This window comes from Parazoarcus communis SWub3 = DSM 12120, from assembly GCF_003226565.1.
Classification (GTDB): Bacteria; Pseudomonadota; Gammaproteobacteria; order Burkholderiales; family Rhodocyclaceae; genus Parazoarcus; species Parazoarcus communis.
On sequence record NZ_QKOE01000022.1, the window covers coordinates 1 to 55,082 of the forward strand.

At 63.2% G+C, this 55,082-nt stretch carries 52 protein-coding genes, 1 rRNA gene and 2 pseudogenes (1 of these 55 running past the window's edge); 24 read left to right on the top strand and 31 right to left on the bottom strand.

Going from position 1 to position 55,082, the window contains the following annotated elements; translation table 11 throughout:
• Positions 1-5: 5 nt before the first annotated feature.
• Positions 6-119: ribosomal RNA gene (rrf, locus tag DNK49_RS19910) — 5S ribosomal RNA — on the top strand.
• A 436-nt stretch (positions 120-555) separates the two neighbouring features.
• Here the strand turns inward: rrf and DNK49_RS19915 are convergent.
• From DNK49_RS19915 to prfB, 4 genes are all read right to left on the bottom strand, one after another.
• Entirely contained in the window at positions 556-3,345 is a 2,790-nt protein-coding gene (locus tag DNK49_RS19915; protein WP_110528886.1) for an AAA family ATPase, read from the bottom strand.
• A gap of 5 nt (positions 3,346-3,350) precedes the next feature.
• Positions 3,351-4,058, bottom strand: a complete 708-nt coding sequence (locus DNK49_RS19920; RefSeq protein WP_110528889.1) for a hypothetical protein — start codon at positions 4,056-4,058, stop codon at positions 3,351-3,353.
• Positions 4,058-5,347, bottom strand: coding sequence for a hypothetical protein (locus DNK49_RS19925; protein ID WP_110528892.1), 1,290 nt, complete (start codon positions 5,345-5,347; stop codon positions 4,058-4,060). Before DNK49_RS19925 ends, DNK49_RS19920 begins: the two co-directional genes overlap by 1 nt.
• A 130-nt stretch (positions 5,348-5,477) precedes the next feature.
• Positions 5,478-6,582 (bottom strand): peptide chain release factor 2 gene (gene prfB / locus DNK49_RS19930; protein WP_110528895.1). Its coding sequence is split into 2 segments (ribosomal slippage): positions 5,478-6,500 and positions 6,502-6,582, totalling 1,104 coding nucleotides; the frame shifts between segments, so codons are not numbered across the junction.
• A gap of 206 nt (positions 6,583-6,788) precedes the next feature.
• Here prfB and DNK49_RS19935 point away from each other — a divergent pair.
• Entirely contained in the window at positions 6,789-7,181 is a 393-nt protein-coding gene (locus DNK49_RS19935) for a DUF2721 domain-containing protein (protein WP_110529025.1), read from the top strand.
• Between the two features lie 18 nt (positions 7,182-7,199).
• On the opposite strand, the gene DNK49_RS19940 is transcribed toward DNK49_RS19935, so the two are convergent.
• The 10 genes from DNK49_RS19940 to DNK49_RS19985 all read right to left on the bottom strand — a co-directional run bounded on the left by DNK49_RS19940 (position 7,200) and on the right by DNK49_RS19985 (position 17,375).
• Positions 7,200-8,477 carry an amidohydrolase family protein gene (locus DNK49_RS19940; protein WP_110528898.1) on the bottom strand — a complete coding sequence of 426 codons (1,278 nt, stop codon included), beginning with the start codon at positions 8,475-8,477 and terminating at the stop codon, positions 7,200-7,202.
• A complete protein-coding gene (locus DNK49_RS19945) occupies positions 8,465-9,178 on the bottom strand; it encodes a TetR/AcrR family transcriptional regulator (RefSeq protein ID WP_110528901.1) in 714 nt (237 codons plus the stop codon). The genes DNK49_RS19940 and DNK49_RS19945 overlap by 13 nt, the downstream gene beginning before the upstream one ends.
• Positions 9,175-9,807, bottom strand: coding sequence for a uracil phosphoribosyltransferase (gene upp / locus DNK49_RS19950; RefSeq protein WP_110528904.1), 633 nt, complete (start codon positions 9,805-9,807; stop codon positions 9,175-9,177). The genes DNK49_RS19945 and upp overlap by 4 nt, the downstream gene beginning before the upstream one ends.
• 26 nt (positions 9,808-9,833) lie before the next feature.
• Positions 9,834-11,102 carry a URC4/urg3 family protein gene (locus tag DNK49_RS19955; protein ID WP_110528907.1) on the bottom strand — a complete coding sequence of 423 codons (1,269 nt, stop codon included), beginning with the start codon at positions 11,100-11,102 and terminating at the stop codon, positions 9,834-9,836.
• A complete protein-coding gene (locus DNK49_RS19960) occupies positions 11,099-12,340 on the bottom strand; it encodes a GTP cyclohydrolase II (RefSeq protein ID WP_110528911.1) in 1,242 nt (413 codons plus the stop codon). The genes DNK49_RS19955 and DNK49_RS19960 overlap by 4 nt, the downstream gene beginning before the upstream one ends.
• A gap of 203 nt (positions 12,341-12,543) precedes the next feature.
• Positions 12,544-12,903, bottom strand: coding sequence for a hypothetical protein (locus DNK49_RS19965; RefSeq protein ID WP_110528914.1), 360 nt, complete (start codon positions 12,901-12,903; stop codon positions 12,544-12,546).
• Between the two features lie 102 nt (positions 12,904-13,005).
• Entirely contained in the window at positions 13,006-13,764 is a 759-nt protein-coding gene (locus DNK49_RS19970) for a DUF2894 domain-containing protein (RefSeq protein ID WP_165843394.1), read from the bottom strand.
• The gene (locus DNK49_RS19975) at positions 13,757-14,401 is read right to left on the bottom strand and encodes an OmpA family protein (RefSeq protein ID WP_110528920.1); all 645 of its coding nucleotides are present in this window, start codon (positions 14,399-14,401) and stop codon (positions 13,757-13,759) included. The genes DNK49_RS19970 and DNK49_RS19975 overlap by 8 nt, the downstream gene beginning before the upstream one ends.
• A gap of 2 nt (positions 14,402-14,403) precedes the next feature.
• A complete protein-coding gene (locus DNK49_RS19980; RefSeq protein ID WP_110528923.1) occupies positions 14,404-16,614 on the bottom strand; it encodes a DUF802 domain-containing protein in 2,211 nt (736 codons plus the stop codon).
• Complete coding sequence (locus DNK49_RS19985; protein ID WP_110528926.1) at positions 16,611-17,375, bottom strand: DUF3348 domain-containing protein; 765 nt, start codon at positions 17,373-17,375, stop codon at positions 16,611-16,613. The genes DNK49_RS19980 and DNK49_RS19985 overlap by 4 nt, the downstream gene beginning before the upstream one ends.
• Before the next feature lie 256 nt (positions 17,376-17,631).
• Between DNK49_RS19985 and DNK49_RS19990 the strand changes: the two genes are divergently transcribed.
• Positions 17,632-17,976 carry a hypothetical protein gene (locus DNK49_RS19990; RefSeq protein ID WP_110528929.1) on the top strand — a complete coding sequence of 115 codons (345 nt, stop codon included), beginning with the start codon at positions 17,632-17,634 and terminating at the stop codon, positions 17,974-17,976.
• Positions 17,977-17,996: 20 nt separating this feature from the next.
• Here the strand turns inward: DNK49_RS19990 and DNK49_RS19995 are convergent, their stop codons facing one another.
• The 3 genes from DNK49_RS19995 to DNK49_RS20005 form a co-directional block, all read right to left on the bottom strand.
• Positions 17,997-18,389: a hypothetical protein gene (locus DNK49_RS19995; RefSeq protein ID WP_110528932.1), complete on the bottom strand. Its 393-nt coding sequence runs from the start codon at positions 18,387-18,389 to the stop codon at positions 17,997-17,999.
• An 81-nt stretch (positions 18,390-18,470) separates the two neighbouring features.
• Complete coding sequence (gene nudC / locus DNK49_RS20000) at positions 18,471-19,241, bottom strand: NAD(+) diphosphatase (RefSeq protein WP_110528935.1); 771 nt, start codon at positions 19,239-19,241, stop codon at positions 18,471-18,473.
• Between the two features lie 10 nt (positions 19,242-19,251).
• Positions 19,252-20,166 (bottom strand): pirin family protein, encoded by a 915-nt coding sequence (locus DNK49_RS20005; RefSeq protein WP_110528937.1) that lies wholly within the window; start codon positions 20,164-20,166, stop codon positions 19,252-19,254.
• A 192-nt stretch (positions 20,167-20,358) separates the two neighbouring features.
• On the opposite strand from DNK49_RS20005, the gene DNK49_RS20010 reads away from it, so the two are divergent.
• The 3 genes from DNK49_RS20010 to DNK49_RS20020 all read left to right on the top strand — a co-directional run bounded on the left by DNK49_RS20010 (position 20,359) and on the right by DNK49_RS20020 (position 23,899).
• Entirely contained in the window at positions 20,359-21,720 is a 1,362-nt protein-coding gene (locus DNK49_RS20010) for a (Fe-S)-binding protein (protein WP_110528940.1), read from the top strand.
• A gap of 563 nt (positions 21,721-22,283) precedes the next feature.
• On the top strand, positions 22,284-23,168 hold the full coding sequence (locus DNK49_RS20015) for a hypothetical protein (RefSeq protein WP_110528943.1): 885 nt from the start codon (positions 22,284-22,286) through the stop codon (positions 23,166-23,168).
• Positions 23,165-23,899, top strand: coding sequence for a hypothetical protein (locus tag DNK49_RS20020; RefSeq protein WP_207807055.1), 735 nt, complete (start codon positions 23,165-23,167; stop codon positions 23,897-23,899). Before DNK49_RS20015 ends, DNK49_RS20020 begins: the two co-directional genes overlap by 4 nt.
• Positions 23,900-23,914: 15 nt before the next feature.
• On the opposite strand, the gene DNK49_RS20025 is transcribed toward DNK49_RS20020, so the two are convergent.
• Both DNK49_RS20025 and DNK49_RS20030 read right to left on the bottom strand, forming a co-directional pair.
• Positions 23,915-24,472 (bottom strand): glutathione peroxidase, encoded by a 558-nt coding sequence (locus tag DNK49_RS20025; RefSeq protein WP_110528946.1) that lies wholly within the window; start codon positions 24,470-24,472, stop codon positions 23,915-23,917.
• Between the two features lie 233 nt (positions 24,473-24,705).
• Entirely contained in the window at positions 24,706-26,115 is a 1,410-nt protein-coding gene (locus DNK49_RS20030; RefSeq protein ID WP_110528949.1) for a 3'-5' exonuclease family protein, read from the bottom strand.
• A gap of 360 nt (positions 26,116-26,475) precedes the next feature.
• Between DNK49_RS20030 and DNK49_RS20035 the strand changes: the two genes are divergently transcribed.
• A complete protein-coding gene (locus tag DNK49_RS20035) occupies positions 26,476-26,988 on the top strand; it encodes a hypothetical protein (RefSeq protein WP_110528951.1) in 513 nt (170 codons plus the stop codon).
• A 148-nt stretch (positions 26,989-27,136) separates the two neighbouring features.
• Here the strand turns inward: DNK49_RS20035 and DNK49_RS20040 are convergent, their stop codons facing one another.
• On the bottom strand, positions 27,137-28,555 hold the full coding sequence (locus tag DNK49_RS20040) for a solute carrier family 23 protein (RefSeq protein WP_110528954.1): 1,419 nt from the start codon (positions 28,553-28,555) through the stop codon (positions 27,137-27,139).
• A gap of 328 nt (positions 28,556-28,883) precedes the next feature.
• Between DNK49_RS20040 and DNK49_RS20045 the strand changes: the two genes are divergently transcribed.
• The 5 genes and pseudogenes from DNK49_RS20045 to DNK49_RS20060 all read left to right on the top strand — a co-directional run bounded on the left by DNK49_RS20045 (position 28,884) and on the right by DNK49_RS20060 (position 33,808).
• Positions 28,884-30,452, top strand: a complete 1,569-nt coding sequence (locus DNK49_RS20045; protein ID WP_243632458.1) for a PAS domain-containing sensor histidine kinase — start codon at positions 28,884-28,886, stop codon at positions 30,450-30,452.
• On the top strand, positions 30,449-31,165 hold the full coding sequence (locus DNK49_RS20050; RefSeq protein ID WP_243632459.1) for a response regulator transcription factor: 717 nt from the start codon (positions 30,449-30,451) through the stop codon (positions 31,163-31,165). The genes DNK49_RS20045 and DNK49_RS20050 overlap by 4 nt, the downstream gene beginning before the upstream one ends.
• A 122-nt stretch (positions 31,166-31,287) precedes the next feature.
• Positions 31,288-32,391 (top strand): annotated as a pseudogene (locus DNK49_RS25185) (PAS domain-containing protein); the annotation flags it as partial.
• Between the two features lie 411 nt (positions 32,392-32,802).
• Positions 32,803-32,985 (top strand): annotated as a pseudogene (locus DNK49_RS25190) (methyl-accepting chemotaxis protein); the annotation flags it as partial.
• Positions 32,986-33,136: 151 nt separating this feature from the next.
• Entirely contained in the window at positions 33,137-33,808 is a 672-nt protein-coding gene (locus tag DNK49_RS20060) for an alpha/beta hydrolase (protein WP_110528959.1), read from the top strand.
• A 15-nt stretch (positions 33,809-33,823) separates the two neighbouring features.
• Here DNK49_RS20060 and DNK49_RS20065 read toward each other — a convergent pair whose 3' ends face one another.
• Genes DNK49_RS20065 through DNK49_RS20085 form a run of 5 tightly spaced genes read right to left on the bottom strand, consistent with a single transcriptional unit; the run spans position 33,824 to position 38,629 of the window.
• A complete protein-coding gene (locus DNK49_RS20065; protein ID WP_110528961.1) occupies positions 33,824-34,123 on the bottom strand; it encodes a nucleotidyltransferase family protein in 300 nt (99 codons plus the stop codon).
• A 58-nt stretch (positions 34,124-34,181) separates the two neighbouring features.
• Positions 34,182-35,072 (bottom strand): DUF6999 family protein, encoded by an 891-nt coding sequence (locus DNK49_RS20070; protein WP_110528964.1) that lies wholly within the window; start codon positions 35,070-35,072, stop codon positions 34,182-34,184.
• Positions 35,069-36,961 (bottom strand): StlD/DarB family beta-ketosynthase, encoded by a 1,893-nt coding sequence (locus tag DNK49_RS20075; RefSeq protein WP_110528967.1) that lies wholly within the window; start codon positions 36,959-36,961, stop codon positions 35,069-35,071. Before DNK49_RS20075 ends, DNK49_RS20070 begins: the two co-directional genes overlap by 4 nt.
• Positions 36,961-37,851: a fatty acid desaturase gene (locus tag DNK49_RS20080; protein WP_110529035.1), complete on the bottom strand. Its 891-nt coding sequence runs from the start codon at positions 37,849-37,851 to the stop codon at positions 36,961-36,963. Before DNK49_RS20080 ends, DNK49_RS20075 begins: the two co-directional genes overlap by 1 nt.
• A complete protein-coding gene (locus DNK49_RS20085) occupies positions 37,841-38,629 on the bottom strand; it encodes a sterol desaturase family protein (RefSeq protein ID WP_110528970.1) in 789 nt (262 codons plus the stop codon). The genes DNK49_RS20080 and DNK49_RS20085 overlap by 11 nt, the downstream gene beginning before the upstream one ends.
• Before the next feature lie 351 nt (positions 38,630-38,980).
• Between DNK49_RS20085 and DNK49_RS20090 the strand changes: the two genes are divergently transcribed.
• A complete protein-coding gene (locus DNK49_RS20090) occupies positions 38,981-39,601 on the top strand; it encodes a LysE family translocator (RefSeq protein ID WP_207807057.1) in 621 nt (206 codons plus the stop codon).
• Here DNK49_RS20090 and DNK49_RS20095 read toward each other — a convergent pair.
• The 4 genes from DNK49_RS20095 to pobA form a co-directional block, all read right to left on the bottom strand.
• A complete protein-coding gene (locus DNK49_RS20095) occupies positions 39,598-40,464 on the bottom strand; it encodes an AraC family transcriptional regulator (protein WP_110528973.1) in 867 nt (288 codons plus the stop codon). The genes DNK49_RS20090 and DNK49_RS20095 overlap by 4 nt on opposite strands.
• A 24-nt stretch (positions 40,465-40,488) precedes the next feature.
• Complete coding sequence (locus DNK49_RS20100) at positions 40,489-40,929, bottom strand: GatB/YqeY domain-containing protein (protein ID WP_110528976.1); 441 nt, start codon at positions 40,927-40,929, stop codon at positions 40,489-40,491.
• 28 nt (positions 40,930-40,957) lie between these two features.
• Positions 40,958-41,509, bottom strand: coding sequence for a redoxin domain-containing protein (locus DNK49_RS20105; RefSeq protein ID WP_110529041.1), 552 nt, complete (start codon positions 41,507-41,509; stop codon positions 40,958-40,960).
• 115 nt (positions 41,510-41,624) lie between these two features.
• Complete coding sequence (gene pobA, locus DNK49_RS20110) at positions 41,625-42,812, bottom strand: 4-hydroxybenzoate 3-monooxygenase (protein ID WP_110528979.1); 1,188 nt, start codon at positions 42,810-42,812, stop codon at positions 41,625-41,627.
• A 155-nt stretch (positions 42,813-42,967) separates the two neighbouring features.
• Here pobA and DNK49_RS20115 point away from each other — a divergent pair, with 155 nt between their 5' ends.
• Positions 42,968-43,864 (top strand): helix-turn-helix domain-containing protein, encoded by an 897-nt coding sequence (locus tag DNK49_RS20115; RefSeq protein WP_110528982.1) that lies wholly within the window; start codon positions 42,968-42,970, stop codon positions 43,862-43,864.
• A 58-nt stretch (positions 43,865-43,922) separates the two neighbouring features.
• Here the strand turns inward: DNK49_RS20115 and DNK49_RS20120 are convergent, their stop codons facing one another.
• Entirely contained in the window at positions 43,923-45,617 is a 1,695-nt protein-coding gene (locus DNK49_RS20120; RefSeq protein WP_110528985.1) for a sigma-54-dependent Fis family transcriptional regulator, read from the bottom strand.
• Positions 45,618-45,930: 313 nt separating this feature from the next.
• On the opposite strand from DNK49_RS20120, the gene DNK49_RS20125 reads away from it, so the two are divergent.
• The 8 genes from DNK49_RS20125 to DNK49_RS20160 all read left to right on the top strand — a co-directional run bounded on the left by DNK49_RS20125 (position 45,931) and on the right by DNK49_RS20160 (position 52,420).
• Complete coding sequence (locus DNK49_RS20125) at positions 45,931-46,248, top strand: 2Fe-2S iron-sulfur cluster binding domain-containing protein (protein WP_110528988.1); 318 nt, start codon at positions 45,931-45,933, stop codon at positions 46,246-46,248.
• 314 nt (positions 46,249-46,562) lie between these two features.
• Positions 46,563-46,817 carry a phenol hydroxylase subunit gene (locus DNK49_RS20130; RefSeq protein WP_110528991.1) on the top strand — a complete coding sequence of 85 codons (255 nt, stop codon included), beginning with the start codon at positions 46,563-46,565 and terminating at the stop codon, positions 46,815-46,817.
• Between the two features lie 29 nt (positions 46,818-46,846).
• Positions 46,847-47,842 (top strand): aromatic/alkene monooxygenase hydroxylase subunit beta, encoded by a 996-nt coding sequence (locus tag DNK49_RS20135; RefSeq protein ID WP_110528994.1) that lies wholly within the window; start codon positions 46,847-46,849, stop codon positions 47,840-47,842.
• Positions 47,843-47,852: 10 nt separating this feature from the next.
• On the top strand, positions 47,853-48,122 hold the full coding sequence (locus DNK49_RS20140) for an MmoB/DmpM family protein (RefSeq protein WP_110528997.1): 270 nt from the start codon (positions 47,853-47,855) through the stop codon (positions 48,120-48,122).
• 19 nt (positions 48,123-48,141) lie between these two features.
• A complete protein-coding gene (locus tag DNK49_RS20145; protein WP_110529000.1) occupies positions 48,142-49,695 on the top strand; it encodes an aromatic/alkene/methane monooxygenase hydroxylase/oxygenase subunit alpha in 1,554 nt (517 codons plus the stop codon).
• 125 nt (positions 49,696-49,820) lie between these two features.
• Positions 49,821-50,180, top strand: coding sequence for a phenol hydroxylase subunit P4 (locus DNK49_RS20150; RefSeq protein WP_110529003.1), 360 nt, complete (start codon positions 49,821-49,823; stop codon positions 50,178-50,180).
• Between the two features lie 70 nt (positions 50,181-50,250).
• The gene (locus DNK49_RS20155; RefSeq protein ID WP_110529006.1) at positions 50,251-51,306 is read left to right on the top strand and encodes an NADH:ubiquinone reductase (Na(+)-transporting) subunit F; all 1,056 of its coding nucleotides are present in this window, start codon (positions 50,251-50,253) and stop codon (positions 51,304-51,306) included.
• A 184-nt stretch (positions 51,307-51,490) separates the two neighbouring features.
• Positions 51,491-52,420, top strand: coding sequence for a catechol 2,3-dioxygenase (locus DNK49_RS20160; protein ID WP_110529009.1), 930 nt, complete (start codon positions 51,491-51,493; stop codon positions 52,418-52,420).
• Positions 52,421-52,440: 20 nt separating this feature from the next.
• Here the strand turns inward: DNK49_RS20160 and DNK49_RS20165 are convergent, their stop codons facing one another.
• Positions 52,441-53,160 (bottom strand): FCD domain-containing protein, encoded by a 720-nt coding sequence (locus tag DNK49_RS20165; protein ID WP_110529012.1) that lies wholly within the window; start codon positions 53,158-53,160, stop codon positions 52,441-52,443.
• 173 nt (positions 53,161-53,333) lie between these two features.
• Here DNK49_RS20165 and DNK49_RS20170 point away from each other — a divergent pair, with 173 nt between their 5' ends.
• Together DNK49_RS20170 and DNK49_RS20175 are read left to right on the top strand one after the other, a co-directional pair.
• Positions 53,334-53,771, top strand: a complete 438-nt coding sequence (locus DNK49_RS20170) for a GlcG/HbpS family heme-binding protein (protein ID WP_110529014.1) — start codon at positions 53,334-53,336, stop codon at positions 53,769-53,771.
• 11 nt (positions 53,772-53,782) lie between these two features.
• Positions 53,783-55,082, top strand: partial view of a 2-hydroxymuconic semialdehyde dehydrogenase gene (locus DNK49_RS20175; protein WP_110529017.1) — the 5' portion only. It continues 155 nt past the right edge of the window; 1,300 of the gene's 1,455 nt are visible here — the first part of the coding sequence; its start codon is at positions 53,783-53,785; its stop codon lies beyond the right edge, outside the window.

The following is a 55,082-nucleotide window of genomic DNA, read 5'->3' on the forward strand; positions in this document are numbered from 1 at the left end:
ATAAGTCTGACGACCATAGCTGCCTGGTCCCACCCCTTCCCATCCCGAACAGGACCGTGAAACAGGTACGCGCCGATGATAGTGAGATCCGCTCTCGTGAAAGTAGGTCATCGTCAGACTTAACCCATTCAAAACACCCCAGTTCGCCCAAACGCAGACTGGGGTGTTTTACGTCTACCACTCAGAAATCAAACATACACGTAAGCGCCCGGCAAACCGTAAGCGCCCGGCAAACCCATCTGCCCCCGGCGCGGTAGTGCGCTGAAGATCGTGTCCACCAATCCCGATAGTGGACACGATGGACGTCGTCATCGCGCGTCGCACCCGGCGCACGCACAGCGAAACCTTCAAACACTCGCTCATCTCGGCCTGCCGCGATCCCCGGCGGTGGCGGGCGTGGCGCTAGACACCCGAAAAAGAAAAGCCCGAACGCTTTCGGGTTCGGGCTAAACAATGTGTTCGTCTTGTGCTCGCTCTCGGCAATCTGCTGAACTGGTCAAGGCGTGCCCACTAGTGCCGCGGGGGTGTGCTGTCCAGAAAGCCCAGACGTCCTGCCTAGATTGCGCGGGTCAGTACGCCGATAGCCGGGGCCCAGTCTTCTGTGGGTGGCTTCTTCCGGGTGACGAGCGTGAGTTGCGCAGGGGCGAAGACATTCGCGTTGTGCGTGACTGGTGTGGTTATCAGGTACTGCGCGCGCGTGGCTCGCAGGAACGTGCCAACGCGGTCGATGTTGGCAACGTCCAGGTGGGCAAAGGGCTCGTCGATAAAAACGAAACCGCCTGGCCGGGCGTCGTCCATCAGCAGCGCAATCAGCAGTATCAGGGATTTCATGACCTGTTGGCCGCCTGAAGCCTCGCCATCGTTCAGGCCTACCGCACCCTTCCGATCGAAGTCAAAGCGTACCTCGAGACCGGCGGAGCCCAGCGAAACATCGTCGTTGTCCAGATGTGGCGGGGGGCAGTCAACATTGACGTTGGCAAGGTCACCCAGCGCCTTAAGATTCTTGCCATATTGGCGGACTGTTGCCCGAAGTTTGGCGATGTATGCGGCACGGGCGTCGTCGGTATGGCGCCGCGCGGTTGCGCAGTATGCCTGACGGTCGGCGTAGTCCCGCTCGCGGCTGGTGAGATCGGCGGATAGCCTGTCCCTTAGCGTGAGTACCGTGCTGTCGGTTACCCAGTCACCCTCGTCAAGATGGCGGTGGAGGCGGTCCAGTTGCAGTCGCGCGCCACGCGCATCGCCGTACTTGTCAGCAAGCAGGGTCAGTTCGGCGTTGTTCAGCCATTGTGCAGGCATGCCACGACGCCGGCGACGGAGTTTCATGATGCGTTGAGCTTGGGCGTGCCGGCGCGGGGCATGGTCACGCGCAATGTCGGCCAGACGAAGTTCAAGCGATTTCTGCTCGCGCAGACGACGATCCAGCTCGATTTCGATGCCACGCAGTTTCTCGACGATCTCGTCGAGCGCCCCCCGGGTTTCGGCGCGTAAAGCAATGCAGTCGGTCAAGGTCCGTCGTGCCTGCGGCAGTTCTGCTTCGGCAGCACCGTATTTTTCAGTGTTGGCAGCGAGCAGTTGTGCCGACTGGAGTCCGAGCAGACGTTGCCGGATGCTGGCCAAGTGATCGCCCGCCTGATCGAGCTTTGGGCGTAAAGCCTGTAACTGCCTGTCGAGTTGGGCGATTTCATCTTGCAGCTCAGTCAGGCGGGACTGGCGCGCGAGTTCGCCGAAGTGAAACTCCTGTGGCCGTCCGAGGTGCCGGGCACCACGGCGTTCGCGGTGATATCCGTCACGCGTGATCCATTCCTGCTCGCGAGGGAGGTTGCGTGCGGCCTCGGCACTCTCTACCCTGCGAATGCGGTTGAGAAGATCGCTGAGCCAGCGTGGTACCGGGGCAGAGAAATCGACCACTTCAGCCAGGCTCATTGGTTTGGGCGGTGGTGCCGTTTCGCGCTCGGCAACGATGAAGTGCCGGAAACGCTCGCGCTCGCCCACTGCCCAGGCCGCATGACGGTCCGAGTCGCGTTCGAGCAGCAGCAGGTGGCGATAGGGGCGCAGAATGGCCTCGACGGCAGCCTGCCACGCGGGGTCGATGACTTCGATGACTTCGGCAAGTCCGACATGGCCGATGCCTTCGGCGCCCAGGGTGACACGGAAGCGATTCACTTCGGCATCGCCCGGGGGGCCGCTCCGCAGGCGCGCGCTGCGAAGCTGCTCGGACTTGTCCTCGAACGCTGCGATCAGCTCGCGCTCCTTGCGGCGCAGGGTGACCAGCGCTGCATCTGCTTCTTCATGCGCTTTCTCGAGTGCCACCGCATCAGCGCCGTGCTCGTTGGCTAACTGAGCACGCAGGTTGTCACGTTCTGTCAGCAGCTTCTCAAGGTCGCGTACGCGGTCATGAGCTGTCAGGTGCTGCTGTTCGGCAGCCTTGTCCTGCAGCTTCAGACGTGTGCGCTCCGCCGTGGCGGCGTCCTGTTCTGCCCGGATAGCGTCAAGGCGGCTGCGGGCTTCGCGTTGTTCGATCTGCTTGTCGGCACGCTCACGGTTCAGCCGCAGCAATTCGCTACGCTCGGTCTCGATCTCCCGTGCGAGTTCGGCGCATTCCAGCCGTGGCACGATTTCCGCCTCGAGCGAGTGGATTTCGTCGCTGAGTTGCTTCCATTCCAGGAAACGGTCGGCCTCCAGGCGCTTGGTTTCGGACTGGGCGCGCAGGCGGTCGAGGTCCACGCCAAGTGACTCCAGTTCGCGCTCGGCATTCTTCTGTTCTTCGCGGGCGGCGTCGTAGTTGTCGAGCACCTCCTTGTCACCGAACACGTCGAAAACCAGTTCGAGCAGCGCTTTCGGTGAGTATTCGCACAGTTTGTCGGTGTCACCTTGCTCCAGCGACAGTACCTTGGCAATGGCCGGCGTCAGCCCACCCCAGGCAAGACGGGTCTGATAGTCGCGCAGCCCTGTCCACTCACTGGCTTTCTCCAACTCCTCGATTGGCAGGTTGCCGTCAACGATGGCGTAATCGCGGGTCCATTCGCCACCCGCCTTGCGAATGCGGCAGGCCAGCGTGACCTCGTCCTGCAGGCAAGGGAAGAAAGGGCGACGACCATTGCTGCCCGGGATGTTTGCGACGACCGCGCGGATCCAGGCAAAGCTGCGATCGGCCCGGCGGACATAGCGACGGAAGTCGCGTTTGCCAGAGCAGCGCAGAGCGAACAGGGTGCGCATGGCGTCAAGCAATGTGGTCTTGCCGGAGCCATTCGGGCCGACGATGGTGATGATCTGCGCATCCAGCGGCAGGCTGAAGCGGCGCCAGTAGTCCCAATGAACGAGTTCGAGCGTCTTGATGTGGAACATGTGGCTCAGCCTTCAGTGTCTTCGGGATCTTCGTCGGGCAGGTGGTCTGCCAGATCGAATGCATTGGCGTGCGGTAGCGAGTGACCAGCTTCGGTCAGGACGTCGGCCAGTGTGCCGTGGATGATGCGGTCGGCCAGCATGCGGTAATCGAGGGCGACGTCGAGCAGCGGTCCTTCCAGGATCACGCCATTGCGTCGCTCGATGAAACCCAGGCGGGCGAGCTTGCCAAGCATGAAGTTGCGCACCTTGGTCTTGCCGCCGAGGCGTCCGCCAAAATCGGCAATCAGTGAGGCCTCTGACAGTCCGGCGGAGACACTGTCGCCATGTGCGACCGGCTTGTCGGTACCAAACAGGTCGGCCTGACCATCATCATCGAGTTCGCGGCGGGTGACCTGGCGTTCGCGTTTGGGTAACACGATCAGTGCCCAGACGATGATCAGCAGCGCGATCTCGTCACGGGTCAGGCCTAGATTGCTGGCTGCGTATTCACGGCTGGCGCCAAAGACCGGTTCATGCATGTCGGCCGCCAGACCGACGGCGACATGCGCAGCATAAGGGTTGTCGAGCAGACGCAGGCCGACTGCGCCCAGGCGACGGTCCAGGTCCTGGCGGAAGGTCTCGTCCACCAGGGCTCGCCGCACCAGACGATCATTACGTGGTAGCCAGCGATGGTTGATCAGGCGGGCGGTCAGGGTTTGCAGTTCGTGTTCCATCATTGCTCCGCGTCGGGGGCGGGAGAAGGGCTGAGGGTCGGGCAAACCTCGCCCGCCGTGATCAGCGCAATTTCGTCTTCGTTGACCTCGACCAGTCGGTCGCTGAACGACACGGTCAGAGGCAGGCGCATGAAGGCGCCGATCGGTCCGTCGGCCGGGCTGGCATCTTCGCCGTCCGCAAGGAGGGCGAGCAGCGACAGGCGGTAGCTGGCGGGGGCGAATCCACCGCCGCCGATCATCTGTTGCAAGGGCACGGCTGTCTGCAGTTTGTCGAGGCGGGCGCCGAAGTGTTCCAGCAGGCGCAGGTCTTCGTGTTCGGGCGCGATTGACGGCGGGGTGTTCTCGGCGGCCGGCAGGCTGGTGTCCAGCGCGGTCTGTTGATTCTGCCCGGAGAGTGCCGCTTCGGCACGGTCCAGCAGTTCGTGTCCGCCTGCAAGCAGCGCGGGGGCAGGCGAGGCATCGAGTGCGCCGACGACCAGCTCGGCCAGGCGGGATGCGTCTTGCTGGCGTAGCCAGGCAGCAACGTCGGACGAGGAGATGCCGGATCCTCCCAGCGTGACCCGCTGGGTTTCGATCTTGTTGAGTGCGCGCTGGAAGGCGGCGTCCACCCGCGCCAGCCGCGACTGTGCAAGGCCGATCCGCTGAGCGACACGGGCAATCTCGAAATCGACTTCCGGGTCGGCCAGCAGTTCGCGCAGGAGGGTGGTTCCACGTTCGATCCACCGACCGTTGGCCTTCAGGCGGCTGCGTGCCGTGACGATGCGGAATTCCGAGCCGGAAGCGATGGCCTCTTCGAAATGCCAGGTCAGGTCATTGAGCTTGGACAACAGATGGCTGAGCGCCTCCGGCGTGATGTTGCCAGTGGCGGACAGCCCCGCGAGTTGAGCGGTCAGGAAACCCAGCTCGGCGTCTTCTTCTGCGCTGAACTGCAGCAACATGCCGAGTGCGGCGACTGCATTGCGGCCAAGGTCGGACAGGTGGTACAGGCCGTCGTCGGCAAAGGCCAGCAGGTCATGGTCACGAAGGCGCTTGAGCACCGTCTCGAGCTTGACCGGATCCAGGTAGGCAAAGCGGCGGCGCAGGGTTTCCGGCGTCCATCGTGGCGCTTCGGATTCCTGGCCGATCTCGCGCAGTACCAGAAGGCGTAACAGGACTTCGGCATCCGAGCCGCGGAACAGTGAAATGAAGGTGCCGACGATGCCGCGTGCGGCCATCAACGGACCGAGTTCGGGGACATCGTCGGCTGTGACGCCGTCAGCGAGGAAGGCAGTGAGATCGATGTCGGTCATGGAATGCGAGACCGGGCCTGCGCGCGGCAGGTCCGCGGCAGGGCTCGGCGCTGTTCAGTGAATCAACGGCGCGGGTCGATGACTTGGCTGGATGTCTCACCCGCGTCCGCCGCGATCCGGGCACCAGGGCTCAGACGCCCTGTTTGAGACTGGCTGCGATGAAGTCGTCAAGGTCGCCATCGAGCACCGCCTGGGTATTGCCAACCTCGTAGTTGGTGCGCAAGTCCTTGATGCGAGACTGGTCGAGCACATAAGAGCGGATCTGGTGCCCCCAGCCGATGTCGCTCTTGGTGTCTTCCAGCTTCTGCTGTTCAGCCTGCCGTTTGCGCAGCTCGAGTTCGTACAGCCGTGCCTTCAGCATCGACATGGCCTCGGCCTTGTTCTTGTGCTGTGAGCGGTCGTTCTGGCACTGCACCACCGTATTGGTGGGTACGTGGGTGATCCGCACCGCAGAGTCGGTCTTGTTGATGTGCTGCCCACCGGCGCCGGACGCGCGGTAGGTGTCGATGCGCAGGTCGGCCGGGTTGATCTCGATCTCGATCGAATCATCCACTTCCGGAAACACGAACACCGAGGTGAAACTGGTGTGGCGGCGGGCGTTGGAGTCGAAGGGCGACTTGCGGACCAGCCGATGGATGCCGGTTTCGGTGCGCAGGTAGCCGTAGGCATACTCGCCGCTGACCTTGATCGTGCAGTTCTTGATGCCGGCCACTTCACCTTCGGTCTCTTCCATCAGCTCGACGGTGAAGCCTTTTTTCTCGGCGTAGCGCAGATACATGCGTTCCAGCATGCCGGCCCAATCCTGGGCTTCGGTACCACCGGCACCGGCCTGGATTTCGATGAAGCAGGCATTCGGATCCATCGGATTGCTGAACATGCGGCGGAACTCGAGTTTCTCCACCGCGCCGGCCAGCTCGCCCAGGTCGGTTTCGACCGCCTCGAAAGTGTCATCATCTTCCTCGGCTTCAGCGAGGTCGAATAGATCCTTCAGATCGGTGGATTGCTGCTCGATGTTCTGCAGCGTCAGCACGACTTCTTCGAGCTGGCGCTTCTCCTTGCCGAGTTCCTGGGCGCGTTCGGCGTTGTTCCAGACCGACGGGTCTTCCAGGGCGAGATTGACTTCTTCGAGCTTCGATGCTTTCACATCGTAGTCAAAGATACCTCCGGAGTTCGCGACCGCGGGCGGCGAGGTCGGCGAGTTTTTCGGCGATGGCGTTCTTGCGTTCGGCTTCCATGTACGGCTCCGGGGATAATGCGGAAAACCGGGCATTATACCTGCTGGATGAGGGTCTGCCGCGTTTCCCAAACCAGGGCGAAGGCATCGCAGGCGCCCGACGGTCTCGTCGTGACGCGCACTCCGGATGGCGCATGACGCGGATGGGCGTCACGGGCGTGGCAGCGTTAAACTGATCGGGACGAAGCTCTCAATGACCCGATGTCCATGGACCTCACGACGCCCGCCCTGCTGTTCCCCGCCATTTCGCTGCTATTGCTTGCCTATACCAACCGCTTTCTGACCCTGGCGCAGGTCATCCGTCAGTTGCACGCTTCGCCGGAGCATGGCAGCGGGGTGGTGATGAGGCAGATTCCGGGTTTGAAACGGCGCATCCAGTTGATCCAGTACATGCAGAGTTTCGGCGTGCTCAGCTTCTTGCTGTGTGCCCTGTCGATGCTGGCCTTGTTCCTGCATGGCGAGGCGGCAGGTCAGGCGCTGTTCGGCGCCAGCATCATCGCGCTGGCGGTTTCCCTGGTGTTGTCGCTGGTAGAGGTGTTGATCTCCACCAACGCCTTGTCCATCGTGGTTGAGGACCTGGAGCGCACTGGCAAGTCGTAGCCCTGTGTGGTGCATGGGTCAGCGTGCCAGCCGCCAGTCCAGCTGCGCTGGTCGGCCTGGCAGGTTCAAGGTAGCGCTTGCCGGCGGGCTGTGTGCGATCACCTTGCCCGCACGCCAGACGCGCAGCCGGGTCGCGCCAAGGCGTATTGCCTCCACCGGATCGGTGGCCTGCAGCAGCACCAGATCGGCCTTGCATCCCGGGGCGATGCCATAACCCTCCAGGCCCAGGATGCTGGCGGGTGTGCTGGTAACGGCATCGAAGCACTGGCGCATCGCGGCCTGCCCGGTCATTTGCGCCACATGCAGACCCATGCGTGCGACTTCGAGCATGTCGCCGCTGCCCAGCGGATACCACGGGTCCATCACGCAGTCGTGGCCGAAGGCCACCGGCACGCCGGCGGCCAGTAGTTCCGGCACCCGGGTCATGCCACGACGTTTGGGGTAGCTGTCGTGGCGGCCCTGCAGGGTGATGTTGATCAGCGGGTTGGCCACCGCGGCGACACCGGCTTCGCGGATCAGCGGGATCAGCTTCGAGACGTAATAGTTGTCCATCGAATGCATCGAGGTCAGATGCGAGCCTGTCACCCGGCCATGCAGGCCGAGACGCTGGGCGTGAAAGGCCAGCGTCTCGATATGGCGGGACAGCGGGTCGTCGCTCTCGTCGCAATGCATGTCCACCCGCAGACCACGTGCAGCGGCCAGTTCGCAGAGGATGCGCACCGATTCTGCGCCGTCGTTCATGGTGCGCTCGAAATGAGGAATGCCGCCGACAACCTCCACACCCAGGTCGAGCGCACGTTTCAGCTTGTCGAGCGCGCCAGGGCTGCGCAGTACGCCGTCCTGGGGGAAGGCCACCAGTTGCAGCTCGAGCCAGGGGGCGACCCGTCGTTTGACTTCGAGCAGCGCCTCGACGGCGAGCAGGCGCGGATCGCACACATCCACATGCGAACGGATTGCCAGTAGACCGCGTGCAACAGCCCAGTCGCAATAGGCCATGGCACGCTCGATGACCGCCTCCTGGGTGAGGTGGGGCTTGAGTTCGCCCCACAGCGCGATACCTTCCAGCAAGGTGCCTGATTGGTTGACCCGCGGCAGGCCGTAGGACAGTGTCGAATCCATGTGGAAATGGGCGTCGACAAAAGGCGGGCTGAGGAGTTGGCCTGCGGCGTCGAAGTCCTCGGCGGCCTCTGCCTGAAGGGCGGGTTCGACTGCAACGATGCGGCCTTCGGTGATACCGACGTCGATATTGACGCGGCCATCGGGCAGATTGGCATTGCGGACGATCAGGTCGAGCATGTGTGGCGAGCTTCCGGGAGCGTGGGTGGGACGTCTGTTCGGGGCCAGGGCAGGCCGCACGTGCGCATGACGACGGTCAGTACGTGGTCGGTGGCCCGGACATGGTCGGCCACTGTCTGGCGGGCCTTGCCGAGTACCGCACAGATCTGGCTGTCGAAGTCGGCATAGGTCTGGGTGGCCGCCCATAGGGTGAAGAACAGATGGGTGCCGTCCACCGGAGCGATGCGGCCGTCTGCCACCCATCTGGCAATGACATCGGCGCGGTCACGGACCAACTCACGCAACTCGCTTCGCAGGAAGTAGCCGATGTGCCCCGCGCCGTGCAGGATCTCGTTGGCGAACACGCGCGACGCATCGGGTCGTTCGGCGCTGAGGCGCATCTTTGCACGCACGTAGTGTTCCAGTGCCGCCGCCGGGTCGGCATCGACAGTCAGCGTGTCGGTTTCGGCGAGCCAAAGGGCCAGGATGTTGTCCAGAACGGCACGGTAAAGCGCCTCTTTCGAGCTGAAATAGTAATGTAGCGTGGGTTTGGGTACGCCGGCAGTCTCCGCAATTTCATTCAGGGTCGCACCTTGGTAGCCGGCCCGGGCAAAGACTTTTTCTGCCGCCTTCAGGATGGCGCCTTCCTGGCGTTGACGGATGCGGCCCTTGGCGGCAGGCCTGTCGCCAAGGGATTTATCGATGATCGCGCGCAGGCTCATCGTGTGCCGAACAATCGGTCGCCTGCATCGCCCAGGCCTGGCACGATGTAGCCATGATCATTCAGGTGGCTGTCCACCGCGCCCGCCAGGATGGGGACTTCAGGATGGTGTTCGGCCAGCGTCGAGATGCCCTCGGGGGCCGCCAGCAGGCAAACAAATTTCAGACTGGTGACGCCATCTTCCTTGAGTCTGGACAGCGCGGCCGATGCCGAATTGCCCGTGGCCAGCATCGGGTCGACGACGATGACCAGACGTTCGTCAATGTCCTCGGGCACCTTGTAGTAGTACTCCACCGCCTGCAGTGTGTGCGGATCGCGATACAGGCCGATGTGACCGACACGGGCGCCGGGCAGCAACTCGATCATGCCGTCGATCATGCCGTTACCCGCACGCATGATGGACACCAGGCACAGTTTCTTGCCGGCAATCACCGGCGCCTGGCATTCGGTGACGGGCGTGGTCACGGTGATCATTTCGGTGGGCAGGTCGCGGGTCACTTCGTAGGCCATCATCGCGGCGATCTCGCGCACGACGCGGCGGAAGTTGTCGGTGGTGGTCTCGGCGTTGCGCAACAGCGTGAGCTTGTGCTTCAGCAGGGGATGATCGACTTCGGTCAGGTTCAGGTGCATGGCGGCCTCCCTTGGTGCATGATCGATCAGAAAACCGTGCCATCGCTGACGATGCGCAACGGTGGAAGTCCGCCAGAGCGCAACTGCGCGGCGATGCGGCGACCGGCGGACCAGGTGCCACCCTGCAGTACCTTGGGCAGGCTGAAGCTGGCAGCATCGACACCCAGCACCTCGCGCACCGCGTTGGCGAGGCGGTCGAGACCGATCACCGTCAGCGCCCGCCATTCGACGATGGGCGGGGAATCCACCTGCCATTCCGTGGTGAAGAAGGCGGGGCTGCGCGGGCGGATGACGCCGGTATCGAGCAACAGGCCGCCGTTACGATACTCGGGCAGGCCAGTCAGGCGGTCGATGCCGGCAACTTGCAGGCCGGCGTCCTCAAGGGGTTCCAGCAGCGAATAGCACAGCCACTGAGTCAGCTTGTGGAAGGGCAGCAAACCATCGTCCAGTGCAGGGTGGGGCCAGCAGTCCCCCAGCGACACCCCCTCAAGGCTGATGCGGCCGGGCCACACCGGGCCGAAGGCGCGCAGCAGGGTGTCGAGGACGAATTCGGCCTGGATCACGCCCGAGCTGGCATGGTTCACCAGATAGTCGGCCAGGTTTCCAAGCCGGGCTGGCGAGCCAAACACCCGTGGTGTGGCCGCCATCACCTCACCGAGGCGGCGCAGCAGGCTGGTGCGGCCCTGCAGCCCAACCAGTGGATTGCGCTCACTGACCTGGAAGACCTCGGCCAACATGCTGGTCGCAAGGGCAGAAAGGGCACTCGCGTCGCTGCGTAGCGGGTGGCTCGGGTCGGCAGAAAGGGCGCCACTTTCGAACAGCGCCAGGCTGGCAAGCGCAAGGCCTTCCGAGCGGCCATGGGTCTGGCCACTGCGCTGCTCGGTATAGTGCCAGTCAGGGCCCGCGCCTGCGTCGAGCAGCACGCTGGGTACGACCAGATCAATGGCCACGCGGGCGCGTTCCAGCGGATCGCTTACATCGATGTGCGTGCTCAGTGCTTGCCAGCGGTCGATACCACCGGCTTCGAAGTGACGCCAGCGGCTGTGGTAGGGCACGTCCAGATCAGGGTAATCATGACGGATGGTTTCAGCGACGTAGGCCGCTGCAGTGGGAAGCGCCGCGTCGTTCCACTGAAAGAAAGACGAGCGACCGTTCTCCACCGCTGCCATCACCACTGCACAGCGTTCGCGCACTGCACGGGCGCTGAGCAAGCTGGCAGCGGGATGACCGGTTGGTACCGGGGTATGCCAGCCGGTGGCGGTTTGCATTTCGGCGGCAAATGAAGCGGGGTTCATTCGTGCAGACCTCGTCCTTTCGCAATTTCAAGTTCTGCCGCGGCGGGTGTCCCCTGCGGCGAAAAATAGCCAGCTGCCACCTTGGCGTCCATTTCGACGCGGGCGTCAGCCGGAATCAACGCGTCCGGTATGGCCACCCGCTCCACCACCTCGATGCCGGCTGCAACCAGGGCACCGTGCTTCATGTCACTCATCGAGGCCCAGCGGTCGATGCGGCGGATGCCGAGCCAGTGGAACACGTCCGGCATCAACTCCTGAAAGCGCATGTCCTGAACGCCGGCCACGCATTCGGTACGGGCAAAGTAGGTCTCCGCACGGTCGCCGCCTTTCTGCCGCTTGCGCGCGTTGTACACCAGGAACTTGGTCACCTCGCCCAGCGCACGGCCTTCCTTGCGGTTGTACACCACCAGGCCGACGCCACCTTGCTGTGCCATCTCGATGCAGATCTCGATGCCGTGGGCGAGGTAGGGACGGCAGGTGCAGATGTCCGAGCCGAACACGTCAGAGCCGTTACATTCGTCGTGAACCCGACAGGCAATTTTAGTCGCTGGATCGCCAAGTTTTGTGACATCGCCGAACAGATACAAGGTCATGCCACCGATGGGCGGCAGAAAAACCTTGATGTCGGGCCGGGTGACCAGTTCGGGGAACATGCCTGCGGTCTGTTCGAAAAGGGTGCGACGCAGATCGCTTTCACGGATACCGAACCGTTCGGCGATGCCAGGCAGATACCACACGGGATCGATCGCCGCCTTGGTGACCTTGACGTCGCCATTGGCTGCCAGGATGTCGCCATCGGGCACCAGGCGCCCGGCCGCCATGGCTGCAGCCAGTTCTGGCATGTTGATGTGTGCCTTGGTCACCGCAATGGTCGGTCGGATGTCGATGCCGGCGGCGATCAGATGCGCGAAGTCCTCGGTTGCCCGGTGGCCCCAGGGATCGAGTGAGACGATGGCGCCAGGGTCATTCCATTGCGGAAAGGGCCCGATCGGTACCGCCGGTGCCGTGTTGGACAGGTCTGGGCGGTGCCCCGCCTGCAAGTTGCCCGCCGCGACTGCCAGCGCCCGGTACAGCGAATAGGCGCCGGAATGGGTGCCGATTGCATTGCGATGGTTGGGCTGGCTCATGCTGGCAATCAGCGGGCCGCGCTCACGCGCACTTGGCGCGCCCCACTCGATGGCCTGCTGCTGTCCGGGACGGGTACGGGGATGCGAGGTCAACACGATATGGGACGCCATGACGGACTCCTTGCGCTGTCGATCGGAACCTGACTGTTTGGTCAGATTCCGTCAAGCGAGTTTCATGCCATGGGTTTGAGCGCGAAATAGGGGCTTTCCCACCCCCGGGGCGCACTGCATTCGTGCTCGGTCAAGTGTTTCGGTTTCCGCAGGCCCGAACTTGGTGCCTGCGCGGGGGCCGCCACTGCCAGGCCCGACAGGGTTCAGGCTGAGCCGTCGTTACGCAGCCGCTTCCGTGCCGTCAGCAGCGACATCATCACGGTGGGGATGGAGATCACGGCAAACAGCGCCAAGCCCAGCGGCGCCAGGCTGAGGTCCGAGATCGAAACGAGCATCAGCAAGGCCTGAGCCTGCACGATGGCCAGCCCCCAGCGCCACGCACGCTGGGGTGCAAAGTGACCGACTGCACCCGCAATCAGGATGGCGAGCGGGTAGCTGATCACCCAGTAGACCTGCGCATCCCAGGCTTCCTGGGCACCTGTCAGCACGCCGGTGATGACCCACAGCAAGGTACCGCTACCGATTGCGGCGGTGTAGGCCTGGGTATCGGACCAGGTTTTCATCGGGGGCTCCTGAATAAGGGGACAGCGCGTTGGTTTGCCACTTGAAAAATGTGGAACGGCTGCAAGTTTGACGGATTTGAGGTGTGGACCCAAGCGCGGTGCTCAGGCCGGTTTGCGACGGGCCGGTTTGCGTTTGCCACGGGTGGCCGGCTTCTGCGTTGCGTGAAGGTCGAGCTGGTCGAGCCAGAGCAGGGTATCCGCGTAGCTCAGAAAGCGTTCGACGTAGGCGGGCGACAGTTGCTGCAACTGAGTCAGGGCTTGCAGCACCAGATGATGCGCATTGAGCGGGCCCGCGTTGTCGGGTGCCTGTGCCATTGCCCGGGTAAGCTGGCGATCGGTATCGAGGCGTGACCAGGTCCGGCGAAAGTAGCGTACTGCCTTCAGCTCTGTCCGTGCCGTGTCCTCATGGGCCACGTTGTCAGAGGCGTAGGGTGTGCGGACCGGTACGGCCTGACCGATATGGGCAAGCAGATCGGCAAGCGTGCGGACGGGGGCTCGTCTGTGCAGGGCATCGAGGTTGCGGTGCACAGCAGCAAAATCTCCGGTGTCGAGCAGTGCGTTCAGTTGCGCGCGGGTGGTGGTGGCAAGTTCGGCTTCGGCTGCGATGCGGGTGATGGCCTGCTGCCGGGCATGCTCCAGGCGCTCACGGTAGGCGTCGATGCGCGTCGCCAGCCGGCGGGTCAGCAGGCGCTGGCTTGCCTCGCTGCGCCCCTGGGTTCGACGCGACATCGCCTCGAGCAGGCGCAGGCCGACTGGATCGAAGCGCTCGGCGCCACGCGCGCGCAAGTCGGCAAAGGCATCGGGCTGTGGCGCTGTCTGCCCGTCCGACGTCATCGGACCGTCGCTGTCGACTTCAGCCATGGGGCGCAGCTGCCTGCCTGGCGGTACGGGGAACGGGGGCCATTTCCACACGGCGGTTGCGGGCACGTCCCTCCTCGTCAGCATTGGGCGCAACGGGTTGTTCGGCCCCGAACGCGGCTGCAAAGACCGAGGCGGAAGGAATGCCGGCCTCGATCAGGGCGCGGGTCACGGTCAGCGCGCGTTGGGCGGACAGCTCCCAGTTATCGGCAAACTGACGGTTGTTGTCCCGGATCGGCCGGTCGTCGGTAAAGCCGCTGACCATCAGGATCTCGTCACGGCCTTCCAGATAAGTGGTCAGCGGCTGTGCCAGACTGTTCAGCAACTGCCGGCCCTCGGGCTGCAGGGCGTCGGAGTTCAACGCAAACAGCACGCTGCCGCTGATGCCGATGCGTCCGCCGTCCAGTGTCACCCGGCCAGCTGCCAGCGGGGCGGCAAGGGCGTCTTCGAGAGCGATGCGGCGCTGTTCCTCTGCCTGGCGCTTGTTGATTTCGGCCTCCAGGCTGGAGGCCAGCTCAAGCTGAAACCCCAGCACGCCGACTAGAATCAGCACGAACGCACCCAGCAGGCCGGACATCAGGTCGCCGAACACCGCCCATGCCGGGGCCGAATGTTCGAGGCCGGCGTCGGTTTCTTCCATGATCAAACCTCGTCGGCCAGCGCAGCAGGCCGGTTCTTGATTTGTTGCAGATCATCGACGATGCGTTGTTGCGACATCATGCTCAGGTCGATGATTTCACGCGCCTGTGCAACGTAGTACGCCATCTGCTCGTCGCTGCGGTTCAGGGACTTGTCCAGCGCCTCTTCGATGCGCTGAAGGTTGCCGGCCAGCTGCGCGCTTGCCGTGCCAAACTGCTCCACCGCGGCTGACATCGCCTCGCCCAGGCTGGCGACTTCGACTGCGCTTCCGTCCAGCTGGCTGGCAAGTTCGCCCATGCGACTGGCCTCGGCATCGACACGGGTTTGCAATGTGTTGGTGGTGCGCTCCAGCAAATCCGCCGCCGTACCCACCAGCGCGTCAATGGCGGCGCGTTGTTCGGTGGCGGCATGATTGATGGCATCGAGCAGCCCTCCCATGGTTTCCATGATGCGGCTGCGCTCGACTAGCATCTCATTGTCGCGCGCGATGCTGGCCGACAGTTCCTGTCGCAGCTGGATGATGACGTCGGCTGCGGCGCGCGGTGCCTCGGCCGCGGTCTGCATCAGTTGGGAGACCTGGGAAAGGGTGGCCGCCGTCTGGGCTTCGGTGTGGGTGGCGATGCGCTGTGCGGTTTCCTCCAGCTTGCTGCAGATGCGGTTCTGCTCTGCGCTGGCATGGCTTGCGGCATCCTGCCAGGATTGCTGCGCGGCGGTGGTCATCGCGTCCAGCGCGGCCTGTTGGGTGGCGAGCCGGAGGTCGTCCCGGCTGGCCAGTCCGGCTTGCAGGCTCTGGGCCTGTTCATGCAGTGTGTTCGCCAGTCGTGCGCTTTGCTCGGCAAACGCGTTGGTCACGTGGGTCAGCGTCGCCTCCAGGCGTTCGCCCAGCTGGCTGTTGGTCAGCGTCTGCTGGCTGGCAGCGGCCTGCCAGGCTTGCGCGGCCTGCTGCGCGCCGGCATCGACGCGCTTGCCCAGCGCATCGAGCTGGGTCTCGATCGCCGCAATCAGCTGTTGTTGCTGCTTGCCCGTCTCGCGCGCCAGGCCCGTGGTGCGCTCGGCAAGCTGTCTGCACAGATCGGTGTGGTTGTGACCAATGGACTCGAGGAATGTGGATGCATCCTGCTCGAGCTTCCGGGCATGGGCATCGAGGGTATGCTGCAACTGGCGGACGAGTTCCGTGCTGCCCTGGGTGTGCGCATCGACGGCCGTCGTCCAGCGAGCGCTGACCTGGCTGATGCTGTCGTCGAAGCGGGCGCTGACCCCATTCAGGTGCCGGGTGACGGTGTCGGCAACCTGGCTCTGCAGTGCAGTGGTCTCTGCTGCAATTGCGCGCATGGTGGCCTCGACGGCCGGTTGCAGGGCTTCCCCCGCCAGGCGGGCGCTGGCTGACAGGCTGTCCTTCAGCGACTGATCCACCGCAGCCGCCAGCCCGGTGTAGCTGGCGCGTGCTTCGTCATGGAACTGTGCCTGCGCCGCGGCAAGCTGGGTGGCCGATTGCTCGCTGCGCTGGTTCAACTGGTCCATCATCGATTGCAGGGCATCCACCAGCCGCGGCAGCACCTCTGCTTGCCCCTGCAGCGCCCTGAACGTCTGTTGACGCTGGTGGGTCAGCGAGAACTCGCGCAGCGTGGTGGCGATGCGCGCCTCGAGTTGTTGCGCCGCCTGCAGGCGGGCTCGGCGGCACAGTACCGACATCAGCCCCAACATGGCCGATGCAGCCACCCCGGCAATCGAGGTGCCAAACGCCACACCCAGCCCCTTCACCGGGGCTGCGAGTGCGCTGCGGATGGCCTGCAGATCGGTGGTGTGCTCGAGTGCCACAAAGGCACCGTTGAGCGTCAGCACCATGCCGAGAAAGGTGCCCAGCATGCCGAGCAGTACCAGCAGGCCTACCAGGTAAGGGGTCAGCACTGGCGCAGGCAGGCCAGTACGTTCGCCCTCGATGCGTAGCCGTACCGGGTTCTGCAGGCTGGGCGGTAGCTGTGCCAGCCAGCCGCCCAGTTCGGCGGGTGGCGAGGAGAGCGTATTCAGGGTCTGCCTGAGTGAGCGGGTCGCGCGATCAAAGCTCAGCAGCTCCAGCGCGCCGGCCAGATAGGCGGCGGCGATGATCAAGGTGACGCCCAGCGCGACCGGGCTGTGGCCGATGTAGCCGGCTGCGGTCCAGCACACGACGGCGAGGCCGGCGGCAAAGGCCGCCATGGTTAAAGGTCGGTTCATTGAGTCGGGTGTTCCTCGTTTTCCAGTGTTTCGATCAGGCCTTCGACTGCTTGCAGGCGGCAGGCCAGCTCGGCGCGCAGCACGGACTGCATGTCGCGGCAAAAACGCAGCAGCCAAGCGCCGGGTCGCATCCACTGCGCAGGCAAATCCGCCTGATCCGCCGCCAGCGCTTCGCGGTGGGTTTGATACAGACGTTCGAAGTGCCGCGCAAGCAAGGCGGGCAGGTTGGCCAGCAGGGTGCGCTCGCGTGCTGCCAGGCCCTGCTCCAGCACCGCATCGAGCGCTGCCACTCTGGCCAGCGGGGCCGATTGCTCGCTCAGCACCAAGCGCACCTTGGCACGCAGGGTGGTGACGGCATGACTCATCTCACGTTGATGGCTCAGGTAGTAGCGGTGATAGGGGGCGAAATCGGAGGCGCTTTCCACGCTGTCGTTGGGCAATGGGCAGGGCAGGGCAATCCGCACCTTGTCCGATCCGGACAGACCATCTGCAGCGATTGCCTGGGTCAAGCCGCCTGCGACACGTGTCAGCTCGCTACGCAAGGCGACGGCAACCGAATCTGCGGCCAAGCCTGGCAAAACCGTGGGGATGCCCGCATTGAGGGCGGAGTACAGCGCCAGCGAATCGGAAAAGTCCAGCCACTGCCCCAGCCTTTCGGCAAAGGGTTGGCGGTTCTCGACAGGATCGGCAACGGCCAGATCGGCCAGTACCCGGACCAGCGTCGAAGTGTTCAAACGCGTACGCGGCAAACTCTGCGCCATTGTGCAACCCGACGCCCGCTTGGCGAAAAAGGCGCAAGGCTACTATAAAAATCGTTGTCGGTCAGTGCCATGGAGGCCAATCGGAAAGGCGGGATCGATTGTCTGTGTCGATGACACCACCCTGCGGCTACCGGAGCGCGCCTGTATACGACGTTTCCGTCTCCGCATCATCTTGAGCGGGGGCTGTGGCTCAGCTGGCACCGGTCCAGGCGTGAATTTTGCTGACTTGCCTGGGAAAACTTCTCGGGATACTGCCATGCCTGCCTATTCGCTTGCCGCCTGGGCCTTGGAGCACCTTGCCGCGCCTGTCGATGTCGACTGTACGACAACCGTGATGCTCAAGATTCTCGATGGCAAGTGCAAGATGGGTCCGTACGACAAGGACGTCATTCCGCTGCTGTATGACGCCACCCGTCACCTGCCTGGCAAGCTGCTCGATGATGCGGCACACGCCTTGATCGAGCGGGCGCGGGCGGGCGAGCGGGAATCCCTGGTCAGCGAGATCTACGAGCACCGGGTGCTGGCGGAGACGGCCATCTCGCGTCCGGTCATGAAGGCCTATAAGGCACGGTTGCGGGCCGCCGGCGTGTTGAGTGGCTGATCTTGCCCCCGCAGGCAGGGCTAACTGGGCGTTGCACCCACGGCAAGCCACGACCACATCAGAAGTGACACGACATACATGCCGCGTAAGGGGATATAGGTGCGTTGCACCGCTTTGTGCGGGCGTTGGCGCCAATGTCCGTCAGGTTTGAGCGCATCGGCAACCCTGCCAAAAGCTGACAGGTACTTGTCCAGGGTGATCTCCAGCCAGCCAAAGATCAACGCGGCGGCGACGCCCAGCAGTGGGGCCAGCCGGATCAGCGGTGCCGGCGCCGTGTCGCTGTACAGCACACTGAGAAGTCCGCCAGAAATGGCGACAAATACCGTCAGCATGGCAAAACGCAAGGTGCTGTAGTGGCGGATGCTGGCCATGACTTCGGCGTAGTCATCGTTGAAGCTTGGCGTGGAGCACATGGGCATCCCTCAATACATGTCTGGTTTCAGCATAGAGGTCTGCAGCAGGATGCCCAAGGTCGTGTCGCCAAAGCCATGAGCTCAGTGCCCGGCAAGGGCCGCCTCGATCAGACGGCGCGAGATGCTGACCGGGTCGGGCAGCAGCGGCAGCGCGTCGGCGGCAAACCAACCGGCGGCCTCGATTTCGGCCGGGTCGGGCTTGATCTCTCCGCCAGCATGTTCGGCGAGGAAGGCGACCATCAGCGAGTTGGGGAAGGGCCATGGTTGGCTGCCGAAATAGCGCAGCTGCGTGATTTCGATGCCGACCTCTTCCCGGACTTCACGAGCGGCGCATTGTTCGAGGGTTTCGCCAGGCTCGACAAAGCCGGCCAGCGCGCTGAACACACCGGGTTTGAAGTGGGGGCTGCGTGCCAGAAGAAGACGCTTGCCACTGCGCACCAACACCATGATGGCGGGCGAAACGCGCGGGTAGGCCAGCAGGCCGCAACTGGGGCATTGCATGGCCCATTCGCCGTGCTTCATCGTGTTCGGCGTACCGCAACGGCCGCAATACCGGTGTTGCTGTTGCCAGTCGAGCAATTGTACGGCACGTCCGGCCAGCGCAAAGACCTCGTCCCCCGCCTGCGGAAACAGCGCGCGCAACGGGGTGGCCTCCAGTGCCAGATGTGCCGGCAGGGTGGCGATGTCGGCCGTGCGGCACGGGTGTCCGTCGAACTGCCCGGCGGCCAGGCCTTCGTCTGCAAGGCCAAAATCGGCAGCGTGACCAAAGGGCAGGAGGGGGCCCGTCACGTCGGCGGGCAGGGTGAGGATGCGTTGTTCGTAACGCAGGATCCAGTAGGCGGGCGTGCTCATGGCGGCGGGTTCATTCCGGCAGGGGGATGAATTCGAGCTCGTCACCGGGCACCTTCGGAAAGCGTCCTTCCTTCCAGTCCTGCCGCGCCTGTTCGATACGCGCCTTGCGGCTCGAGACAAAGTTCCAGTCGATGAAGCGCTTGCCCAACGATTCGCCACCGATCAGGGCAATGCGGCTGTCCTCACACGCTTCGATGACGACATCCGGCAGGTCCCGCAGGACGGCCATGGCGTGTGCCGGAACGGACGTGCCTGCGACGCTGAGGCGACCCTGCGCAACATAAACCGCGCGCTCGTCGGCCACGGGCAGTTGCAGTCGCTGACCAGGGCGCAGATGGGCCTCGAGGTAGAGCGTCCGGGCGAACACCTTTACCGGCGAGCAGACGCCGTAGGCGGCACCCATCATCACCCTGACCGGCACACCATCCACTTCAACCGCGGGAATGTCGGCAGCAGGGTAGTGGTGGAAAGCCGGGGCGGTTTCCTCATCGGCCTCGGGCAGTGCCAGCCACAATTGCAGGCCGTGCAGGCGATGCGGCACGGTGCTGACCTCCGGGCGTTCGCGTTCGGAGTGCACGATGCCGCTGCCGGCTACCATCAGGTTGATATCCCCCGGACGGATCGCCTGCAGGCTGCCGAGTGAGTCGCGGTGCAGGATCTCGCCTTCAAACAGATAGGTCACTGTGGCGATGTTGACATGGGGATGAGGTCTGACATTGATGCCTTCACCCGCGGCGAAGTCTGCCGGGCCCATGTGATCGAAGAATATCCACGGGCCCACCATCTTGCGCTGCACCGTCGGCAAGGTGCGGCGCACCGAAAATCCCCCCAGGTCCTTGTCGCGGGGCTGGATGAGCAGCTCGACCGCGGGGCATTCCGGCGTGTTTGTACAGTCTTGTTCTGTTTGCAGATTCAGGTCACTCATGGGGCGTCCTCCTTGGGGGGTGGAGACGGTGGTCGTGCGCGCTCGGTGGCAGAGCCAGACTTTTACCATGTGTTGTCCGCCTTGTGCATGCGCGTGAATAAGGCATCGACCTGCCCGGACTTGCTGCCAGCCAGGTACCGGCGCATGGGCATCGATCTTGCATGAATGCCGTGTCTTCTGCAGGAAACCGACATGAACTCCCACCTGGATTGGTCCGCCTACGAAGGCGGCAGCGACTTTGGCTTTGGTTTTGGCGATGCCTTTGGTGCGCCGGTCGAGCCGGGCAGCGGCTTTGGCAAGGCCGCTGCCGCGTGCAATGGCAAACTGCAGTGCCTGAGTGACGAGCACGAAGTGATGTGCCCGAGCTACCGGGCGACACAGGATCCCCGGCACAGCACACATCATCGCGCCCTGACCCTGCAAGCTGCCGCAGAGGGCCGCCTGGGCGAACACGCTTACGCCAGTGCCGAGATGATCGAGGCGCTGGCGCTGTGTGTCGGCTGCAAAGGCTGCAAGCGGGAATGCCCGAACGGTGTCGATATGGCGCTGATGGTGGCGGAGGCGCATGCGCGGCGCTGGCAGGCCGTGGGCAAGGTACCGTTGCGTGAGCGGATGTTTGCCCGCATGCCCGAGCTAGCGCCCCATCTGGCGCGTGTCAGATCCCTGCTGCGCCTGCGCGACAAGATACCGGGAGCGGCTCGCCTGCTTGAGCGTGTACTTGGCATCGCGGCGGCGCGCAGCCTGCCGCGACCTGCAGAGCAGGCCTTCCTTGACCGGGCACCGGTCGAGCATGACGGCACGGCGGGGGAGGTGGTGCTGCTGGTGGATACCTTCAGCAACCACTTTGATCCCGAACTGGCCGAGGCGGCACAGGCCGTGCTGGTCGCAGCTGGCTATCGGGTGCACCTGGCACGGCCGCAGGATGGCGGTCGTGCGCTCTGTTGCGGCCGCAGCTACCTGTCGTCAGGTTTTGTCGAACAGGCCCGGGCAGAGGCCAGCCGGATGGTCGAGGCACTGATGCCTCACGTCGAGCGCGGCCTGCCCGTGATCGGGCTGGAGCCCTCCTGTCTGCTGATGTTGCGCGACGAATATCACGCCCTGGGACTGGGGAGCGCTGTGGCGGCACTTGCACGTTCGGCGCTACTGCTGGAGGAGTTCCTGGCACGCGAACACGATGCCGGACGTCTGACGTTACGCTTCCCGGATCAAGCCGGCAGACGTGTGCTGGTGCACGGGCATTGCCACCAGAAGGCCTTTGGCGTGATGCCCGCCATGCATAAGGTGCTGGGTTTGATCCCGGGCCTGGAGGTCAGAACCGTCGACTCGAGTTGCTGCGGCATGGGCGGCAGCTTTGGCTATAAAGCCGAGCATTTCGAGGTGTCGATGGCGATGGCCGAGGCCAGCCTGTTGCCCGCGGTGCGGGGAGCAGCGCCGGATACCGCGATCGTAGCCAACGGCACCAGTTGCCGTCATCAGATCCTCGACGGCGCCGGTCGGCCTGCGCAGCACCTTGCGCATTTACTGCATGCCGCGCTGGGACACGGTCGGACCTGACACACCGCACATGTTCCATGGTGTGGGTGCATGCCGGTGCAGCAAAAGTCAATCAAACACGCTGCAGGCAGGATCGAGGCGACGATGCCGGCTGAAACTGGCTTATCATACGGAACTCAGATCAGATCATCGTCCGCTTCTTCCCATCATGCCAGCCAGCCACCGCGAGTTCTCCTCCGGCGCGTTTCATGACGCGGGTGGTGCCGTGCGCCTGGCTGTGCGGGATTCGCGCCGGCCGCCCGCACTTGGCTACGGGCTGGCCTTCAAGGTCACAGGGTCTCCGGCCGTGCTTTCTCCGGCCGTGCGGAGACCCGGCCGGAACTGACTTCCGGCTTCTCCGCACGGCACCTTGCCCGGGGGCGCGTCATGTGCACCCCGTTCAAAGTGCAGTCCGCGGCGAGATGCGATTCATCAAGCAAGACTCCATTTCCGCGACCAGGGCTTCGTGCCGGCATTGATGCTGGCACATCAGGTGCCCACCGGAACATCCATCCGCATCCGGACTGCAGACGTCATGCCGCAAGTTGTCTGCGGCGGGAAGGATGCATATGGAGGTCACACAAATGCTCACCAAGCACTTCGTCAGGGTCAAGAAGCCCTGCACCGACGGATTTCGCTGGTTTGTCCGCCATTTTGACGAGGGCGGCGACTATCAGACTTTACTGGATACGATGGTCGCGGCCGGGCGGGTTGGCGATGCCTGCTGGTTGCTGGAGCAGTTTGGTCCCACTGGCGAGGTCCGGACCGTTGATTCCATTGACGCCGAGGCTATCGTGTTTGCCGGCACCTTGCAGGTACGGGGCAATGTCGAGGTCGACGATCGCCTGTACGTCGGCGGCAGCCTGCACGCCGGTGGCGGCGTGCGCGTCGGCGGTGACGTCCTGCTACGGGGCGATTTGCGAATCGAGGGGCGCTTGCGCGCGGCTGGCCGGGTTCAGGTGGATGGCGACCTGCGTGCGGGCTGGGGGGTGGAGGCACTGTCCGACCTGCGTTGTAGCGGCGAACTGCGCACCGACTGGGACGTCGTTTGCGCGGGACGCCTGCGCCTGGACGGAAGCGCCTTTGTCGGCCTGGACCTGAGTGCGGGCGGTGAATTGCGCTGCGGCAAGGGCCTGCACGTGGGCGGCGAAATCGTGGCCGGCGCCAACCTTCGTGCGGCTCAGGGGATCGCCGCTGGTGGGGATGTCCGCAGCGCAATGCATCTGGAGGCCGGATGGGGGATCAGGGCGGGCGGCAGCATCGAGGCCGAGGGGGCGATTCGTGCCGGCGAAAGTCTGCAGGCCGGCGTGCGCATCCGTGCGGGTCACGGCTATGGGGTATTCGCCGGGCTGGATGTTCAGGTTGAGGACTGGCAAAGCAGCGCCTGGGTCAGTGCGCCGCAAAGGCCTGACGCGCTGATGAGCGGGTGGTGGAGTGGCCCATCTGCCGAACAAGGCGGTGAGACGTGAGTGCACCGGCCCTGTCCATGGTCCCGCAGCTGGGGTTTCCAGCCTTGTCCGACTTCACCGCGCGGTTGGGCAGCGTCCTGCCGCGATGGGCCCGATCGCCGAAGCCTGAGCCCCGGGCCGAGTTGCGCATCGATGTCGTCATCGCGCCCGAAACCATCGAGCAGGATCTGGCCGCGCTTCACCAGCGGCTGCACCGTCCGGGTGATCCGGTCAGCCAATGTGCAACGCTGCCCTTGAACCTTCCCGGCCTGCGCGTTCATCATCGGGTGGCCGATGGCGAAGACTACATTTACGTGGAGGACGTGCTGGGCAGACGGCTGGCGGGATACACCGTCTTCAAGCGCCTGGTCGAACTCGATCGCCGCACCGATCGCCACTTTCGCGCGCCGCATTCCCGTTATGCCGCTGCCTATCAGCGCCGGGGCATCGCTACGGCTGTATATGAGTGGGGCCTGGCAAGGGGAGATTGTTTTGTCAGCGGGGCACGACAGTCGGTTGGCGCACATGCCTTGTGGCAGGCATTGGGCCGGCGTCATCCGCTCGGCTTTGCCGAGATCCGCAGCAAGCGGCTCCATGATCTGGCCAGCCCGCCCGACGAGGCGCTCATGACTGCGTTAAGTACCCGCATGATCCTGCTCGGAAGTGGCTGGAGCGCTGCACGCCTGCGTGCCTTGGGCCTGCTGCACGACGCCGTGGGTGCTGAAGGGGAGCGTTTGCTGCGGCGGGCGTGAGCCCGCCAAAGGGTCTCACAGCAAGCGCTCAATCGCCTTGCGTACCTCAGGGGCATCCGGCTTGACCTTGCTTGGGAAGGTTGCCACGACACGGCCGTTGCGATCGATCAGGTACTTGTGGAAGTTCCAGGCGGGTGCCTCGGCGCGACGTGCCAGTTCGCGGAACAGCGGATGTGCCTGGGCACCCCGGACGTGGATCGGCGCAAACATGTCGAAGGTGACGCCGAAATTCAGAAAGCAGACTTCTGCTGCCTTGGCTTCGTTGTCGGCTTCCTGATCAAAGTCGTTTGACGAGAATCCTGCCACCCGCAGCCCCCTGTCCTTGTACTGCTGATGCACGGCCTCCAGTTCTCGGAACTGGCTGGTAAAACCACAATGGCTTGCGGTGTTCACGATCAGCACCGGCTGACCGGCAAGGCGGTCGGAAAGGCGCACGACCTCGCCCGAGTGCAGACGCCGCAACTCGTGGGCGTAAAGCGCGTTTCCAGCGCTTGTGTCTTGTGCGGATACGGTGTTAGGCAACAGCGTTGCAAACAGCGCAAACATGGCGGGGAGCAGGGCGCGAGCGAACATGATCGAATCTCCGGACAAGGTGGCGGATAGACCACGGGCTCAAGGCGGGGTTCGCGTGCAGGTATCTGTTCGACTGGCAGCAAGGATGCTGGGTGTTCCCGGCCGGTCACCTGCGTGGGCGCTTCAATCGTGAACGCTTTGGGGGAAGCGCTGTTGTGCCTGTTGCGTTTCCAGCAGACCCTTCGTAAGGCCCCATTGTGAGGCAACAGGGTGTCTAGGAAACCCAGGGCAATTCAATCCCCCGCCGCGCCATCCGGCCTGAGTACAACTACAAGCTGCCTCTCCATCCACCGCACCAGCAGCTTGTAGATGTCGAAATCAAACGCTGGCTTGCCTCTGGCGATCAGCGGTCCGGCATCTTCCTCGTTTGAAACGGCCCCGTAGTAGCACCAGTTCTCGACCACGTGCAGTGCGTCGCCTTCGCGTATGCCGATTGCACCGCGGTAGGGCCAGGATTCGATCTTGAGGTGTGCGAGTGCGGCCTCGACGCGGGCGTGGTGATCGGCATAAGGTTCCAGCCCCATGCAGGCGCCGCGACAACGGCGCAGCTGGTGGTTGAAGCAGCGCCCCGGGGTGTGTTTTTCCAGGCCGAGCAGGGGTGGGCACAGGGCGTGTTCTGCGCTGAGGGCGCGCAGCCGCTCGACCGCGGCGCGTCGGTTGCGAAAGAATCCGTACAGCTGGCCGGGGTGGTGGAAGTCCACCTCGCCGGGGCGAACCAGGCTGATACCGGCGGGGCCGGCCAGGTCCTTGTCGAGCCGCCAGGCACACAGGTCGCGGTTGCGTCTTAGCTGGCGGTTGAGGATGGGTTGCAGGGATTTGATCAGGCGGGCTTCTTCAAGCAGGGCGCCAAGCTCGCCTGTGGTGCGGATGTGGTCGATGCGTCGCACCTGCTGGCTGAGGCTCAGTTCGCGGTCGCTCTGGTGGTCGGCGTTGAAGTGTGACAGTACCCGGCTGCGTAGCCGGGTGCTCTTGCCTATGTAGAGCGGAATATCGTTCTCGCCGTAGAACAGATACACGCCGGGTGCTTCTGGCAGGGCATCGACTGCGGTGGGGTCCAGGTAGGGTGGCAGGGCGGGGCGGGCGATCAGTTCCCGGATGTGTGTTTCGATCTGCCGTGGCGGAAAGGTATCGTGAATGTGCTGCCAGAACTGCCATATTGCTTGAGCGTCGCTCAGTGCGCGGTGGCGGCTGCCCACCTTCAGGTCGTGGCGTGCGATCAGGTGGTCCAGGCTGTGGCGTCGCTCTTGCGGAAACAGGCGGCGCGATAGTTTGACCGTGCACAATACCCGCGGCCGGATGTTGACGCCGATGCGACGAAAGGCGGCCTTGATGTGGCCGTGATCGAAGCGTGCATTGTGGGCGACGAAGATGCGGCCCTCGAGGCGGTCGAACAGCTCGTCGGCCACGTCCTCGAAGCGCGGTGCGCTGGCCACCATGTCGTTATGGATTCCGGTAAGCCGCTCGATATGCTCGGGGATGCGCATCGCCGGCCGGATCAGGCTGGACCACTCGCGCACGCCCGAAGCGTCGACTTCGATGACCGCGATCTCGGTGATCGACGCGTGCTGTGCCGGGCCACCGGTGGTTTCGATATCCACAAAGGCAAACCCGTCGACCAGGTTAGCGCAGGTGTAGGCATTCATGGATTGGGGCAGATCGAACAGGGTGTGGGGGGGCGTCGGATTGAGGCCACGCTTGTATCGCTGGAGTCTTTCTCTTGAGCTGTATGAAATTATAGTTCATGGGCGTGGTAGCGGGCGAGTTCCGGCGTTGGCGGCGGGTTTGAAAGTGGATGCATCGTTGTTGCAGCGGCACGTTTCGAGGGGGTGCTCCGCTCTGGCCCGGGCGCTACTGCGTCGGGCAAGCGGCGTCGTCGGCAGCAAACCTGACAAGCGTTATGCCAGACGATACGATACAGGGCTCGTGCAGTGTCCTGGCCGTGCCCACGTTGCGTGGTCAGGCAGGGTTGTCGATGGCTTATAAGAACAGGATGGAGACAAGCGATGAGTGTCATATTCGCCAAGACCCAAAGCGGTCAGGACGAACTGACTGGCAGGGCGGGGGGGCTGACGCCCCGTCAGCGCAGGGTGCTGATCATGGTCGACGGCAAGCGTACCGTGGATGAACTTCGGGACATGCTGCATGCCGACGATCTTCAGCACACGCTGGGCTTGCTGGAAGAGTCGGGTTTCATCGAGGTCATCGGAATGAGGGGTGAAGATGGGGCCGTCGGGCCGATGCCGGACGAACCGCTGCCGTCGATCACCGCTTTCCGGCCTGTGCCTCAGCCGCCTGACCCGAAGGAGATGGAACTGGCGCGCAATTTCATCCAGAACACCCTCAAGACTTTCTGCGGTCCGTTTGCCTATCTGCACATTGTGGAGGCCGCCCATGCCGCAAAGACGCACGAAGCGCTCCGCCAGCAGTTCGATCCGTGGTTCAACGCCATTGTGCTGACGCGTGAAGGGCGCCGCCGGGCCGAGGAGTTGCGGGCGATGCTGTTGAAGGTGATTTAAGCCTGGGTGGGACGGATCCAGGGGCCGATGCGGATGCCGCCAGCCGGGACACGGGCTTGGGAGGGCTGTCTTTGGGGACGTACAAAAATGCCAGGGCCCGATGCTTCGGGCCCTGGCATTGACTTGAAACGGCGTGAAGTCGCGATGTTCAGCGCTTCTTGCCCACCCCGTGGGTGTCGCCCGCTTCGATGTCGGCGGTGTTGTCACCGATGATGCTGAGGTCTTCCTTGGCGCGCTGGGCGGCGTTGGGGCGTTCGATCAGCCAGTACAGGAGCAGGCCGATGGCTACCGCATACACCGTCGACTTGGGGTCGGGCATGGCGAGCGTGACGGCCACGATACCGGCCACGCCACGTTCGCTGGAGGTTTTCAGTTCCTCCATGCCCACCATGATGCAGATGTAGGCGGTCAGCACCAGCGTCAGCGACAGTGCGATCGGCAACACCGGCTTGAACACCGACACCAGTGGCAGGATGAAGATCGCGATCAGGCCGGTGATCCAGAACGTGCCGCCACCGGAATAGATCGAATCCATGGCCTTGCGGCCCAGGGCGTAGCGCTCGGCCACGGTGGCATGCGCAGCGGTCCACAGCGGGCCGGCCAGGCCGGGCCAGGGGGCGAGGAGCGCATGCAGACCGTTGCGGATGGCGGTGACCAGGTGGACGCGGGTAACGTCGAGTTCGATCTTTTCATCCGGACGCAGGTGATCAACCCGCTTGCACAGGGTGAAGCCGACCAGGATGTCACCGAAGGCGATCACGTAAGCGATGATCGCGGTCGGAATCGCCAGCAGGAACATCTCCGGCGTGGGCATGCCGACGTTGAACACCAAGTAGTTCATCATCAGGCCAAAATCCGGCTGGGTGATGCCCCACTGGATGTCGGGCAGCGGGTATTCGCTGACCGCCCAACCAATGATCATGGCCACGAACATGCCGGGAATCATGCCGAAGTTCGAGATCATCTTGGCGAAACGGTTGGTTTCGACGACATGCTTGAACGACAGCGAGAACAGGATGTAGGCCGAAACGATGGAGCCCAGCAGCAGCGAGATCGGGGTGGAGTCGATGCGGCCACCGGTTTTCAGTTCGCCCATCATTGCCGCGATACCGGCGCCGATGATGATGCCCGACTTGAGCGAGTTGGGAATGATCTTGACCAACTTGTTGCCCAGCCCGGTCAGCCCGAGGAACAGGAAGATGATGAAGACCTCGACCTGCAGCGCGAACATGGCCTTGACGGCTTCCGGCCCTGGCTCGAAGGCCTGCAGGTACAGCAGTACCACGGGAATCGCCGGGGTGATCCAGCCCGGTACCAGGGGTACGCCCATCAGGGCCGGCAGCAGATAGCCGATGCCGGCAATCACGCAGAAAGCCAGCGCGGCCTCATAGGGCATGCCCAGGTACTTCATCAACAGCGGAATCATGCCGAGGCTGACCACGAACATGAACAGCCCTTGCACCATCTCCGGGAACTCCCAGCGATAGTGGATGAACGGCAGGCGGATCTTGAACGGGCCGAGGGCCCAGTAGGGATGTTCCGCACCATGCGGACGCTGCATTGCCATTTGCCTCTCCTTTATGTGTTTTTTGCAGCCCGGGAGTCGTGTTGCGCGACTCCGGCTGGCGCTTGCTCCACCGATGCACGGATCGCAGCCCTGCGGGCTCCATACGCATCTGCGCCCTCGCGCCGGGCGCAAGGGTCGCAAAAAAACATGTCCGGAATAGCGCCAAAATGTACTGAATCTTGTCCGCGACGCTGTAATCCCGCAGTCGGGGAAATAGAATCGGGGCTGGATGTGCACGCAGGTGGTGAGCGAAGTGGAGCGAGGCGAATCGACAGGCGAGGCCGGGCGGATGTTGCAGAGGCCGGCGGTGTGTGGTGCTGGCGAATGGATGATGGGATCGTCTGCTCGCGAGGGCGGGCCGTCGGCGGTGGATATGGCCGGGGATGTCAGCCAGGGCGAGCGTCGCCTGCGCCAGATCACTGACACGATTCCGGCACATATCGCCTATTTTGATGGGGACTGGGTCTTCCGCTACGGCAATCGCCGCTACGCAGAATGGTTTGGTACCACCAGCGATGCCATGACCGGGCGCACGGTGGCGGAGGTGATTGGTCCCGAGGTGTTTGCCAAGGTCGAGGCCAGTGTCGGCCGAGCGCTGGCAGGCGAGGAGGTGACCTATGAGTACTCGATGACCCGCAGCTGTGGTGAGGTGCTTTATGCCCGAAGCACGCTACTGCCCGATTTTGGTGTCGATGGCCGGGTGGTCGGCTGCTATGTGCATGCGGTCGATATCACCGAGCAAAGGCGCACCTACGAGGCCTTGGCGCAGGCTCAGAAGATGGAGGCCATCGGCCAGCTGACCGGCGGACTCGCCCACGATTTCAACAACATGCTCACCGTGGTCATGGGGAGCCTCAATGGTCTGGCCGACGCTCTGGGTGAGCATCCTGCCGTGCCGACCTATGTCGAACCTGCGATCGCCGCCGCGACCGCTGGTGCAGCACTGATCAAGCGCCTGCTCGCCTTCTCCCGTCAGCAGCCCATCGATCCGCGACCGGTGGAAATCAACGAGGTCGTACATGGCATGTCGCGCCTGATCCGGCGTTCGCTACCGAGCAACATCACCATCTCTACCATCACTCACGAGGCCGAGCTGGAGGCATTGACCGATCCGTGCCAACTGGAAAGCGCATTGCTCAACCTGGCGCTTAACGCACGCGACGCCATGCCCCAGGGGGGCGAGCTGCGTATCGACTGCACCTTGCAGCCGCTGGATGCGGACGCAGCCGCCAGTCTCGAACTGGCACCCGGCAACTATGTCCAGATTGCCGTCAGCGACAATGGTACGGGCATGGATGGCGAAACCCTGGCGCGCGTTTTCGAGCCTTTCTTTACTACCAAGGAGTTTGGTATCGGCAGTGGACTGGGCATGGCCATGGTGTATGGCTTCATCCGCCAGTCTGGCGGTGGGGTGCGTATCCGCAGCCGGCAGGCGGTAGGGACCACGGTTGCCCTTTTGCTGCCGCAGGCTTCGGTACCCACGCGTTGCACGCCATCCAGATCGAATCCTGACGTGGCTGACGAATCCCGTCTGGTGCTGCTGGTTGAGGACGACGACAAGGTGCGGGAGGTGGTGCGCAAGCAGCTGTCTGCGCTCGGCTATGTGGTGCTCGAGGCAGAAAGTGGGCATGAGGCTGCCGACATGATCGAGAACATTCCGGCGATCCAGCTGGTGCTGAGTGACATCGTGATGCCCGGAGGCATGGATGGTCGTGCGCTGGCCCGTTTTGTCCGCCGCTTCCGGCCTGCACTGCCGGTGGTGTTGATGAGCGGCTACGCCCACGCCAGCCGGCCGGCGCTGGAGCAACCGGCGTTTCAAGTGCTGGACAAGCCCTTCAGCCAGCAGGCGCTGGCCGATATGTTGCTGCGTGCGTTTGCCGACGGAGCGCGGACATGAGCCCGATGGACAAGCCCGGGGCGATGATCCACATCGTCGAGGACGATGCCCGGGTCGCCCAGCTGATTGGTGAGACCTTGCACCGGTTCGGCTATCAGTATCTGGTGTTCTCGTCCGGTGGTGATTTCCTGCGCCAGTTGCGGATATCGCCGCCCGAGCTGTGCATTCTCGATCTTGGCCTGCCCGATATGGATGGGATGGAGGTTCTGCAGCAATTGCGCAGCCGCCATCGCTTTGGCCTGTTGATCGCCAGCGGGCGGGTTGACACCCACGATCGGGTGATGGGGCTGGAGCTGGGCGCCGATGATTACGTTCTCAAGCCCTTCGAGCCGCGTGAGCTGATCGCCCGCGTGCGCAGCATCCTGCGGCGGTATCAGCCGGTGGTGCCTGCAACCGATGGGCAGCGGGTGGCGCATTTTGCGGGCTGGTGCTTCGAGTGCGGCAGCAACGTGCTGATTTCGCCGACAGGGGAGCGGACATCGCTGAGCCTGGCCGAGGCGCAACTGCTGCTTACCTTGCTGGAGCGCCCCAATCAGATCCTGTCGCGCGAGCAGTTGCTCAATGGTCGCGATGTTTCGGCACTGGACCGCAGCATCGACCTGCGGGTTTCGCGCCTGCGCAAGCGCTTTGAACAGGGGGCGCTCGACGGCAAGTTCATCAAGACCGTGTATGGTGCGGGCTATCTGCTGGCGACCACGGTCCGGTGGGCGTGATCGAAGCGTGCGTTGAACCGGCAGCAACATCCCGACCAGACCCTGCTTGGCGCCTAAAGCCCGGGCCCGTTCGGCCGTAAAGTACATTGTTCAATACTTATAATTCCACAAGGACAAGCCGGATGTTCAATCCTTTCGTCAAGAGCGGGGTCCTGGATGTCCTCGAGGCAATCGAGCAGACTCAGGCCGTGATCGAATTTGATCTGCAGGGCACGATTGTCCGGGCGAATCGTAAGTTTCTTGATCTGCTGGGCTACACGCTGGAAGAGGTCCGTGGCCGCCCGCACCGGATGTTCCTGAGCCCTTCACGGGCGGACAGTCCCGATTACCATGCTTTCTGGCGTGATCTGCGGGCGGGAACGCCGCAGAGTGGGGAGTTTCTGCGCCATGCGAAGGACGGCAGGGCCGTCTGGATTCAGGCAACCTACACGCCCATCATCCGTGGCAACAAGGTGCAACGCATCATCAAGTTTGCGACTGACGTCACGGCCCAGGTGCTTGCCCGGGCCAGGCTCGAGTCGCAGATCCAGGCGATCAATCGAGCGCAAGCCGTCATTGAGTTCGGCATCGATGGCACCATCCTCGATGCCAACGAGAACTTCCTGAAGCTGATGGGCTACCGGCTCGACGAGATCCGGGGGCAGAAGCACCAGATCTTCGTGCCGCCCGCGCAGCGGGAGTCCAAAAGCTATGCTGAATTCTGGCAGAAACTGCGTTCAGGCCAGTTCCAGACAGCAGAGTACGAGCGGGTTGCCAAGAACGGACGTTCGGTGTGGATTCATGCCAATTACAACCCCATCCTCAACCCGGCCGGCGAGGTCGTCAAGGTGGTCAAGTTCGCCAACGACATCACCGAGGAGGTCTTGCGCAACAATGAGTTCAAGATGCTCTCCCTGGTTGCAAACGAAACCGATAACTCCATCATCATTACCGACCCCGATGGCCTGGTTCAATACGTCAACCGCGGCTTCACCAAACTGACCGGGTACACGCTCGACGAGGTCCGTGGCAAGAAGCCGGGCCCTATCCTGCAAGGGCCTGCGACCAGCCGGGAAACGGTCGAATTGATCAAGAATGCGCTTCGGGAGCGGCGTCCGATCTACAACGAGATCCTGAACTATGCAAAGTCTGGGGAGCCCTACTGGATTTCCCTTGCAATCAACCCGGTGCTGGATGCAAATGGCAGGCTCGAGCACTTCATCTCGATTCAGGCAAACATTACCTCCACCAAAGAGCTTTCGCTGGAATCCGAAAAGCGCTTTGCTGCAGTCAGCGTATCCAACGGCGTGGCCGAGTGGGATATCAGCGGCCTGCTGGTTGAGGGCAACGAGTACATGGTTCGCCACCTCGGTCACCAGAGCAGGGCTGAGTTACTCGCGCGCAAAAGGAATCTGCGTGACATCCTCGGTGCAGAAGACTTTTCCCGGCTGTTGCAGGGTGAGCAGATCGCCCGTCAGTTCGCCGTGCCTGACAAGGACGGCAAGCCTGTCCAGTTCAGCGGGACGCTGTGCCCGATTACCGATTCTGTAGGCACGATCAAGCGGATCGTCAGTTACGGTGTCGACGAGCAGGCCAAGTTCGAGGCGGCGCAAGTCACCGACCGTGAGATGCGCCTGGTTCAGGAGTCGAGCAGCCAGATTGCCAACATCATCGGCAGCATCAACACGATCACCGAGAAAACCAACCTGCTCGCGCTCAATGCCGCCATCGAGGCTGCACGTGCGGGCGAATCCGGCCGGGGCTTTGCCGTCGTTGCCGACGAGGTACGCAAGCTCGCACAGCAGTCGGCGGTGTCGGCAACCGAGATCACTCAACTGGTCAAGGAGAGCACCGAGCGCATCGATCGCTTGAGCACCTCGCTCAGCGCCTTGTTGTCTTCGTCCTGAGCTCGCTTGGCGCACCGGGCCGCGTGCCCGGATCGTGAAGCGGTATGATGACTGCGTCGCCCACTCACCGCATCACGCCAGATCCATGAACACCAAATTGCCCGAGTGCATCGAACTTGAAACCGCACCTCAGCCAAGCCATAGCCTGATCTGGCTGCATGGGCTGGGGGCCGATGGCAACGACTTTGTGCCTGTCATCCCGGAGCTCGAGCTGCCGTCCACTGTCGCCTTGCGCTGCATCTTTCCTCATGCGCCCCTGCAAGCGGTGACGTGCAATGGCGGCTACGTGATGCGCGCCTGGTACGACATCCTCAGCCTCAGCCCGAACGAGCGACGTATCGATGTTGCTGGCTTGCAGGCATCGTGCGCTGCGGTCGAAGCCTTGATCGACCGTGAGGTGGCGCGCGGCATACCGGATTCGCGCATCATCCTCGCCGGTTTTTCGCAAGGCGGCGCGGTGGCCTACAGCGTTGCGTTCGGACGGACTGCGCCGCTTGCCGGCGTGATTGCGCTCTCCACTTACATTCCCAGTCCTGAATTGCTGACCTGCCTGGATCAGCACACCCACCTGCCGGTGTTCGTGGCGCATGGGGATGAGGATGCGGTGGTTTCACCGGCCATGGGTCAGGCCGCGCGGCAGCGTCTGCTTGACGCCGGTCTGAAGCCGGAGTGGCGAACTTACCCGATGGGGCATCAGGTCTGCCGGCCGGAACTGCGCGATCTTGGGCGATGGATTGCCGGGCTGGTGTCCACCTAGGTACGAATATGATCCTCAGCCTGCATACACGACCTCGGCACTGCGAACGACACTTTCCCTGAAATGGCGAGATAGGTCTGCTGCAGTGCGCAAGTCGACTTTGCATCCCATCAAGCCGGAAAGCTCGATCTCAAGCCCGGAGATGCCCAGCAAGCCGGGGATGTGTCCCTGCTCGAACTCAACCAGGAGATCGATATCGCTGTCGGGTCGGGCCGTGCCCTTCAAGCGTGAGCCGAATAGCGCAAGGCGGCGGATGTGATGCTGTCGGCAGAATCCGGCAAGCGTTTCGGCATCGGGCGAAAGATTGCGTGCCATTGACTTTGTACCGTGAAGGGTCGTCATTGCTGAATTATCGACTCAATGTTGCGGGAAGTCAGCCCTTTGGGAGCGGGGCGCCAGCCTGGGCCGCCTTCATCCGCATCAGCAGCGCATGCAGCATCTCGGTTGACAGCCCGTGCAGGACCAGACGGTAACCGGCGCGCAAGGTGCTCATGGGGACCAGTGGGTGCTTGTTGTTGAGCAGGATCAGGTGCTGGGGGGCGCCCAGGATGGTGGCTGCGTAGATGCCGATGGTTTCATCGAGCTGCAATGAGTTGGTGGCGCGCCAGAAGTCGTTATCGGTGAGAAACAGCTGGTAGATCGGGGTGAAGCACTCGATTGCGGTCTGCAGGTCCATGAAGTTGAGTGCCTTGTCCGGCATGGCGTCAAGCCGGACTGCGGGCTCGGTGATCATGCTGAAGTCGGGCTCGGAGACGGTTTCCAGCTGCCGGCCGTGGTCGCGCAGTGCCTGGTTCAGGCGGATGACGAAGTTGAACAGGTTCAGATCATGTTTGAGAAACAGTTCGTCCTTCAGTTCGTCGAGTGCCACCGGGGTGATTGGGCTGGTCTCGACCGGGATGGGCGAGTTGCGTGCGATGAATTCCAGAATCTGTGCGCCCAGCGTGAAGTGGCGCAGCACCAGCCAGTTGGCCTCCGGCGAGACAAAGCGTTTCATGCTTTCGGCCAGTAGGTAATGCAGCGCGCGCGAGGCTGCCCAGCGTTTGGGCAGTAGCAGCTTGACGATCTGGATCAGCACGATCAGCGTGCGTGCCAGCGGGCGGACGAAAGGCAGCACAAACTGTCGTGAGCGCGAGCTGGAGTCCTTCAGCCAGGCGGCTTTCACGGTGTCGTCCAGCGGCGTGCTCTGGTCGAGGTAGAGCGCCAGCCAGGGGCTGGGGTCGCGTGGGTCGTGGGGGTGGGTCAGAAAATCGGGCGCGGGCTTCATGCGTCGGTGTCCAGGATGTGATGGAACTGCATCAGGTAGAGCTGGGCGGTACGGCGCGCAGTGCCCAGGATGTGGCGTACCGCGTCGGGTTCGACGGCGATGGCCAGCGTGACCGCATCAAGCCAGCGTTGCAGGTGATGCTGGTCGTTGGTGCCGTGGTACTCCAGAAAGCGGAAGGCTGTCGGTGGCAGTGCAAGCTGGCGACGCAGCAAGGGCAGCAGGGCCGGAACGATGCGCTGACCGGTGCCTTCGATAATGTAGATTGCACCCAGCAGGCCCAGCGGGTTGGGGCCGGCGGCCAGCGCGTGCAGGTAGGCGTTGAGTGCCTCGCCGCCAGGGTTGCGGCGCAGCGCGTCCAGTGCTTCGGTGCCGCCAGCGGCCAGATAGTCTTCATACAGGATGGTGAAGTCGCGTTGTTCTTCACCGGCATGGGTTTCGATCAGCGCACCCAAGGCGGCAAAGGGCGCATTCAGTGAGGCGACGGCTTCGCGCATCCATGTGCTGCCCTCGCGCACTTGCGGTACCCATTGCGCGGTCCAGTTGCGGTAGTCGTCGATGGTGAAGCGGCCATCGACCAGTTTGTGGACGACCGGCGTGCGCCAGACCTCCGACCGATAGTCGTGCCAGATGCCGGCAAGATGGGTCAGCAGGTGGCTGAGGTGTGCGGGGGCATCGTCGGCGGTATGAGGTGGCGGCGGGAGTTCGGTGTCCAGCGTGGATCGCGACGGTGAATGCACTGTGCGGGAGGGCGGCGCTCCGGGGGCATCGGCGGCTTCGACTTCCAGCAGCATGTAGGCGGCACTGATGCGGCCGGATTCGGGAATGAAGCAGAAGATCTTCTGCCCGGGGCGCAGCGTGTGGGTGTCGAGAAACTCTGCCAGCATGATGTAGATCGACGCGGCCCCGGTGTTTCCACGGGTCGCAAGATTGCTGTACCAGCGCTCGCGCGGAATGCTCAGCCCCGCCTTGTCGAGCAGTTCCTCCACCACCGGGATGAAGCGGGCCGATGAGTAGTGGCACAGGAAGTGATCGATGTCGGCGGAGTTTATCCAGCCCTCGCGTACCAGCTTGACGTATTCGTGGATCGAAACGTCGAATAGATGAGGCAGCAGGCGGATGTCCTGTCGGATGGCGAGCGCCCCGTCGGCCTCGGCTGCCGAAGATGAGGGGTAATCGAGAAAGGACTGGCTGCGGTCGGCCGACAGTCCAAGCTGCATGCATACCGGATAGTCGCCGGCAAAGCTCTGCTGATGCACCCACTTCAGCTTGAGGCGCAGGCCCTTGCTTGCACTCGGCTGGCGGGTCAGTAGCAAGGCCCCGGCGCCGTCAGACAGCATCCAGCGCAGGAAGTGGGCGTCGAAGTCGGCATCGTAGCCACGCGGGGCAAAACGGCTGCGTTTGAACATGCGCGACGGCATTTCGGCTGCCGCTGCAATGGCGTGTTGGTGCCCGCCCAGTTCGACTGCCTGCGCCGCGTGTTTGATGGCCATGACCCCGGCCGCGCAGATGCCCTGGCTGGAGAGGGTTTCCATGGGGGGCGCCCCGAGCTCGCCGTGAATCATGCTGGCAAAGCCGGGCATCAGTGCATCGCCACCAGAGGAGCCGACCGCCAGCAGACCTGCCTCATCCAGACGGATGTCGGTGCGCCCCAGGCAGTCCTCAATCGCGTTGGCGGCCAGGCGGGCGTGCGACATCGTGGTGTTGCCCTCGGTGTCGATCGCGTAGTGGCGCTGCAGGATGCCGTTCTCGGCCAGGATGCGCGCCTTGATCCGCGAAGAGAGGCGGTTGAGCGGCGCGATGTAGGCGTCCATCTCGTCGTTGCCGATCGCTGGGCCCGGCAGATGGAAGCCAGCGGCCTCGACATAGACGTGGTCGAAACGGGTAGGCATCAGGGGTTCTCCGAAGCGTGGACGGGGGCACGGGGCGCGCCGCTTGCCGGGCTCATCAGGCTGCGGCTACGCAAGCGCGGCACGAATGCTGCAAGCAGGAAGGTGCGGAACATGTAAGGCAACAGGCCACCCGCATTCAGGCGCGGATCAACGCGTTCGCGGTAGTGGCGATGCAGCGTGGTCAGCTTCGACCAGTGTGCTTTTGGGTGCGCATGGTGGGCGGTGTGCAGGCCGATGTTGAACAGCAGCGGATTCACCCAGCCTTCGAAATTGCGCGCATGGTTGATGGAAGAGTGGCCATCGGCATGGGCGTGCTGCAGGTAGTTGGTGGCGAGCAGCCAGTGCAGGCCATGCAACTGCGGCAACAGCACCAGCAATAGCCAGTTCTGTAGGTCGATGGCGGCCGTCAGGGCCCAGAGCATCAGCACCGCCGCGTACTGCCACAGTGCATAACGCCATGCGCCAGAACCGCGTCGGCGCTGAGCCAGCAGCCAGCGGAGGAATACGGGGTAGAGCACCGTCACCGCCTGCAGAGGATGAATCAGATAGCCCCACAGTGAATTGGTGTCGCCATTGAAACGATAGGTGCGGGCGACATCAAGCGGGCCGTGACGGTAGCGGTGGTGATTGGCGATGTGAGCCGGATAGAACACATAGGTCGGATGGCCCTGCAGCAGCGTCAGCCACAGGTCGGTCAGGCGGTTCAGCCGCTTGCTGCGCCACATCCTGCGGTGAGTGTGGTTGTGATGGATGACGCCGGTGCCCAGGGTCAGGAACAGCATCAGCGCATACAGTGGCAGCCAGATGCCGTGCATCCATTGCCAGACGACCAGTGCCGGCAAGGCCAGCATGTAGGCCAGGCTTTGCAGGTCGCGGCGTTCAAGCAACATGGCGGCCCCGCCGGTCCGGGGTACGCGCCAGATCACGTGCAATCCGCTCGGCCGCGGCTTGAGGCGGCAGCGCGGTACCGAACAGGCGGTCCATGAACGGGAACATGAAGCCGTAGTTGCCGTGGAAGCAGGCGTGATGCAGATGATGCCGGCGGGCACCGTTCAGCCACCAGCGGTCGTGGTGGGCGTCGGGCAAAAAGTCGTAGTTGGAGTGGCCGATGCAGTTGAACAGCAGGCTGAACAAGGGCGCCGCCAGCAGTGCGGCAAAGCTGAAGTCATGAACCACCATGGGCAGCAGGATGATGTTGCCCAGCATCGCCGCCTCGACCGGATGAAAGCTGTAGGTTGCCCAGGGTGTGGTGACGATGGAGCGGTGGTGGGGCAGGTGAAAGCGGCGCAGCCATCGGGTGTGCAGCAGCCAGTGATTGGCATAGAAGTGGATCTCGTTCCAGATCACCAGCGCAAGAATCTCCAGCACGATGCGCCACCCTGGGGGATCGACCGCCAGCCGCGCCCAGCCCAACTGCAGCAAACCCCAGGGAAACACCATGCCGGCACCGAACAGCAGCACCGACGAGGCCGATAGCAGCAATTCGCGCCGCAACTGCCCTTGTGGCACCGGACGTGGATCGAGTCGCCCGCCGTGCCCCAGGCGTGGCAGCACATGCCGCGTGAGCAGCCAGGTCAGCGCACCAAAACTCAGGTAGATGAAGCCGAAGAACAGCCATCCACCCAGGATGATCTCGTACCAGCGGGATTCGAGCAGGAAGGCTTGCATGCGTGTCACGCGTGACCCTGCGGTTAGGGGTGTTCAATGTATGACAGGTGTGAGAAATCTGGAAGTGTTCTTGTGACATGGCGGCGGCGCCATGTGTCAGGCGCGATTGCCACCGGACCGAGCCGACGCACGCTGCTGCCCGCCGGTGAGAAGGGGGGCGGAGTCTGATCGTCTTGAAGGCGGGGCGCGTCTGCGAGGGGGGTTTTGTTCAATACACCGCAGATCCCATTCCGGATGATGCCGTTTTCCGCTGTCTCGATTCCGGGAGTTCATCATCATGGTTCAGTCATCCCTTCCGCGCTGCATTCTTCAGGGCCGCGGCTTGCCACCATTGTTGGCTGGCGACCTGGCATGTCCGCCAACCTGGCCAGCATGGGGGAAGCGATGGAAATGAGCGTGCTGGCATCGATGGCCGGTTTCGCCGTGGCCGCGTCCATTACACCGGGGCCTGTCAATCTGGTGGCGCTGGCTTCCAGTGTGCGTTTCGGCTTTCGCGCGGCGATGTGGCACGTCAGTGGTGCAACGCTGGGTTTCGTATTGTTGCTGCTGCTTGTGGGACATGGTCTGTACGCGTTGATGGAGCGGATTCCGCTGCTGGCGGTGTCGACGAAGTGGGCGGGCATCGTCTTTCTGCTCTATATGGCCTGCAGGTTGGCACTTGATGACGGCCGGCTGGGCAGCGACAACACGGTGCGGCGGCCGTCGATCTGGGCCGGTGCGGTGATGCAGTGGCTCAACCCCAAGGCCTGGTTGGCGGCTGTCGCCGGAGTGGGCGTCTATTGCGGTGAGGGTGATGGCTTGCGTCTGTGGCAGTTTGCCGCGATCTATCTGGTGGTCTGCTACTTGTCGGTGGCGAGTTGGGCGGGGGCCGGGTTGTTTCTGCGGCAGCACCTGCAGGATGCACGACGGATGCGCTATTTCAATCGCGCCATGGCTGTCGTGATTGCGCTCAGCATACTGGCGTTGCTTTAGGCGCCCGTCGAGCCGGCCGTCGCGGGGGCGGTGTATTGCCCCGGTGTGGCGGCGACCCGACGTTTGAACTGGCGCTGAAAGTGCGCTTGATCGGCAAAGCCGGCCGCGAGTGCAACCTCGGCGATGGGTCGGCCACGCTTGAGCTCACGTTGAGCGTAGCGAATACGCCGGTCAGTCATCCAGGCGTGTGGGGTCATGCCGTAACGGGTCTTGAAGGCACGGATCAGATAGGAGGGCGACAGGCCGCAGGCCGCGCAAATGTCGTCCAGCCGCAACGCATCGGTACAGTGCGCATCGATGTAGTCGGCTGCTGTCTGCAGGCGCGGATGATGCAGGTCCGGCACCATCCGGCGCGCTGAAGTGTGGCCGCCGTTGCCCAGGCGTTGCCAGAGTCCGTCGAACACCTCGATGGCACAGGTTTCCGCCTGCAGCAGGGGGCAGTCAGGGGTGGTCAGGGTGTCGAACAACAGGTTCAGGTCGCTGAACAGCGTTTCGTCGATGCTCAAGTGAGTGGTGACCGGGCGGAAGTCTGCTGCGTCGGCGTGCTCGTCGCCCAGTTGGCGACGCGCCAGCCAGCCGGGGTCCAGATAGAACATGCTGTAGGACCAGGGCTGATCGTCGAGCGGGTTGCAGGCGTGGACTTCGTCCGGGTTCATCAGCACGATGGCCCCGGCCGCGATCTGCCATTGCTGCCCCTGGTTCCAGTAGGTCGAGCGTCCACCCGTGATGGTGCCGATCGAAAATGTCGGGTGAGAATGGCGGTCGTAGCACACCGTGCGCCCATCCTGCACCGCACGCGCTTCGATGAAGGGCAGGGCGGGATGGCGCCAGAACAGATGGGCGTCGGTGTGGCGGCGGCTCATGGTGTCAAAACCCTGCGCCGGCTTTTAGCCCGCCAAGGCGTCCTTGACCCAGGCATTGGCCTGCTTGGCGTCAAAGTTGGTGCCGTACTTTGCCTTCAGGGCGCCCATCACGACACCCATGGATTTGGGGCTGCGATCGGCCAGGCCGGCGACGGTGTCGGCAATGAAGGTCTTCACTTCGGCTTCGCTGGCCATGGCCGGAAGGTAGCTGGTGAGGATGTCGGACTCGGCGCGCAAGACCGCAAGGCGGGCTTCGTCCTTGATGACTGCCAGGGCTTCCTGGTTGTTCTTCAGGAACTTGCGGATGGTCTGCTGTACTTCGTCATCGCTGCTCTCGCGGTTGCCGGCATTCTTGCCGACCATTTCGGCTTCGCCGATCAGGGTGGACAGCAAGGTGGCGCGCACGCCGTCGGCGGCCTTGCGGGCGAGCAGGGAATCTTTTTTCAGTTGGGCCAGGAGGCTCATTGGGGGCTCCGAAATCCGGGTTGCAGGGTTACAGGCCAAAACCGGCCCACCACAGGCGCAGGCGCATGCCGATTTCCGTGGTGTAGCCGATCGCGACCGAGCGGATCTGTCCGTCGGGCGCTATGGTAATCAAAGCGGGCACGCCGCGCAGTCCATACTGTGCCGCGATACCGCCATCGGCGTCGATTGCGGTGATCCAGTCCAGTTGTTGTTCGTTCAGGTAGCGCTTGACCGCCGCCGCGTCGCCCGACTGCATCGCGACGGTCAGCACCGGGTAGCTGCCCTGCACGGTATCGACGCTGCCTTGCTGCGCGCTGCAGACCGGGCACCATTCGGCCCAGAAATAGAGGCCAACGGCCTGTCCGGGATGCGTCCTGCGCCAGTCGTTCAGACGGGTGCTCGAGCCATCGACCATGACTGCGTCGAAGTCCGGTGCGAGACCGGCGGGTACATTGCGCGACTGCCATAGCTGAACACCGGTCACCACCAGGATGATCAGCGCGATGTCGACCAGCCAGCGCCGCCAGCGCGGCTTTGCGGGAGTGGGCTTCGGGGGCGGTGCGGCGGGGGATACGGACATGGAACGGCGGGCGCCGGCGGACTTGCGGGTCGACAGCATAGCGGTGCAGGCCACAAATGAAAACGGGCGCAGCCTCGTGAGCTGCGCCCGTTCACCACAGGGGAGGGTGTGGTGATTACTTGAACGTCGGGTCGAAGGGCAGGCCGACGTAGTTCTCGGCGATGGTGGTCTTGCCCGCGGTAGAACTCATCAGGTAGTCGAGTTCGGCCAGCTGGATCTTGTGCTCGATCGGGTCTTCGTTGAACTTGTGCATGATCGAGGTGAACCACCACGAGAAACGCACCGCCGCCCACACGCGGCGCAGCGCGGTCTCGGAGTAGCGGTCGAGCAGGTCGGTACGGCCTTCCTGGTAGTAGGCGATCAGTGCGGTCGACAGGTAGTACATGTCGGACGCGGCCAGGTTCAGGCCCTTGGCACCGGTCGGCGGCACGATGTGGGCGGCGTCGCCGACCAGGAACATGTTGCCGAAGCGCATCGGTTCGGTGACGAAGCTGCGCAGCGGTGCAATGCTCTTCTCGATCGACGGGCCGGTGACCATCTTTTCGGCGATGTGCTCGGGCAGACGGCGGCGGATTTCGTCCCAGAAGCGCTCGTCCGACCAGTCCTCGACCTTCTCGTCCAGGCCAACCTGGATGTAGTAGCGGCTGCGGGTGTGCGAACGCATCGAGCACAGCGCAAAGCCGCGCTTGTGGTTGGCGTAGATCAGTTCTTCGTGCACCGGCGGCGTGTCGGACAAGAGGCCCAGCCAGCCGAAGGGATAGATGCGCTCGTATTCCTTGAGCTTGTCGCGCGGCACCGAGGCACGCGAAGCCCCGTGGTAGCCGTCGCAGCCGGCGATGTAGTCGCAGTCGATGATGGTCTGCTTGCCGTCCTTGTGGAATTCCAGCTTGGGCTTGCCGTCCATGTAGCCGACCGGATGCACATCGCGGGCTTCGAAGATGACGGTGATGTTGTCATCCTTCAGCACGGCGTCGTACAGGTCCTTGGTGAGCTCGGTCTGGCCGTACACCATCACCTGCTGGCCGCCAGTCAGCGCTGCCATGTTGATGCGTTCTTCACGACCGTCGAAGGTCAGCACGATGCCGTCGTGCAGCAGGCCTTCCTTGTCCATGCGGGCGCCAACGCCCGCCTTGCGCATCAGGTCGGCCATGCCCTGCTCGAGAATGCCGGCGCGGATGCGGGCTTCGACATACTCGCGGTCCTGACGCTCGAGGATGATGCTCTTGATGCCGGCCTGGCTCAGCAAGCGGGCCAGACACAGGCCCGATGGGCCGCCACCGATGATACCGACTTGGGTTTGCATGTCTCTCTCCTGTTATATGGAAGACTGGGGAAGCAGGCTTGAACTATAGGTAGAGAACACCCGCCGCGCTTGAACTGATTGGGGGCGATACTTGTACTTTTCGAAAGTCGCGCTATTCTCCCGTTCAAGTGTTCGATAAGTCAGGCAGCGCGGCAATGAAAGACGTCAAGGTCCCGATCTACAAGCTTTATGGCGAGCAGGCACTGTGGCCTACGCCAGAGCCGGTTCACTACGAGACCATTGCAGCTCGTAGCGCGCTGTACGATTGGGAAATCACACCGCATAGCCATGACAGCCTGCTGCACCTGGTTTTCCTCAACGCTGGGCAGGCCGAGATGGTGCTCGAGACGCAGGTCATGGCACTCGAGCTGCCCTGTGCGTTGATGGTGCCGCCACGGCGCATCCACGGTTTCCGCTTCTCGTCGGATGTGGTCGGAGAGATTGTGACCCTGCCGCAGAACCTGCTTGGCGAGCTGTTTGTGCTGTCCGCCGAGTTACGGGGAGCATTCGATGGCTTCCGCTATCTGCCGCTGGGCAGGCAGGCGGATGCGCTGGCGTTGATGCGCCTGCATTTCGGGCAGTTCGCGCGCGAATACGCCGGTCATCAGCCCGGTCGGCTCAGCGTGTTGATGGCCGTATTGGCGCAGGTGCTGGTGCAACTGGCGCGGGCGGGCGCCATCAGTACCGATATGGGGCCGCGCAATCGCATGCATGGCCGGGTGGAGCGCTTCGTCGAACTGATCGAGCGCCATTTCCGCGACTGGCAGCCGCTGTCCTTCTACGCGCAGCGGCTTGGCGTCTCCACTGCGCAACTCAACAACAGCTGCCGGCGCGAGGCTGGACGCAGCGCACAGGAGATGATCCACGACCGCCTGTTGCTGGAGGCGCGTCGTTTGCTGGCCTACTCGGATCTGGATGTGACCGGTATTGGCTATGCGCTGGGGTTTCGCGATCCGGCCTACTTCTCCCGCTTCTTTGCGCGCAGACAGGGGGTGTCGCCGTCGGTGTTCCGGCTGGAGCAGGCCGAGCGACAGCGGCAGCCTGCGTCCTGAGCAAATCGGAAAAGATGGGATCACGGCCCGGGGAGACGTACCGCAGTTGCCGTGATGTTCATCCGGACAATGCCGAAGCGCGTCTGGGATGGGTTTGTTTCTTCAGCCGGTAATTGAGCTGGGCGCGGGTCATGCCCAGCAGACGGGCTGCCGCGGCCAGATTGCCACGGGCGCGATGGACCGCGCGTTGCAGGATGTCCTGCTCCAGCGCCTCCAGGGATACGCCCGCGTCGAGTACCGCGTCGGGCAGATCCAGACCGTCGCGCTTGCGTTCGCCCAGCTTGCCGCTGTTGTCGATGCATGCATGCTGGCCGGGTGAGGGGGTGGGGCCGGCAAACAGCTGATCGACCTCCACCCACCCGTTCTGTGCTGCGAGGATGACGCCGCGTTCGATCACGTTCTCAAGTTCGCGTACATTGCCCGGCCAGCGATGGTTCTTGAGTGCGAGCATGGCCTTGTCGGTCAGTCCGGCAATCCGTTTTGCATGCAGGGAGCAGAAACGTGCCGTCATTGCCTCGACGAGTGGGGGAATGTCCGAGGCACGTTCGCGCAAGGGGGGAATCGTCACCGGATACACATTGAGCCGGTAGTACAGGTCGCGGCGGAAGCGGCCCGCCTCGACCGCGGCGTGAAGCTCGACGTTGGTCGCAGCCACCAGGCGGACGTTGATCTTGCGCGTACGTTCGTCGCCCAGGCGCTCGATCTCGCCTTCCTGCAACACCCTGAGCAGCTTGGCCTGTGCCGATAGCGGCAGTTCGCCGACCTCGTCGAGAAACAAGGTGCCGCCGTCGGCGCGTTCGAATTTGCCTGCGCGCGATGCATGCGCACCGGTGAAGGCGCCGCGCTCGACGCCGAACAGCTCGGACTCGATCAACTCGTCGGGCAATGCGGCACAGTTGACCGCGACGAAAGGGGCATCCTTGCGTGGGCTCAGTTCGTGCAGGGCGCGGGCAAAGCGCTCCTTGCCGACGCCGGTCTCGCCCAGCAGCAGTACGGTGACGTTGGTCGCCGCCGCCTTGGTGACCAGGTCGTAGGCGGCGAGAAAGCCCGAAGAGGTACCGATCAGGTTGGTGATGCGGCGGGGGCAGGCCATGCTCTGGCGCATAGCCTCAACCTCTTCCCGTAGCTCCAGCAGGCGCCCGACGATGGAATCCGGCTCGAAATATGGCGTCAGCTCGTGCGCATCAGGCCAGTCCTCTGCCGGCTTGCCAACGATACGGCAGTGATCGCCCCCCATTGCTGCGCATTCAAGCTCGCGGTACAGGATGAAGCGTCCCATGAAGGCCGATGTGTAGCCCGAGGCATAGCCAATCATCATCCAGCACACCGGGTGGTCTACCTCGCCAAACTGCTGGACATGGACTTCCGCCTCCCATGACTGGCGCCAGATGAACTCACCGTAGAACTGCCCGGCTTCGGCATCGATGTCCAGGCGTACCGGTTCGACTTCGACACAGCCTTCGAGCATGTGCAACTGGGGGCCGACGACAAAGGCATCGACCAGTTTGCCGGCGCCGCGAATCTTGCGTGCGAGCTCGGCATCACGCAATCCGGACGCGAAGCCCATGCGGGTCAGGATGCGGCGGGCCTGCTCGGCGCCGACGGATTCGATCAGCTCCTTGCGCAACTCGGACAGGGCGGCCGAATGCAGCAACACCATACGATGCTCACCCAGCCAGATCAGACCGTCCTTGTCTGAAAAACGGAGCAGCTGCCGCAGGTCGGCATTCTCCGGATACAGGATTTCCTTCACGTCTCCTCCTTGTGCCGGCTTGCCTGGGCAGGCATCGCGGCATTGCCTCTACGGGCGCATGGCGGGCGACCTGGGGTCGTCCGCTCGTCTCAGCCGTAACCATACCCCAGCTTGCCGCAAAGTGAGTCGGGCTCCCGTGCAGGCCGTTCGAGATGCAGAATAGAATTTTGACACGAATTGATAATCTCGAGATTAAGTTAATGTTGGCATGGTTCTTGTAAGGCATGGCAGATCGGTACAGCACCTGTACCGGATGAGCAAAACGAAGAAAACCACAACCCGCCGGCAGGTATCGGCAGAGGAGACGACCAAGATGGAGAAACCGTATCGCGTCCTGATCCAGGACAGTGGTGAGCAGTTTGCCTGTGATGGCCAGGAGAGCCTGTTGCGCGCCATGGAGGCGCTGGGCAGGCGGGGTATTCCGGTGGGGTGCCGTGGTGGTGGATGTGGCGTGTGCAAGGTCAGGGTCACCGATGGTGCCTACCACACCCGCAAGATGAGCCGGGCCTGCCTTTCCGCCGCAGAGGAAGAGGCCGGCGTGGTGCTGGCCTGCCGGGTCTTTGCGGACAGCGATTTGTCCTTGAGTGTCGTGGGCAAGATGAGCAGAGTCTTGCAGACAGGGCACGGTTGAGCGTGCCTGGTCGGCCGCAGGCGTGCGGCTGGAGGAGAACTTGAGAAGGGCCGTTGCGGCATGTCGCAACGGCCCTTTGTGTTTGGGCGGGTACGACAGGCTGCTGCAATGCGGCAAATCGACTTCACCAAATGATCAACTGAAAACGGGATTTGATCATTTGATGAAGTGATAAATGGATGTGATTGATGGAAATAATCTCGAGAAAGTTTGATTTTTCCAGCAATCCTGCGGTTCCTCGGGTGCTGGCACGAAGCTTGATACAGGGTGCTCCGCGATGGTCTGCATTGGATCAATACGGAGGACGCTGGCAAATGAACACCGACAAGGCCGCAATCGACGTCAGTCTCAAGTACGTCAGGTTGATCGAACGCCGCACCGACGGTTTCGTCGAGTTCGAGTTCGCCATTGGCGAGCCTGAGCTGTGTGCCGAAATGCTGCTGCCCGCCGATGCCTTCGAGACCTTCTGTCGCAACAACGCGGTGATTCACCTGGCCCCCCGCGGCGAGTCCTCAGGCTCGGACTGGAGCTGGGGCCTGCATCAGGCAACACACCAGCGCTTTCGCTGAGTGCCCATAAAACAAGGAGGAGACGTTCCATGCATATCGATCTGCGTACGGTCACCATCAAGCCGTTGCGCCACACCTACGATCATGTTGCGCGCCGCATTGGCGGTGACAAGCCGGCATCCCGCTATCAGGAAGGCACCTTCGACCTGCAGGCAACGGCCAACTTCCACTACCGCCCGACATGGGATCCCGAGCACGAGATCTTCGATACCGGGCGCACCGCGATCCGCATGGCCGACTGGTATGCGTTCAAGGACCCGCGCCAGTTCTATTACGGCGCCTACACCCTGGCGCGGGCGAAGCAGCAGGACACCGCCGAAGCCAACTTCGAGTTTGTCGAAAGCCGCGGTCTCGCCCAGGCGCTGCCGGTCGAGCTGAAGGAGGCCGTGCTGCGCGTGCTGGTGCCGCTGCGCCACGTGGCCTGGGGGTCGAACATGAACAATGCCTCGATCTGCGCATATGGCTACGGCACCGCCTTCACCCAGCCCTGTGTCTACCAGTCGATGGACCAGCTTGGCATTGCCCAGTACCTGACCCGCGTCGGCCTGCTGCTCGGCGACCCCGATACGCTGGACGAAGGAAAGCGCGCCTGGATGGAGGACGACGCCTGGCAGGGCCTGCGCCGCTACGTCGAGGACACTTTCGTGCTCAAGGATCCGTTCGAACTCCATGTGGCGCAGAACGTGGCGCTGGACGGTCTGCTGTATCCACTGGTGTTCGAGACCCTGATCGACGACGTGTTGTCGAGCCGCGGCGGCACCGCGGTGGCGATGCTCACCCAGTTCATGACTGACTGGTTTGGCGAAACCCGCAAGTGGGTGGATGCAACGGTGAAGACCGCGGCTGCCGAGTCCGCCGGCAACAAGGCTTTGCTGGAGCAATGGACCCGCCACTGGCGCGACCGCGCCGCAGCCGCGCTGCTGCCGGTCGCCCGGCAGGTGCTGTCCGATAACGCCGACAGCGTCATGAGCGACGTCGTCGTCCAGTTCAACACCCGCCTGGCCAAGGCCGGCGTGGCGATCTGAGGAGCGTGTGATGTCGACCGTATTCATTGCCCTGCAGACCAACGAAGACACCCGCCCGATCATCGACGCAATTCTCGCCGACAACCCCCACGCCCGCCTCAACGAGCAGCCGGCGATGGTCAAGATCGACGCGGAGCGCACCCTCACCGTGCGCCGCAGTTCGATCGAATCCCTGCTCGGGCGCGACTTCGACCTGCAGGAGCTGCACATCAACCTGATCTCGCTGTCCGGCAACATCGACGAAACCGACGACGAGCTCACCCTGAGCTGGAACGCCTGAGCGCGCGAGGAGACACCCCATGGACATGCAAGCAACAAAGAAGAAGCTCGGCCTGAAGGAGCGTTATCAGGTCATGACCCGCGGCCTGGACTGGACGCCGTCGTATCAGAAGATGGAGGACATCTACCCCTATGTCGCCTACGAGGGCATCAAGATCCACGACTGGGACAAGTGGGAAGACCCCTTCCGCCTCACCATGGATGCCTACTGGAAGTACCAGGCCGAGAAGGAGCGCAAGCTCTACGCCATCATCGACGCCTATGCGCAGAACAACGGCCACCTCAGCGTCACCGATGCGCGTTACATCAATACGGTGAAGCTCTTTCTCACCGGCGTCAGCCCGCTCGAATACATGGCCCACCGTGGCTTTGCCCATGCCGGCCGGCAGTTCCCCGGTGCGGGGCCACGGGTAGCCTGCCTGATGCAGTCGCTTGACGAGATCCGCCACGCGCAGACCCAGATCCACGCGCTGTCGAACTACAACAAGCACTACAACGGTCTGCATGAGTTTCGTCATATGCATGACCGTGTGTGGTACCTGTCGGTGCCCAAGAGCTTCTTTGACGACGCGGTCACTGCCGGTCCCTTCGAGTTCATGGTCGCGATCGGCTTTTCCTTCGAGTACGTGCTGACCAACCTGCTGTTCGTGCCTTTCGTCTCCGGTGCCGCCTACAACGGCGACATGAGCACGATGACCTTCGGCTTCTCGGCGCAGTCGGATGAGGCCCGTCACATGACCCTGGGGCTGGAGGTGATCAAGTTCATCCTCGAGCAGGATCCGGCCAACCTGCCCATCGTGCAGCGCTGGATCGACAAGTGGACCTGGCGCGGCTACCGCGTGCTGACCCTGGTGGCGATGATGATGGACTACATGCTGCCCAAGCGCACGATGAGCTGGAAGGAGGCCTGGGAGGTGTACTTCGAGGAGAACGGCGGCGCGCTGTTCAAGGACCTGGCCCGCTACGGCATCACCATGCCCAAGTGCGCCGAAACCATCGCGCTGGAGAAGGACCACCTGTCGCACCAGGCCTGGGGCACCTTCTACAACTATGGCGCTGCCGCGGCGTTCCACACCTGGGTGCCGGAGAAGGACGAAATGGACTGGCTCGCGGCCAAGTACCCGGAGAGCTTCGACAAGTATTACCGGCCGCGGCTGGAGTACTGGCGCGAACAGGCGGCCAAGGGCAACCGCTTCTACAACAAGACGCTGCCCATGCTGTGCCAGACCTGCCAGATTCCGATGTTGTTCACCGAACCCGGCGACCCGACCAAGATCTGCTATCGCGAGGTCGACTACAAGGACAACAAGTACCACTTCTGCTCGGACCACTGCAAAGAGATCTTCGAGCATGAGCCGGAGAAGTACATCCAGTCCTGGCTGCCGGTGCACCAGATCTATCAGGGCAACTGCTTCCCGGAAGGTACGGACCCGACGGGCGAAGGCTTCGACCCGCTGGCCGCGGTGCTGCAGTACTACCACCTCGAGTTCGGCCGCGACAACCTCGACTTCGAGGGCTCGGAAGACCAGAAGAATTTCGACACCTGGCGCGGCATGGCGACGAAGAACGTCTGATCCGTTCCTATCGCGCCGCGGTGCCACGCCTTCTCTTGAGGGGAAGGCGACCGGCGCACCGCGCGCCTTTTGTTTTGTCCCGATTCGACCCGCTGCCCGCGACTCAAACTGCAAGGAGACACGACATGGCTGTTGCTGCCGTCAAGACCTACGAATTCGAACCCGCCGACGCGCTTGGCAAGTTTCATGGTGCCCAGTTGCTCTATATCGGCTGGGAAGATCACCTGTTGTTCTGTGCCCCGTTTGCCTTCCCCTTTCCGCCGACCATGCCCTTCGGCGCCATCATCGATCAGGTGCTGCCCGGTGCGTTCGGCTATCACCCCGACTTCGCGCGCATTGACTGGACCCGAGCCGAGTGGTTCAAGTCGGGCAAGCCCTGGTCGCCTGATTTTTCCCGGTCTCTGGCGGAGAACGGTTTGAAGCACAAGGACGTGATCCGCTTCCGCACCCCCGGACTGAACGGAATCGCAGGGTCGTGCAGTTGAGGATGCCGGTTTGCGCTCTCGCCCTTGAAAGGGGTGGGAGACAAAACTCCACCCCCTCCGGACAAAGATCATGAGCTACGAACTGACCATCGAACCCCTCGGCCAGACCCTCGAAGTCGAGGACGACCAGACCATCCTCGACGCTGCTTTGCGGGCCGGCATCTGGCTGCCGCATGCCTGCTGCCATGGTCTGTGCGCCACCTGCAAAGTGCAGGTGGTGGACGGCGAAGTGGACCACGGCGAGGCCTCCAGCTTTGCATTGATGGACTTTGAGCGCGACGAAGGCAAGGCGCTGGCCTGTTGCGCCCGTTTGCAGAGTGACCTCGTGATCGAAGCGGAGATCGAGGAGGAGCCCGATGCCGAATCGATTCCGGTGCGGGATTTTGCCGGCACCGTGCGTCGGCTGGAGGACCTGACGCCGACGATCAAGGGGGTGTTCATCGAACTCGACGAGCCGATCCATTTCCAGGCGGGGCAGTACATCAATCTGGAAATCGAGGGCGGTGCCTGCAGCCGTGCGTTCTCGCTCGCCAGTCCCCCGTCGTGCGGGCGTGAGGCGGAGCTCAACGTCCGCATCGTAGCGGGCGGGCGGGGGACGACCTGGGTGCATCAGCAGTTGCAGGTGGGCGACCGGGTGAAGCTGAGCGGACCGTACGGGCGCTTCTTCGTGCGCAAGTCCGCCCCTGAGGGACTGTTGTTCATGGCAGGAGGATCGGGGCTGTCGAGCCCACGCGCGATGATCCTCGACCTGCTCGAGGCGGGGGATGCGAGGCCGATCACGCTGGTTTACGGTCAGCGTAGCCGTGCCGAGTTGTACTACCACGACGACTTTCTCGCACTGGCTGAACGTCATTCCAACTTCCGCTACGTGCCAGCCTTGTCGGACGAGCCCAAGCAATCGGACTGGCAGGGGTTTCGCGGCTTTGTCCATGAGGCGGCGCGCTCGCACTTCGATGGCGACTTCCGGGGGGTCAAGGCCTATCTGTGTGGGCCGCCACTGATGATCGACGCCTGCATCACCACCCTGATGCAGGGGCGCCTGTTCGAGCGGGACATCTTTACCGAGAAGTTCTTTTCGGCAGCTGACGTGCAGCAGGTACGTAGCCCGCTGTTCAAGCGAATCTGACCTGAACTTATAAATCTCGAGATTAGTATTTAATTTCGTAGTTTGGCGTTACAATCCCTCAGCCGCATGTCCTGCGGTCGAGGCATGAGCGGACCGTGGCAGTGGATGGCTGGCACGGTTCAAAAAACCCGTTCCGATCCAGCATGACGAAGTCTGGACGGACGCATCACTGGAGGAGATCACCATGGCTATGACTGGAGTACTGCGCCCGGGCCACGCCCAGATCCGCGTGCTGGACCTCGAAGAGGGCATCAATCACTACAAGAACGTGCTGGGTCTGATCGAGACGGCGCGTGACAAGCAGGGGCGGGTGTATTTCAAGGCTTGGGACGAACGCGACCACAACTCCGTGATCATCCGTGAGGCGGACAGCGCGGGTATCGATTTCTTTGCATTCAAGGTCTCGGACAAGGCGACCCTCGACAAGCTTGACCGCGACCTGCAGGAATATGGTCTGAAGACCTCACGCATTCCTGCCGGAGAACTGCTGGAGACTGGCGAGCGGGTGCGCTTCGAGATCCCGTCCGGGCACCAGATCGAGCTGTACTGGGAAAAGACCGACATCGGCACGCCCGAGACCTACACCAACCCACCGCCCTGGACCGACGCCGCCGAGCGCGGCATTGCGCCGATCCGGCTCGATCACTGCCTGCTGTACGGGCCGGACATCGAAAAGGTGCAGGACATCTTCACCAAGGTACTGGGCTTCTACCTGGTCGAACATGTGGTGATGGAAGACGGCAAGACTGATCTTGCAATCTGGTTGTCGTGCTCGATCAAGGCGCACGACATTGCCTTTGTACGGCACCCGGAGCCGGGCAAGCTGCACCATGTGTCCTTCCTGCTGGAAAGCTGGGAGAAGGTGCTGCGCGCGGCCGACATCATGTCCATGAACAAGGTGTCGATCGACATCGGCCCGACCCGTCACGGTATCACCCGTGGCACCACGATCTATGCCTTCGACCCGTCAGGCAACCGCTTCGAGACCTTTTGCGGCGGCTACCAGTGTTATCCCGACTGGAAGCCGATCAAGTGGACCTGGGAGGAAGTTGGCACCGGCATCTTCTACCACGACCGTGCCTTGAACGAGCGCTTCCTGACCGTGGTGTCCTGAACGTTGGCGGCGGGGTCGGGTCAGCGCCCGGCCTTGCCGCTGAAAAAGTCGGGCGGCATGCGCTTGACCGCATCCAGGGTGCGCAGGATGTGTTCGGACAGGATGGCGGTGGCGCGGGTGGCATCGCGCGCCAGCGTGGTGTCGAAGATGGCCTGATGTTCGGCGTGGATATCGCGCTGTATCGGTTGGCGGAACAGGCTGATGCGGCGATAGCGTTCGGACTGTTGGTAGAGGATGTGCTGGAAATGGCGAATCCACCGCGAAGGGCAGGCCGCGATCAGGGCCTCGTGAAAGGCACGGTTGCGCAGCTCCCATTCCTCGGTGGTGCTCACGTCATGGTCGGCCAGCTTCTGCTCTGCCCTGGACAGGCGGTGAAAGGCCGCGACCAGGGCGGCCTCCCAGCTTTCATCACCCAGCGCAATCGACTGGCGCAGGGCTTCGGTCTCGAGCAGTACGCGGGTCCGGGTAATGTCCTCGAAGTCCGCGAGCGAGATCGGTGCCACCCTGAAGCCGCGCTGGCCCTGGCCCGTCACCAGGGCGTCGGTCACCAGCAGCAGCAGGGCCTCGCGCAAGGTGCCGGCACCGACCTCGTACTGGTCCTTCAGGTGCTCCACGCGCAGCTTTTCGCCCGGCGCATGCACGCCTTCGATGATGTCGCGGCGCAGGCGGTGATAGGCCGCCTCCACCAGGGTCTTGGGCTCGGTCGGTGCGGGGGCAGGCAGGGGCGCAGTGTCGTTCATCAAGAAGGTAGGGCTGTGGAATCTCGGACGCCCCGATTCTATCCGACCCCGGAAAGCGTCGCATTGAATTTGTTAAAATCTCGAGATTATGTGTTGACGTCGATAAATTGCTGTCCTATCGTAGGCGTCATCGAATGGCCAGCACGAACGGGGCCTGAATCAGGAGCAGCGCAATGAAGCTTGCAGTACCTCAGGCGACGATCTCATGGGAGGCGGCGCATGCCGCAGTAGCGGCAGCGGTCAGCCAAGCGATTGAATTGGGTGTGCGGATCAACGTCGGTGTGACCGACACGGCCGGCAACCTGGTGGCCTTCCTGCGCATGCCCGGTGCCTTTCCACAGTCGATCCGGATTGCGATCGACAAGGCCGCGACTGCCGGTGGCTTCGGCTTCCCGACCGCGAGATGGATGGCCGTGTGCGGCGAGGACGAGGGCATGAAGCTGGGCTTTGCTGCTCAGCCCGGCGTGGTCGTGTTTGGCGGCGGCCTGCCGATTCACAGCAATGGGCAACTCATTGGCGGCATCGGTGTGTCCGGTGCCTCTGCACAACAGGACGAGGCGTGCGCGCGGGCGGGTCTGCTCGCGATCGGCGCCGACGATACCGAAGCTTGACGGAGCACTCCATGAAACAGATCCATAACTTCATCAACGGCGAGTTCGTCGCGACGGCGAAGACTTTCGACAAATTCTCGCCCCTGGACAACAGCCTGCTTGCCAAGGTTCATGAGGCCGGGCGGGTCGAGGTCGATGCCGCGGTGGCTGCCGCACAGGCCGCGCTCAAGGGGCCCTGGGGGCGGATGACGGTGGCCGAGCGGGTTGATCTGCTCAATGCGGTCGCAGATGGCATCAACAAGCGCTTCGATGACTTTCTCGCTGCGGAATGTGCCGACACCGGCAAGCCCCGCAGTCTTGCCAGCCACATCGACATTCCGCGCGGGGCCGCCAACTTCAAGATCTTTGCCGACGTCATCAAAAGTGTGCCCACCGAGTTCTTCGAAATGGCGACGCCGGACGGTCGCGGTGCGCTCAACTATGCGCTGCGCCGACCGGTGGGTGTGGTTGGGGTGATCTGCCCGTGGAACTTGCCGCTGCTGCTGATGACCTGGAAGGTGGGTCCGGCCCTGGCCTGCGGCAACACCGTCGTGGTCAAACCGTCGGAAGAGACCCCGCAGACTGCGACGCTCCTGGGCGAGGTGATGAACGAGGTCGGCATGCCCAAGGGTGTGTACAACGTGGTACATGGTTTCGGCCCCGGTTCCGCGGGGGAGTTCGTTACCACCCACCCGAAGGTCAACGCGATCACCTTCACCGGCGAAACCCGAACCGGCGCCGCGATCATGAAGGCCGCTGCCGATGGCGCCAGGCCAGTGTCGCTGGAGATGGGCGGCAAGAACCCGGCCATCGTGTTTGCCGACTGCGATTTCGACGCCGCGATCGAAGGCACGATGCGTTCGGTGTTCGCCAACTGCGGTCAGGTCTGCCTCGGCACCGAACGGGTCTATGTCGAGCGCCCGATCTTCGAGCGTTTCGTCGCAGCGCTGAAAGCGGGTGCCGAAGGCCTCAGGCTCGGTCGTCCGGACGACCCTGCAACCGGCCTGGGGCCGCTGATTTCGCAGGAGCACAAGAACAAGGTGCTGTCCTACTACGCCAAGGCGAAGGCGCTGGGCGCCACCGTCGTGACCGGTGGCGGTGTGCCACCGATGCCGGGTGAATTGGCCAACGGTGCGTGGGTGCAGCCGACGATCTGGACCGGGCTTGATGACAACTCGCCGATCGCGCGCGAGGAGATCTTCGGACCGTGCACATTGATCCAGCCCTTTGACTCGGAGGAAGAGGTGATCCACCGCGCCAACGATACCGACTACGGCCTGGCCTGCTCGGTGTGGACCCGGGACCTGGCCCGCGCTCACCGCGTTGCCGGCC

Bases quoted from the DNA above. Each gene is read 5' to 3' on its own strand.
- DNK49_RS20005 (WP_110528937.1), bottom strand. From the start codon at position 20,166: ATGAGTGACCTGAATCTGCAAACAGAACAAGACTGTACAAACACGCCG.
- upp (WP_110528904.1), bottom strand. From the start codon at position 9,807: ATGCACCTGAACCTGACCGAAGTCGATCATCCCCTGCTGAAGCACAAG.
- DNK49_RS20155 (WP_110529006.1), top strand. From the start codon at position 50,251: ATGAGCTACGAACTGACCATCGAACCCCTCGGCCAGACCCTCGAAGTC.
- DNK49_RS20170 (WP_110529014.1), top strand. From the start codon at position 53,334: ATGAAGCTTGCAGTACCTCAGGCGACGATCTCATGGGAGGCGGCGCAT.
- DNK49_RS19985 (WP_110528926.1), bottom strand. From the start codon at position 17,375: ATGGCGCAGAGTTTGCCGCGTACGCGTTTGAACACTTCGACGCTGGTC.
- DNK49_RS19925 (WP_110528892.1), bottom strand. From the start codon at position 5,347: ATGACCGACATCGATCTCACTGCCTTCCTCGCTGACGGCGTCACAGCC.
- DNK49_RS20090 (WP_207807057.1), top strand. From the start codon at position 38,981: ATGTCCGCCAACCTGGCCAGCATGGGGGAAGCGATGGAAATGAGCGTG.
- DNK49_RS20135 (WP_110528994.1), top strand. From the start codon at position 46,847: ATGCATATCGATCTGCGTACGGTCACCATCAAGCCGTTGCGCCACACC.
- DNK49_RS19955 (WP_110528907.1), bottom strand. From the start codon at position 11,102: ATGAACCCCGCTTCATTTGCCGCCGAAATGCAAACCGCCACCGGCTGG.
- DNK49_RS20075 (WP_110528967.1), bottom strand. From the start codon at position 36,961: ATGCCTACCCGTTTCGACCACGTCTATGTCGAGGCCGCTGGCTTCCAT.
- DNK49_RS20010 (WP_110528940.1), top strand. From the start codon at position 20,359: ATGAACTCCCACCTGGATTGGTCCGCCTACGAAGGCGGCAGCGACTTT.
- DNK49_RS20060 (WP_110528959.1), top strand. From the start codon at position 33,137: ATGAACACCAAATTGCCCGAGTGCATCGAACTTGAAACCGCACCTCAG.
- DNK49_RS19945 (WP_110528901.1), bottom strand. From the start codon at position 9,178: ATGAGCCTGCGCGCGATCATCGATAAATCCCTTGGCGACAGGCCTGCC.
- DNK49_RS20145 (WP_110529000.1), top strand. From the start codon at position 48,142: ATGGACATGCAAGCAACAAAGAAGAAGCTCGGCCTGAAGGAGCGTTAT.
- DNK49_RS19995 (WP_110528932.1), bottom strand. From the start codon at position 18,389: ATGTGCTCCACGCCAAGCTTCAACGATGACTACGCCGAAGTCATGGCC.
- DNK49_RS20140 (WP_110528997.1), top strand. From the start codon at position 47,853: ATGTCGACCGTATTCATTGCCCTGCAGACCAACGAAGACACCCGCCCG.
- DNK49_RS20025 (WP_110528946.1), bottom strand. From the start codon at position 24,472: ATGTTCGCTCGCGCCCTGCTCCCCGCCATGTTTGCGCTGTTTGCAACG.
- DNK49_RS19940 (WP_110528898.1), bottom strand. From the start codon at position 8,477: ATGCTCGACCTGATCGTCCGCAATGCCAATCTGCCCGATGGCCGCGTC.
- DNK49_RS20045 (WP_243632458.1), top strand. From the start codon at position 28,884: ATGATGGGATCGTCTGCTCGCGAGGGCGGGCCGTCGGCGGTGGATATG.
- DNK49_RS20030 (WP_110528949.1), bottom strand. From the start codon at position 26,115: ATGAATGCCTACACCTGCGCTAACCTGGTCGACGGGTTTGCCTTTGTG.
- DNK49_RS19990 (WP_110528929.1), top strand. From the start codon at position 17,632: ATGCCTGCCTATTCGCTTGCCGCCTGGGCCTTGGAGCACCTTGCCGCG.
- DNK49_RS20160 (WP_110529009.1), top strand. From the start codon at position 51,491: ATGGCTATGACTGGAGTACTGCGCCCGGGCCACGCCCAGATCCGCGTG.
- DNK49_RS19935 (WP_110529025.1), top strand. From the start codon at position 6,789: ATGGACCTCACGACGCCCGCCCTGCTGTTCCCCGCCATTTCGCTGCTA.
- nudC (WP_110528935.1), bottom strand. From the start codon at position 19,241: ATGAGCACGCCCGCCTACTGGATCCTGCGTTACGAACAACGCATCCTC.
- DNK49_RS20080 (WP_110529035.1), bottom strand. From the start codon at position 37,851: ATGTTGCTTGAACGCCGCGACCTGCAAAGCCTGGCCTACATGCTGGCC.
- DNK49_RS20165 (WP_110529012.1), bottom strand. From the start codon at position 53,160: ATGAACGACACTGCGCCCCTGCCTGCCCCCGCACCGACCGAGCCCAAG.
- DNK49_RS20150 (WP_110529003.1), top strand. From the start codon at position 49,821: ATGGCTGTTGCTGCCGTCAAGACCTACGAATTCGAACCCGCCGACGCG.
- DNK49_RS20130 (WP_110528991.1), top strand. From the start codon at position 46,563: ATGAACACCGACAAGGCCGCAATCGACGTCAGTCTCAAGTACGTCAGG.
- DNK49_RS20085 (WP_110528970.1), bottom strand. From the start codon at position 38,629: ATGCAAGCCTTCCTGCTCGAATCCCGCTGGTACGAGATCATCCTGGGT.
- DNK49_RS20100 (WP_110528976.1), bottom strand. From the start codon at position 40,929: ATGAGCCTCCTGGCCCAACTGAAAAAAGATTCCCTGCTCGCCCGCAAG.
- DNK49_RS19960 (WP_110528911.1), bottom strand. From the start codon at position 12,340: ATGGCGTCCCATATCGTGTTGACCTCGCATCCCCGTACCCGTCCCGGA.
- DNK49_RS20105 (WP_110529041.1), bottom strand. From the start codon at position 41,509: ATGTCCGTATCCCCCGCCGCACCGCCCCCGAAGCCCACTCCCGCAAAG.
- DNK49_RS20070 (WP_110528964.1), bottom strand. From the start codon at position 35,072: ATGAAGCCCGCGCCCGATTTTCTGACCCACCCCCACGACCCACGCGAC.
- DNK49_RS20125 (WP_110528988.1), top strand. From the start codon at position 45,931: ATGGAGAAACCGTATCGCGTCCTGATCCAGGACAGTGGTGAGCAGTTT.
- pobA (WP_110528979.1), bottom strand. From the start codon at position 42,812: ATGCAAACCCAAGTCGGTATCATCGGTGGCGGCCCATCGGGCCTGTGT.
- DNK49_RS20035 (WP_110528951.1), top strand. From the start codon at position 26,476: ATGAGTGTCATATTCGCCAAGACCCAAAGCGGTCAGGACGAACTGACT.
- DNK49_RS20065 (WP_110528961.1), bottom strand. From the start codon at position 34,123: ATGGCACGCAATCTTTCGCCCGATGCCGAAACGCTTGCCGGATTCTGC.
- DNK49_RS19970 (WP_165843394.1), bottom strand. From the start codon at position 13,764: ATGGCTGAAGTCGACAGCGACGGTCCGATGACGTCGGACGGGCAGACA.
- DNK49_RS20015 (WP_110528943.1), top strand. From the start codon at position 22,284: ATGCTCACCAAGCACTTCGTCAGGGTCAAGAAGCCCTGCACCGACGGA.
- DNK49_RS19915 (WP_110528886.1), bottom strand. From the start codon at position 3,345: ATGTTCCACATCAAGACGCTCGAACTCGTTCATTGGGACTACTGGCGC.
- DNK49_RS19965 (WP_110528914.1), bottom strand. From the start codon at position 12,903: ATGAAAACCTGGTCCGATACCCAGGCCTACACCGCCGCAATCGGTAGC.
- DNK49_RS19980 (WP_110528923.1), bottom strand. From the start codon at position 16,614: ATGAACCGACCTTTAACCATGGCGGCCTTTGCCGCCGGCCTCGCCGTC.
- DNK49_RS19975 (WP_110528920.1), bottom strand. From the start codon at position 14,401: ATGGAAGAAACCGACGCCGGCCTCGAACATTCGGCCCCGGCATGGGCG.
- DNK49_RS20040 (WP_110528954.1), bottom strand. From the start codon at position 28,555: ATGGCAATGCAGCGTCCGCATGGTGCGGAACATCCCTACTGGGCCCTC.
- DNK49_RS20115 (WP_110528982.1), top strand. From the start codon at position 42,968: ATGAAAGACGTCAAGGTCCCGATCTACAAGCTTTATGGCGAGCAGGCA.
- DNK49_RS19920 (WP_110528889.1), bottom strand. From the start codon at position 4,058: ATGGAACACGAACTGCAAACCCTGACCGCCCGCCTGATCAACCATCGC.
- DNK49_RS20050 (WP_243632459.1), top strand. From the start codon at position 30,449: ATGAGCCCGATGGACAAGCCCGGGGCGATGATCCACATCGTCGAGGAC.
- DNK49_RS20095 (WP_110528973.1), bottom strand. From the start codon at position 40,464: ATGAGCCGCCGCCACACCGACGCCCATCTGTTCTGGCGCCATCCCGCC.